General features: G+C 54.9%; 56 protein-coding genes (2 of these 56 only partly in view). 30 read left to right on the top strand and 26 right to left on the bottom strand.

The window, feature by feature from the left end; translation table 11 throughout:
- The 14 genes from phnC to phnP all read left to right on the top strand — a co-directional run.
- Positions 1–63, top strand: partial view of a phosphonate ABC transporter ATP-binding protein gene (phnC, locus tag OGY13_RS01585; RefSeq protein ID WP_125363590.1) — the 3' portion only. Its footprint begins 726 nt before the window's first position; only the last 63 of its 789 coding nucleotides appear in the window; the start codon falls outside the window, past its left edge; its stop codon occupies positions 61–63.
- Between the two features lie 23 nt (positions 64–86).
- Entirely contained in the window at positions 87–1,103 is a 1,017-nt protein-coding gene (phnD, locus tag OGY13_RS01580; RefSeq protein ID WP_060683108.1) for a phosphonate ABC transporter substrate-binding protein, read from the top strand.
- A gap of 133 nt (positions 1,104–1,236) precedes the next feature.
- Positions 1,237–2,016 carry a phosphonate ABC transporter, permease protein PhnE gene (phnE, locus tag OGY13_RS01575; protein ID WP_016155398.1) on the top strand — a complete coding sequence of 260 codons (780 nt, stop codon included), beginning with the start codon at positions 1,237–1,239 and terminating at the stop codon, positions 2,014–2,016.
- A gap of 20 nt (positions 2,017–2,036) precedes the next feature.
- Positions 2,037–2,762, top strand: coding sequence for a phosphonate metabolism transcriptional regulator PhnF (gene phnF / locus OGY13_RS01570; protein WP_003826721.1), 726 nt, complete (start codon positions 2,037–2,039; stop codon positions 2,760–2,762).
- Positions 2,763–3,215, top strand: a complete 453-nt coding sequence (phnG, locus tag OGY13_RS01565) for a phosphonate C-P lyase system protein PhnG (RefSeq protein ID WP_008786958.1) — start codon at positions 2,763–2,765, stop codon at positions 3,213–3,215.
- Positions 3,212–3,808 carry a phosphonate C-P lyase system protein PhnH gene (gene phnH / locus OGY13_RS01560; RefSeq protein ID WP_008786957.1) on the top strand — a complete coding sequence of 199 codons (597 nt, stop codon included), beginning with the start codon at positions 3,212–3,214 and terminating at the stop codon, positions 3,806–3,808. The genes phnG and phnH overlap by 4 nt, the downstream gene beginning before the upstream one ends.
- A complete protein-coding gene (locus tag OGY13_RS01555) occupies positions 3,808–4,875 on the top strand; it encodes a carbon-phosphorus lyase complex subunit (RefSeq protein ID WP_174770805.1) in 1,068 nt (355 codons plus the stop codon). The genes phnH and OGY13_RS01555 overlap by 1 nt, the downstream gene beginning before the upstream one ends.
- Positions 4,876–4,921: 46 nt before the next feature.
- A complete protein-coding gene (phnJ, locus tag OGY13_RS01550) occupies positions 4,922–5,713 on the top strand; it encodes an alpha-D-ribose 1-methylphosphonate 5-phosphate C-P-lyase PhnJ (protein WP_049259807.1) in 792 nt (263 codons plus the stop codon).
- A complete protein-coding gene (phnK, locus tag OGY13_RS01545) occupies positions 5,710–6,468 on the top strand; it encodes a phosphonate C-P lyase system protein PhnK (RefSeq protein WP_003844769.1) in 759 nt (252 codons plus the stop codon). Before phnJ ends, phnK begins: the two co-directional genes overlap by 4 nt.
- A gap of 121 nt (positions 6,469–6,589) precedes the next feature.
- A complete protein-coding gene (phnL, locus tag OGY13_RS01540; protein WP_003826708.1) occupies positions 6,590–7,276 on the top strand; it encodes a phosphonate C-P lyase system protein PhnL in 687 nt (228 codons plus the stop codon).
- Positions 7,273–8,409 (top strand): alpha-D-ribose 1-methylphosphonate 5-triphosphate diphosphatase, encoded by a 1,137-nt coding sequence (gene phnM / locus OGY13_RS01535; protein WP_032942122.1) that lies wholly within the window; start codon positions 7,273–7,275, stop codon positions 8,407–8,409. Before phnL ends, phnM begins: the two co-directional genes overlap by 4 nt.
- A 2-nt stretch (positions 8,410–8,411) precedes the next feature.
- Positions 8,412–8,966, top strand: coding sequence for a ribose 1,5-bisphosphokinase (phnN, locus tag OGY13_RS01530; RefSeq protein ID WP_008786953.1), 555 nt, complete (start codon positions 8,412–8,414; stop codon positions 8,964–8,966).
- Positions 8,953–9,387 carry an aminoalkylphosphonate N-acetyltransferase gene (gene phnO / locus OGY13_RS01525; protein ID WP_048215113.1) on the top strand — a complete coding sequence of 145 codons (435 nt, stop codon included), beginning with the start codon at positions 8,953–8,955 and terminating at the stop codon, positions 9,385–9,387. Before phnN ends, phnO begins: the two co-directional genes overlap by 14 nt.
- Positions 9,388–9,395: 8 nt before the next feature.
- Positions 9,396–10,154 carry a phosphonate metabolism protein PhnP gene (gene phnP / locus OGY13_RS01520; protein ID WP_213752801.1) on the top strand — a complete coding sequence of 253 codons (759 nt, stop codon included), beginning with the start codon at positions 9,396–9,398 and terminating at the stop codon, positions 10,152–10,154.
- Positions 10,155–10,206: 52 nt separating this feature from the next.
- Here phnP and OGY13_RS01515 read toward each other — a convergent pair whose 3' ends face one another.
- The 4 genes from OGY13_RS01515 to OGY13_RS01500 form a co-directional block, all read right to left on the bottom strand.
- Positions 10,207–10,548 (bottom strand): HigA family addiction module antitoxin, encoded by a 342-nt coding sequence (locus tag OGY13_RS01515; RefSeq protein WP_008786950.1) that lies wholly within the window; start codon positions 10,546–10,548, stop codon positions 10,207–10,209.
- Positions 10,549–10,567: 19 nt separating this feature from the next.
- Positions 10,568–10,870: a type II toxin-antitoxin system RelE/ParE family toxin gene (locus OGY13_RS01510; RefSeq protein WP_032942116.1), complete on the bottom strand. Its 303-nt coding sequence runs from the start codon at positions 10,868–10,870 to the stop codon at positions 10,568–10,570.
- A 155-nt stretch (positions 10,871–11,025) separates the two neighbouring features.
- Complete coding sequence (gene yjdP / locus OGY13_RS01505) at positions 11,026–11,355, bottom strand: DDRRRQL repeat protein YjdP (RefSeq protein ID WP_003031807.1); 330 nt, start codon at positions 11,353–11,355, stop codon at positions 11,026–11,028.
- A 69-nt stretch (positions 11,356–11,424) separates the two neighbouring features.
- Entirely contained in the window at positions 11,425–13,689 is a 2,265-nt protein-coding gene (locus tag OGY13_RS01500) for a hybrid sensor histidine kinase/response regulator (RefSeq protein ID WP_213752802.1), read from the bottom strand.
- A gap of 114 nt (positions 13,690–13,803) precedes the next feature.
- On the opposite strand from OGY13_RS01500, the gene OGY13_RS01495 reads away from it, so the two are divergent.
- From OGY13_RS01495 to OGY13_RS01470, 6 genes are all read left to right on the top strand, one after another.
- Positions 13,804–15,327: a sugar ABC transporter ATP-binding protein gene (locus tag OGY13_RS01495; protein ID WP_213752803.1), complete on the top strand. Its 1,524-nt coding sequence runs from the start codon at positions 13,804–13,806 to the stop codon at positions 15,325–15,327.
- Complete coding sequence (locus OGY13_RS01490) at positions 15,320–16,315, top strand: ABC transporter permease subunit (protein WP_008786947.1); 996 nt, start codon at positions 15,320–15,322, stop codon at positions 16,313–16,315. Before OGY13_RS01495 ends, OGY13_RS01490 begins: the two co-directional genes overlap by 8 nt.
- 88 nt (positions 16,316–16,403) lie before the next feature.
- Entirely contained in the window at positions 16,404–17,345 is a 942-nt protein-coding gene (locus OGY13_RS01485; RefSeq protein WP_003826688.1) for an ABC transporter substrate-binding protein, read from the top strand.
- Positions 17,346–17,464: 119 nt separating this feature from the next.
- Positions 17,465–18,148, top strand: a complete 684-nt coding sequence (locus OGY13_RS01480) for a D-lyxose/D-mannose isomerase (protein ID WP_032942114.1) — start codon at positions 17,465–17,467, stop codon at positions 18,146–18,148.
- Between the two features lie 14 nt (positions 18,149–18,162).
- The gene (locus OGY13_RS01475) at positions 18,163–19,023 is read left to right on the top strand and encodes a ketose 1,6-bisphosphate aldolase (protein WP_003826670.1); all 861 of its coding nucleotides are present in this window, start codon (positions 18,163–18,165) and stop codon (positions 19,021–19,023) included.
- Entirely contained in the window at positions 19,020–20,024 is a 1,005-nt protein-coding gene (locus tag OGY13_RS01470; protein ID WP_103285877.1) for a carbohydrate kinase family protein, read from the top strand. Before OGY13_RS01475 ends, OGY13_RS01470 begins: the two co-directional genes overlap by 4 nt.
- A gap of 87 nt (positions 20,025–20,111) precedes the next feature.
- Here the strand turns inward: OGY13_RS01470 and OGY13_RS01465 are convergent, their stop codons facing one another.
- Positions 20,112–20,843 carry a response regulator gene (locus OGY13_RS01465; protein ID WP_213752804.1) on the bottom strand — a complete coding sequence of 244 codons (732 nt, stop codon included), beginning with the start codon at positions 20,841–20,843 and terminating at the stop codon, positions 20,112–20,114.
- Between the two features lie 288 nt (positions 20,844–21,131).
- On the opposite strand from OGY13_RS01465, the gene fdhF reads away from it, so the two are divergent.
- Together fdhF and yjcO are read left to right on the top strand one after the other, a co-directional pair.
- A complete protein-coding gene (gene fdhF / locus OGY13_RS01460) occupies positions 21,132–23,279 on the top strand; it encodes a formate dehydrogenase subunit alpha (RefSeq protein WP_213752805.1) in 2,148 nt (715 codons plus the stop codon).
- Positions 23,280–23,370: 91 nt separating this feature from the next.
- On the top strand, positions 23,371–24,054 hold the full coding sequence (gene yjcO, locus OGY13_RS01455; RefSeq protein WP_032934129.1) for a Sel1 family TPR-like repeat protein YjcO: 684 nt from the start codon (positions 23,371–23,373) through the stop codon (positions 24,052–24,054).
- A 78-nt stretch (positions 24,055–24,132) separates the two neighbouring features.
- Here yjcO and gltP read toward each other — a convergent pair whose 3' ends face one another.
- The 7 genes from gltP to nrfA all read right to left on the bottom strand — a co-directional run bounded on the left by gltP (position 24,133) and on the right by nrfA (position 32,286).
- Positions 24,133–25,443 (bottom strand): glutamate/aspartate:proton symporter GltP, encoded by a 1,311-nt coding sequence (gene gltP, locus OGY13_RS01450; RefSeq protein WP_020996087.1) that lies wholly within the window; start codon positions 25,441–25,443, stop codon positions 24,133–24,135.
- A gap of 344 nt (positions 25,444–25,787) precedes the next feature.
- Entirely contained in the window at positions 25,788–26,399 is a 612-nt protein-coding gene (gene nrfG, locus OGY13_RS01445) for a heme lyase NrfEFG subunit NrfG (protein WP_213752806.1), read from the bottom strand.
- The gene (gene nrfF / locus OGY13_RS01440) at positions 26,396–28,609 is read right to left on the bottom strand and encodes a heme lyase NrfEFG subunit NrfF (protein WP_213752811.1); all 2,214 of its coding nucleotides are present in this window, start codon (positions 28,607–28,609) and stop codon (positions 26,396–26,398) included. Before nrfF ends, nrfG begins: the two co-directional genes overlap by 4 nt.
- Before the next feature lie 8 nt (positions 28,610–28,617).
- Complete coding sequence (nrfD, locus tag OGY13_RS01435; protein WP_003826653.1) at positions 28,618–29,574, bottom strand: cytochrome c nitrite reductase subunit NrfD; 957 nt, start codon at positions 29,572–29,574, stop codon at positions 28,618–28,620.
- Positions 29,571–30,242, bottom strand: a complete 672-nt coding sequence (gene nrfC / locus OGY13_RS01430) for a cytochrome c nitrite reductase Fe-S protein (RefSeq protein ID WP_003031761.1) — start codon at positions 30,240–30,242, stop codon at positions 29,571–29,573. The genes nrfD and nrfC overlap by 4 nt, the downstream gene beginning before the upstream one ends.
- Positions 30,239–30,805 (bottom strand): cytochrome c nitrite reductase pentaheme subunit, encoded by a 567-nt coding sequence (gene nrfB, locus OGY13_RS01425; RefSeq protein WP_213752807.1) that lies wholly within the window; start codon positions 30,803–30,805, stop codon positions 30,239–30,241. The genes nrfC and nrfB overlap by 4 nt, the downstream gene beginning before the upstream one ends.
- Before the next feature lie 44 nt (positions 30,806–30,849).
- Complete coding sequence (nrfA, locus tag OGY13_RS01420; protein WP_003826647.1) at positions 30,850–32,286, bottom strand: ammonia-forming nitrite reductase cytochrome c552 subunit; 1,437 nt, start codon at positions 32,284–32,286, stop codon at positions 30,850–30,852.
- 434 nt (positions 32,287–32,720) lie between these two features.
- Between nrfA and acs the strand changes: the two genes are divergently transcribed.
- The 3 genes from acs to actP all read left to right on the top strand — a co-directional run bounded on the left by acs (position 32,721) and on the right by actP (position 36,882).
- Positions 32,721–34,679: an acetate--CoA ligase gene (gene acs, locus OGY13_RS01415; RefSeq protein ID WP_003826645.1), complete on the top strand. Its 1,959-nt coding sequence runs from the start codon at positions 32,721–32,723 to the stop codon at positions 34,677–34,679.
- Positions 34,680–34,921: 242 nt separating this feature from the next.
- Positions 34,922–35,236 carry a DUF485 domain-containing protein gene (locus OGY13_RS01410; RefSeq protein ID WP_003031750.1) on the top strand — a complete coding sequence of 105 codons (315 nt, stop codon included), beginning with the start codon at positions 34,922–34,924 and terminating at the stop codon, positions 35,234–35,236.
- Positions 35,233–36,882, top strand: coding sequence for a cation/acetate symporter ActP (gene actP / locus OGY13_RS01405; RefSeq protein WP_008786931.1), 1,650 nt, complete (start codon positions 35,233–35,235; stop codon positions 36,880–36,882). Before OGY13_RS01410 ends, actP begins: the two co-directional genes overlap by 4 nt.
- Before the next feature lie 45 nt (positions 36,883–36,927).
- Here the strand turns inward: actP and OGY13_RS01400 are convergent, their stop codons facing one another.
- Together OGY13_RS01400 and OGY13_RS01395 are read right to left on the bottom strand one after the other, a co-directional pair.
- Positions 36,928–37,617, bottom strand: coding sequence for an LrgB family protein (locus tag OGY13_RS01400; protein ID WP_003031745.1), 690 nt, complete (start codon positions 37,615–37,617; stop codon positions 36,928–36,930).
- Positions 37,610–38,020: a CidA/LrgA family protein gene (locus OGY13_RS01395; RefSeq protein WP_003826638.1), complete on the bottom strand. Its 411-nt coding sequence runs from the start codon at positions 38,018–38,020 to the stop codon at positions 37,610–37,612. Before OGY13_RS01395 ends, OGY13_RS01400 begins: the two co-directional genes overlap by 8 nt.
- A gap of 101 nt (positions 38,021–38,121) precedes the next feature.
- Between OGY13_RS01395 and OGY13_RS01390 the strand changes: the two genes are divergently transcribed.
- Positions 38,122–39,012 carry a LysR family transcriptional regulator gene (locus OGY13_RS01390; protein WP_032942105.1) on the top strand — a complete coding sequence of 297 codons (891 nt, stop codon included), beginning with the start codon at positions 38,122–38,124 and terminating at the stop codon, positions 39,010–39,012.
- 75 nt (positions 39,013–39,087) lie between these two features.
- Here OGY13_RS01390 and OGY13_RS01385 read toward each other — a convergent pair whose 3' ends face one another.
- The 4 genes from OGY13_RS01385 to soxR all read right to left on the bottom strand — a co-directional run bounded on the left by OGY13_RS01385 (position 39,088) and on the right by soxR (position 44,059).
- On the bottom strand, positions 39,088–39,579 hold the full coding sequence (locus OGY13_RS01385; RefSeq protein ID WP_213752808.1) for an REP-associated tyrosine transposase: 492 nt from the start codon (positions 39,577–39,579) through the stop codon (positions 39,088–39,090).
- Positions 39,580–39,838: 259 nt separating this feature from the next.
- Positions 39,839–41,485: a Na+/H+ antiporter gene (locus tag OGY13_RS01380; protein WP_003826634.1), complete on the bottom strand. Its 1,647-nt coding sequence runs from the start codon at positions 41,483–41,485 to the stop codon at positions 39,839–39,841.
- A 157-nt stretch (positions 41,486–41,642) separates the two neighbouring features.
- On the bottom strand, positions 41,643–42,992 hold the full coding sequence (gene ghxP, locus OGY13_RS01375) for a guanine/hypoxanthine transporter GhxP (protein WP_003826632.1): 1,350 nt from the start codon (positions 42,990–42,992) through the stop codon (positions 41,643–41,645).
- 608 nt (positions 42,993–43,600) lie between these two features.
- Entirely contained in the window at positions 43,601–44,059 is a 459-nt protein-coding gene (soxR, locus tag OGY13_RS01370) for a redox-sensitive transcriptional activator SoxR (RefSeq protein ID WP_003826630.1), read from the bottom strand.
- An 86-nt stretch (positions 44,060–44,145) separates the two neighbouring features.
- Between soxR and soxS the strand changes: the two genes are divergently transcribed.
- Positions 44,146–44,469 carry a superoxide response transcriptional regulator SoxS gene (gene soxS, locus OGY13_RS01365; protein ID WP_213752810.1) on the top strand — a complete coding sequence of 108 codons (324 nt, stop codon included), beginning with the start codon at positions 44,146–44,148 and terminating at the stop codon, positions 44,467–44,469.
- Between the two features lie 2 nt (positions 44,470–44,471).
- On the opposite strand, the gene pdeC is transcribed toward soxS, so the two are convergent.
- Positions 44,472–46,058 carry a cyclic di-3',5'-guanosine monophosphate phosphodiesterase PdeC gene (pdeC, locus tag OGY13_RS01360; protein WP_048236344.1) on the bottom strand — a complete coding sequence of 529 codons (1,587 nt, stop codon included), beginning with the start codon at positions 46,056–46,058 and terminating at the stop codon, positions 44,472–44,474.
- Between the two features lie 552 nt (positions 46,059–46,610).
- On the opposite strand from pdeC, the gene OGY13_RS01355 reads away from it, so the two are divergent.
- The gene (locus OGY13_RS01355; RefSeq protein ID WP_003826625.1) at positions 46,611–46,892 is read left to right on the top strand and encodes a YjcB family protein; all 282 of its coding nucleotides are present in this window, start codon (positions 46,611–46,613) and stop codon (positions 46,890–46,892) included.
- 66 nt (positions 46,893–46,958) lie between these two features.
- On the opposite strand, the gene ssb1 is transcribed toward OGY13_RS01355, so the two are convergent.
- Complete coding sequence (gene ssb1, locus OGY13_RS01350; protein ID WP_003826621.1) at positions 46,959–47,483, bottom strand: single-stranded DNA-binding protein SSB1; 525 nt, start codon at positions 47,481–47,483, stop codon at positions 46,959–46,961.
- A gap of 251 nt (positions 47,484–47,734) precedes the next feature.
- Here ssb1 and uvrA point away from each other — a divergent pair, with 251 nt between their 5' ends.
- Complete coding sequence (gene uvrA / locus OGY13_RS01345) at positions 47,735–50,557, top strand: excinuclease ABC subunit UvrA (RefSeq protein ID WP_061547501.1); 2,823 nt, start codon at positions 47,735–47,737, stop codon at positions 50,555–50,557.
- Between the two features lie 383 nt (positions 50,558–50,940).
- Here uvrA and OGY13_RS01340 read toward each other — a convergent pair whose 3' ends face one another.
- The 5 genes from OGY13_RS01340 to dnaB form a co-directional block, all read right to left on the bottom strand.
- Complete coding sequence (locus OGY13_RS01340) at positions 50,941–51,297, bottom strand: MmcQ/YjbR family DNA-binding protein (protein WP_008786927.1); 357 nt, start codon at positions 51,295–51,297, stop codon at positions 50,941–50,943.
- Between the two features lie 127 nt (positions 51,298–51,424).
- A complete protein-coding gene (gene aphA / locus OGY13_RS01335) occupies positions 51,425–52,138 on the bottom strand; it encodes an acid phosphatase AphA (protein WP_003826615.1) in 714 nt (237 codons plus the stop codon).
- Positions 52,139–52,321: 183 nt separating this feature from the next.
- Positions 52,322–53,515, bottom strand: coding sequence for an aromatic amino acid transaminase (gene tyrB / locus OGY13_RS01330; RefSeq protein WP_213753063.1), 1,194 nt, complete (start codon positions 53,513–53,515; stop codon positions 52,322–52,324).
- A 128-nt stretch (positions 53,516–53,643) separates the two neighbouring features.
- On the bottom strand, positions 53,644–54,723 hold the full coding sequence (gene alr, locus OGY13_RS01325) for an alanine racemase (RefSeq protein WP_003826612.1): 1,080 nt from the start codon (positions 54,721–54,723) through the stop codon (positions 53,644–53,646).
- Between the two features lie 214 nt (positions 54,724–54,937).
- Complete coding sequence (gene dnaB / locus OGY13_RS01320; protein ID WP_003826610.1) at positions 54,938–56,353, bottom strand: replicative DNA helicase; 1,416 nt, start codon at positions 56,351–56,353, stop codon at positions 54,938–54,940.
- Positions 56,354–56,417: 64 nt separating this feature from the next.
- Between dnaB and OGY13_RS01315 the strand changes: the two genes are divergently transcribed.
- Entirely contained in the window at positions 56,418–57,401 is a 984-nt protein-coding gene (locus tag OGY13_RS01315; RefSeq protein ID WP_008786924.1) for a quinone oxidoreductase, read from the top strand.
- Between the two features lie 179 nt (positions 57,402–57,580).
- Here the strand turns inward: OGY13_RS01315 and pspG are convergent, their stop codons facing one another.
- A protein-coding gene (gene pspG, locus OGY13_RS01310; protein WP_048227487.1) for an envelope stress response protein PspG crosses the window boundary here: on the bottom strand, positions 57,581–57,671 show its final stretch. 152 nt of this gene lie beyond the right edge of the window; the window shows 91 of its 243 coding nt (coding positions 153–243); the start codon falls outside the window, past its right edge; it ends in the stop codon at positions 57,581–57,583.

Below are 57,671 nucleotides of genomic sequence, written 5' to 3'. Positions count from 1 at the left end.
GATCGTTTTGACCATCTCTACCGCAGCATGAACCGCATCGAACAGAGCGCGCAGGCTGCCTGACATCCCCACAATGAGGAATGGAAATGAGTTATAGAACAATTGCCGCGCTGGCTTTCACCAGCATGTTTAGTCTCAGCACACTGCTCACCCCGGCCCATGCCGAAGAGCAAGAAAAAGCGCTGAACTTTGGCATTATTTCGACCGAATCACAGCAAAATCTGAAGCCGCAGTGGGAACCGTTCCTGAAGGACATGGAAAAATCACTGGGCGTGAAAGTGAACGCCTTCTTCGCCCCGGACTACGCCGGGATCATCCAGGGAATGCGCTTTAACAAAGTTGATATCGCCTGGTACGGCAACCTCTCGGCAATGGAAGCGGTGGATCGCGCTAACGGGCAAGTGTTTGCCCAGACCGTCGCCGCCGACGGATCCCCAGGTTACTGGAGCGTGTTGATCGTTAACAAAGACAGTCCGATCAATAACCTGAACGATCTGATCGCCAAACGTAAGGATCTGACCTTCGGCAACGGCGATCCCAACTCAACGTCAGGCTTCCTCGTCCCCGGCTACTACGTCTTCGCCAAAAACAACATCTCCGCCAGCGACTTCAAACGCACCGTTAACGCCGGACACGAAACCAACGCGCTGGCCGTCGCCAACAAGCAGGTCGATGTCGCCACCAACAACACCGAAAACCTCGACAAGCTGAAAACTTCTGCACCGGAAAAACTGAAAGAGCTGAAGGTGATCTGGAAGTCGCCGCTGATCCCGGGCGATCCGATCGTCTGGCGTAAAAACCTCTCCGAAACCACCAAGGACAAGGTGTACGACTTCTTTATGAATTACGGCAAAACGCCGGAACAGAAAACCGTACTGGAACGCCTGGGATGGGCACCGTTCCGCGCCTCCAGCGATCTGCAACTGGTGCCGATTCGCCAGCTGGCACTGTTTAAAGAGATGCAGGGTGTGAAGGACAACAAAGGGCTGAACGAGGAAGAGAAAACCAGCAAAACCTCGGCATTGAAAGCGCAGCTCGATGACCTTGACCGTCTGACCGCCGCACTGGGCGCTATGACCAGCGTCACCAAAGCGGTGCAGTAAACCTGGTGACCAAATTGTAGGCCTGATAAGCGCAGCGCCATCAGGCAATGCAAGGGATTCCATGCCGGATGGCGGTGCCAGCACCTTATCCGGCCTACAACAGACCCGAAACATCGACACCCAGGAGCTAAACATGCAAACCATCACCGTCGCCCCGCCCAAACGTAGCTGGTTCTCGCTGCTGAGCTGGGCCATTCTTCTCGCCGTGCTGGTGGTCTCGTGGAAAGGTGCCGAAATGGCCCCGCTCACGCTGATCCAGGATTCCGGCAATATGGCGACCTTCGCCGCCGACTTCTTCCCGCCGGACTTCAGCCAGTGGCAGGACTATCTCGGTGAAATGGCCGTCACCCTGCAAATTGCCGTCTGGGGGACTGCCCTCGCCGTTGTGCTGTCGATTCCCTTCGGCCTGATGTGCGCCGATAACCTCGTGCCGTGGTGGATTTACCAGCCGATGCGTCGCCTGATGGACGCCTGCCGCGCCATCAATGAAATGGTCTTCGCCATGCTGTTCGTGGTCGCCGTCGGGTTAGGCCCATTCGCCGGGGTGATGGCGCTGTTTATCCACACTACCGGGGTGCTCTCCAAACTGCTTTCTGAAGCGGTAGAAGCTATTGAGCCAGGTCCGGTAGAAGGCATTCGCGCCACCGGTGCCAACAAAATTGAAGAGATTCTGTACGGCGTTCTGCCACAGGTCATGCCGCTGCTTATCTCCTACTCGCTGTATCGCTTTGAATCCAACGTTCGCTCGGCCACGGTGGTCGGAATGGTGGGTGCAGGCGGTATTGGTGTGACCTTATGGGAAGCGATTCGCGGCTTTCAGTTCCAGCAAACCTGCGCCTTGATGGTGTTAATCATCGTCACCGTCAGCCTGTTGGATTTCCTTTCCCAGCGTTTGCGTAAGCACTTTATCTGATTAGCGAGGCATTGATTGCTATGCACTTGTCTACACATCCGACCAGTTATCCAACGCGTTATCAGGAAATTGCCGCGAGACTTGAGCAGGAGCTACGTCAACATTATCGCTGCGGTGACTATCTGCCCGCCGAGCATCAGCTTGCCGCGCGCTTCGAGGTAAACCGCCACACCCTGCGCCGCGCCATTGACCAGTTGGTTGAACGCGGTTGGGTTCAGCGTCGTCAGGGCGTCGGCGTGCTGGTGCTGATGCGCCCGTTCGATTACCCGCTTAATGCCCAGGCGCGCTTTAGTCAGAATCTGCTGGACCAGGGCAGCCATCCCACCAGCGAAAAACTGCTGGCGGTGCTGCGTCCGGCCTCCAGCCACATTGCCGATGCGCTCAGCATAAACGAGGGCGATAACGTGATTCACCTGCGCACCCTGCGCCGGGTTAACGGCATCGCACTGTGCCAGATCGACCACTATTTTTCCGACCTCTCGCTGTGGCCGCTGCTGCAAGGCTTCAACAGCGGTTCGCTGCATGACTACCTGCGCGAACAGTCCGGTCTGACGCTGCTACGCACGCAAACGCGCATCAGCGCCCGCCGTGCGCAGGCCAAAGAGAGCAAGGTGCTGGAAATCCCCAATATGGCGCCGCTGCTGTGCGTGCGCACCCTGAACCACCGTGAAGGCGAAGAACACGCGGCGGAATACTCCGTCAGCCTGACCCGCGCCGACATGATCGAATTCACTATGGAGCACTGAATGCATTTCGATACCGCCACCCGCCAGCGCTGGATGCGCGCGCTGGCTTACAGCAATGCCGATGCCCTGAACGCCCGCATCACCGCGCTCAAACTGACGCCGGACTATGAACTTATCCGCGCCCCGGAAAGCGGACTGATGCAGATCCAGGCCCGTATGGGCGGTACCGGCAACCGCTTCTTTGCCGGTGACACCACGCTAACTCGCGCAGTGGTACGCCTGAAGAGCGGCACGCTGGGTTACAGCTACCTGCTGGGACGCAATAAACAACATGCCGAGCAGTGCGCGGTGATTGACGCACTGCTGCAGGAACAAACGCATTTCCAGAACCTAATGGAAACCTTAATTGCCCCGCTGGAAGCGGAACGCGATGCGCTGATTAACGCACGCCGTGCCGAAGTCAACGCCAGCCGGGTCGACTTCTTCACGCTGGTACGCGGAGATAACGCATGACACGATCTACAGCACTTCTGACCGCTTTTAATTTACCCGTTCAGGATGCTCAGCAGAGCTTTCGTCGCCTGCTGAAAGCCATGAGCGAACCGGGCGTAATCGTCGCCCTGCATCAACTGAAACACGGCTGGCAGCCGCTGGGTCTGGCGACCACCAGCGTGCTGCTGACCCTGGTCGATGGCGACACGCCGGTCTGGCTGGCACCGTCGATGGATAACGATATTGCCCGCCAGAACCTGCGTTTTCATACCAACGCGCCGCTGGTGGATCAGCCGCAGCTGGCGGCCTTTGCCGTCGCCGACGAGCGCATCAGCAGCGAACAGCTTAACGCCCTCTCCGCCGGTTCAGCCGTCGCGCCAGAGACCAGCGCCACGCTGATTGTGCAGGTCTCTGGCTTAAGCGGCGGACGCATGCTGCGTCTGACCGGCGCGGGCATCGCCGAAGAGCGCATGATCGCGCCACAGCTGCCGGAATGTCTGATTCACGAACTCACCGAACGCCCGCACCCGTTCCCACTGGGGGTCGATCTGATCCTCACCTGCGGCGAACGCCTGCTGGCTATTCCGCGAACCACCCATGTGGAGGTGTGCTGATGTACGTCGCCGTCAAAGGGGGCGAAAAGGCGATAGCCAACGCCCACGCCCTACAGGAAAACCGACGCCGGGGCGATGAAACCATTGCTGAACTGAGCGTGGCACAAATCGAACAGCAGATGAACCTGGCCGTTGACCGGGTGATGACCGAAGGCGGTATTGCCGACCGTGAACTGGCGGCACTGGCGCTGAAGCAGGCCAGCGGCGATAACGTCGAAGCCATCTTTTTGCTCCGCGCCTACCGCACTACGCTGGCAAAAGTGGCGGTCAGCGAGCCGCTTAACAGTGCAGAAATGCGCCTTGAGCGCCGAATCTCGGCGGTCTACAAAGATATTCCCGGCGGGCAACTGTTGGGTCCAACCTATGACTACACCCATCGCCTGCTGGATTTTACCCTGCTGGCCAATGGCGAAACGCCGCCTCTGCGCAGCGCAGACGGCGCGCAGGATGCCTCCCCGCACGTCTTTTCCCTGCTGGCCAACCAGGGACTGGCAAAGCGTGAAGAGGATGATGGCGCGACACCCGACGACATCACCCGCACGCCGCCGGTTTACCCCTGCTCACGTGCTTCACGTCTGCAACAGCTGATGCGCGGTGATGAGGGCTATCTGCTGGCGCTGGCCTACTCCACCCAGCGCGGCTACGGGCGCAACCACCCGTTTGCCGCCGAAATCCGCAGCGGCTATGTGGCACTGGAAACGGTGCCGGAAGAGCTGGGATTTGCGGTTAACGTCGGCGAACTGCTGATGACCGAATGTGAAATGGTGAACGGGTTTGTCGCACCAGAAAACGAATCTCCCCATTTTACCCGCGGCTACGGGCTGGTGTTCGGTATGAGCGAACGTAAAGCGATGGCGATGGCGCTGGTGGACCGCGCCCTACAGGCAGCCGAATACGATGAAACGGTCACAGGACCGGCGCAGGACGAAGAGTTCGTGCTGGCGCATGCGGATAACGTCGAGGCGGCGGGTTTTGTTTCGCACCTCAAACTTCCCCATTACGTCGATTTCCAGGCCGAACTGGAACTGCTCAAACGCCTGCAACAGGAGGCCACCCGTGACCACTAACCTCTCCGGCTACAACTTTGCCTATCTTGATGAGCAGACCAAACGCATGATCCGCCGCGCCATTCTGAAAGCGGTGGCAATCCCGGGTTACCAGGTCCCGTTTGGCGGACGTGAAATGCCGATGCCCTACGGCTGGGGAACCGGCGGCATCCAGCTCACCGCCAGCGTGATTGGCGAGCCGGACGTACTGAAGGTGATTGACCAGGGCGCGGATGACACCACCAACGCCGTGTCGATTCGTAATTTCTTCAAGCGTGTGACCGGGGTGAATACCACTGAGCGTACGGAAGATGCGACGCTGATCCAGACCCGCCACCGCATCCCGGAAACGCCGCTGGTGGAAGATCAGATAATCATCTTCCAGGTACCGATCCCTGAGCCGCTGCGCTTTATCGAACCGCGTGAAACGGAAACTCGCACCATGCACGCGCTGGAAGAGTACGGCATCATGCAGGTGAAACTGTATGAAGATATCGCCCGCTTCGGCCATATCGCCACCACTTACGCCTATCCGGTGAAGGTCAATGACCGCTACGTCATGGACCCGTCGCCCATCCCGAAATTCGACAATCCAAAGATGGACATGATGCCAGCCCTGCAACTGTTTGGCGCTGGCCGCGAAAAGCGTATCTATGCCGTTCCACCTTACACCCGCGTGGAAAGCCTCGATTTCGACGATCACCCGTTTACCGTGCAGAGCTGGGATGAGCCTTGCGCCATCTGCGGCTCAACCCACAGCTATCTCGATGAAGTGGTGCTCGATGACACCGGCAAACGCATGTTTGTCTGCTCCGACACCGACTACTGCCGCCAACAGAGCGAGGCCCTCAGCAAATGACGCAACCGCTGCTTTCAGTCAACAACCTGACCCATCTCTACGCGCCGGGCAAGGGCTTCAGCGATGTCTCTTTTGACCTGTGGCCAGGCGAAGTGCTGGGTATCGTCGGCGAGTCCGGTTCCGGCAAAACCACGCTGCTGAAATCGATCTCTTCACGGCTGACGCCGCAGAGCGGTGAGATTTTGTATCAGAACCGTTCGCTGTACGGCATGAACGAGGCCGACCGTCGCCGTCTGCTGCGCACCGAATGGGGCGTAGTGCATCAGCATCCGCTGGATGGCCTGCGCCGTCAGGTCTCCGCAGGCGGCAATATCGGCGAACGTCTGATGGCCACCGGCGCACGTCACTACGGCGACATCCGCGCCACCGCGCAGCGCTGGCTGGAGGAGGTAGAGATCCCTGCCTCGCGTATCGACGATCTACCCACCACCTTTTCCGGCGGCATGCAGCAGCGCCTGCAGATTGCCCGCAACCTCGTCACCCATCCCAAACTGGTGTTTATGGACGAACCTACCGGCGGGCTGGACGTTTCCGTACAGGCCAAACTGCTGGACCTGCTGCGCGGCCTGGTGGTGGAACTGGATCTGGCGGTAGTGATTGTCACCCACGATTTGGGCGTCGCGCGCCTGCTGGCCGACCGTTTACTGGTGATGAAGCAAGGTCAGGTGGTGGAAAGTGGGTTAACCGACCGCGTGCTCGACGACCCGCATCATCCGTATACCCAGTTGCTGGTGTCGTCGGTGTTGCAGAACTGATTTTTTGTTGTGCCGGATGGCGGCTGCGCCTTATCCGGCCTACGGAGTGGCATTGGTTGTAGGCCTGATAAGCGAAGCGCCATCAGGCAATCGAACGCAAAAATGTCTAAAGAGGCTAAAAATGAACGCGATCCGCGTTGAAAATGTCAGTAAAACCTTTGTCCTGCATCAGCAAAACGGCGTGCGTCTGCCGGTGCTGCAAAACGCCACTCTGGACGTTAAAAGCGGCGAATGCGTGGTGCTGCACGGTCACTCGGGCAGCGGCAAATCCACATTGCTGCGTTCGCTGTACGCCAACTACCTGCCGGATGAAGGACACATCCACATCCGCCACAGCGATGAATGGGTCGATCTGGTGCAGGCCCCGGCGCGCAAAGTACTGGAGGTTCGCCGTTCAACCATCGGCTGGGTGAGCCAGTTCCTGCGCGTGATCCCGAGGATTTCCGCGCTGGACGTGGTGATGCAACCGCTGCTGGATCTGGGGGTCTCCCGTGAGGAGTGTGCAGCCAAAGCAGCTAACCTGCTTACCCGCCTGAACGTGCCGGAGCGATTGTGGCACCTGGCGCCGTCGACCTTTTCCGGCGGCGAACAGCAGCGCGTCAACATCGCTCGCGGGTTTATCGTCGATTACCCAATTCTTCTGCTCGATGAGCCTACCGCCTCGCTGGACGCCAAAAACAGCGCCGCCGTCGTCGCATTAATTGAAGAGGCGAAAGCCCGCGGCGCAGCAATTGTCGGCATTTTTCACGATCAAACCGTGCGCGACCGCGTAGCGGATCGTCTGCATCTGATGGGAACAACAGCATGATTATCAATAATGTAAAGCTGGTACTGGAAGATGAAGTGGTGCAAGGATCGCTGGAAATCGAGGGCGGGGTCATTCGCACCTTTGCAGAAAGTCCGAGCAGCCTACCTGAGGCGCTGGACGGCGAAGGCGGCTGGCTGCTACCAGGGCTTATCGAGCTGCATACCGATAATCTCGACAAATTTTTCACCCCGCGCCCGAAGGTAGACTGGCCTGCCCACTCGGCGATGAGCAGCCACGACGCGCTAATGGTCGCCAGCGGCATTACCACCGTGCTGGACGCGGTGGCAATTGGCGATGTGCGCGACGGCGGCGACCGTCTGGAAAATCTGGAGAAGATGATCAATGCGGTCGAAGAGACGCAAAAGCGCGGGGTCAATCGCGCCGAGCATCGCCTGCACCTGCGCTGTGAGCTGCCGCATCACACTACCCTGCCGCTGTTTGAAAAGCTGGTCGGCCGCGAGCCGGTAACGCTGGTGTCACTGATGGATCACTCGCCAGGCCAGCGTCAGTTCGCCAATCGCGAGAAGTACCGCGAGTATTATCAAGGCAAGTATTCGCTCACCGACGAGCAGATGGCCCGCTATGAAGAAGAACAATTAGCGCTGGCGGCGCGTTGGTCACAGCCCAATCGCACGGCGATTGCCCAGATGTGTCGTGAGCGCCAGATTGCGCTGGCGAGCCATGATGATGCCACCCATGATCATGTGCTGGAATCGCACCAGCTTGGCAGCGTGATCGCCGAATTCCCCACTACCTTCGAAGCGGCTGAAGCCTCGCGCCAGCATGGTATGAACGTGCTGATGGGGGCGCCCAACATCGTGCGCGGAGGTTCTCACTCCGGCAACGTAGCGGCGCATAAGCTGGCTGAGCTGGGGCTTTTGGATATTCTCTCTTCCGACTATTACCCCGCCAGCCTGCTCGATGCGGCGTTTCGCGTAGCGGACGACGACGCCAACCGCTTTACGCTGCCACAGGCCATTCGTCTGGTGACCCGCAATCCGGCGCGGGCATTAAATCTCGACGATCGTGGCGTTGTTGCCGAAGGCAAACGCGCGGATCTGGTGCTGGCACACCGCAAAGGCGGCAACATCCATATCGACCACGTCTGGCGTCAGGGCAAAAGGGTATTCTGACTATGGGTAAACTGATCTGGCTGATGGGGCCATCCGGCTCCGGTAAGGACAGTCTGCTGGCCGAACTCCGCCAGCAGGAACCGGCGCAACTGCTGGTAGCGCACCGTTACATCACCCGCGCCGCCAACGCCGGGAATGAAAATCATATTGCGCTGAGCGAACAAGAATTTTTTACCCGCGCCGGGCAGAACCTGCTGGCGCTGAGCTGGCACGCCAATGGCTTCTACTACGGCGTTGGCGTGGAGATTGACCTCTGGCTACACGCCGGTTTTGATGTGGTGGTCAACGGCTCACGGGCGCATCTGCCCCAGGCGCAGGCCCGTTACGGCACATCTTTACTCCCCATTTGCTTACAGGTTTCTCCGGCGATTTTACGCCAGCGCTTGCAGGCTCGTGGACGGGAGAGCGAAACGGAAATCGCCGCCCGTCTTGAGCGCGCAGCCCGCTACGCCCCGTATGACTGCCACGTCCTGAACAACGATGGAAGTTTGCTACAGTCTGTCGATACACTACTCACACTGATGGGACGCAAGGAGAAGAAACATGTCTGTCTGTGAATTACGCCGCGCTACGCTATACGATACCGATGCGGTTTATGCGCTCATCTGTGAGTTGAAACAGGGTCAATTCGACCTGCAGGCCTTTAGTGCCGGATACGCCGCAAATCTGCAAGATCCCAATATGCACTACCAACTGGCGCTGCTCGACGGACAGGTCGTCGGCTTGATCGGTCTGCACCTGCAGTTTCATCTGCACCACGCTAACTGGATTGGCGAAATACAGGAACTGGTGGTGATGCCGCAGGCGCGAGGATTAACGGTAGGCAGTCAGTTACTGGCCTGGGCCGAAGCCACCGCGCGCGAAGCGGGTGCAGAGATGACCGAGCTTTCCACCAGCACTCAACGCCTTAACGCTCACCGTTTTTATCAGCGCGAAGGCTATACCCAGAGCCATTTTCGCTTCACTAAACCGTTGTAGGGGGAGCCATGAGTCTGACCATTACGCTGACGGGAACGGGCGGCGCGCAGCTGGTGCCGACATTTGGCTGCGACTGTGCGGCTTGCCAACGAGCACACTTACAGGCGCAATACCGTCGACGCCCTTGTAGCGGGGTGGTCAGGTTCAATAATGCGGTGACGCTGCTGGACGCGGGGATCCCGCATCTGATGGACGACTGGCCGGCGGGCAGCTTCCAGCAGTTTCTGCTGACTCATTATCATATGGATCATGTGCAAGGGCTGTTTCCGTTGCGCTGGGGTGTCGGGGCGACCATCTCGGTGTACGGTCCGCCGGATGAACAGGGTTGCGACGATCTGTTTAAGCATCCCGGCATCCTCGATTTTAGCCATACCGTGGCACCGTTCGTGGTGTTCGACCTGCAAGGATTGCAGGTAACGCCGCTACCGCTCAACCATTCAAAGCTGACGTTTGGTTATCTGCTGGAGACCGCACATAGCCGCGTGGCGTGGCTCTCCGATACCGCCGGACTTCCCGACAAGACGTTGAAGTTTCTCCACAATAACCAGCCTCAGGTGATTATCATTGACTGCAGCCATGCCCCGCGCGCCGAGCCACCGCGCAATCATTGTGATTTAAATACCGTTATCGCCTTAAACGAAGTTATCCGCTGCCCACGGGTGATCCTGACGCATATCAGCCATCAGTTTGATCTGTGGATGATGGAACATCCGCTACCAGTAGGGTTTGAGGCAGGATATGACGGAATGGAGATTGTGCTGGAGTAAGGAAATTTGCCGGATGCGATGAAAACATCTTATCCGGCCTACAAACAGATGATTAAGCGACTTTTTTTGCGCCGACATCTCGCTGCGCAATAAAATCTTTAACTGAAACAATCCGGTTCAGTTCTTCTTGCGCCCGCATGTCATTTTCAACTTCCCACAGGTCAACCGCCGCCTGTAGGTTACGCCAGAAATCAACGGAGGTATCGAACGCTTTTGCCAAACGAAACGCCATATCCGTTGTTAATTTGCGATTATTGTTGACCAGTGCGCTCACTGTATTGCGGTGAACATGCAGAATTTCAGCCAGATCGTTGATTTTCAGATCAAGCGGTTCCAGGTATTCATATTGCAGGATATCACCCACAGTCGTTGGTTTTCTGGATGCCTGTTTCATATCGTTACCTTACGTTTTTCTAATAGATGTGTGGATCTAAGTACACATCTTCGGCCTTACCATTAATCCATTTAAATATTAATCGGTACTGCTTGTTTACTCTGATTGAAGAATATTCCTGTAATTTTCCGGTTAACTCTTCATATCTGTTACCGGGTGGCGAGCGCAAATCCCGATGCGAAACAGCCGCATTAATGATATCCAGCTTTCTGGCTAATGCAGTGTGAATATCCGCAGGTATTTTTCTGTGCGATGTCGCCCGTTCAAAAAAATCTTCAAGCCATGTATCCCGAAAATTTCTGATGTTTAATGATTTAGACATTCCATTGCCAGCACCTTTTCCATAAGCATAGAGAGATTGTAGTGCACACATGCACTGTGCTCAAGTGCATTCATTAACATAAAATGGTGAGCTGTTGGGCGAGCAGGTAAATCCCTGCCAGAAAGATAAAATACCCATAAATTTAATCGTTACCGCTAACGATCGTAATCCTCTTCCATTCTGCGCTCTTCGTCTTCTAACTGACGCCGTTCTTGATCGAGCTGGCGCTGACGGTCATCCAGTTGGCGACGTCGATCTTCAAACTGGCGGCGGCGATTGTCATATTGCCTGCGCCGGTCGTCACTCATCTGGCGCTGCCAGCTTTCATCACGGGAATCATCATAATCCCGCCCGTTGTCCGGTTTGTATGCGTCGTTAATCGCCTGCTGAATATTACCAATGGCGTCATCGATAATATCCGCCTGTGCCGATACGGTGGTCAGCATCAGCAAACTAAAAAGAAGGAATGTCGCGGAGCGTTGCATAAAACCAGCCTCATCAAGAAACTCGCCCCACGGTAATCAAAGCGTATTTGCGCGGGTAGCGGAGGAATCTCAATTACGCGAATGCCGCAGCGCCTGCGCCAGTTCTCCCCGAGTAAAAGGCTTACGCAATAGCGCCACATCCGGCAACGCCGGGTTATGCGCCGGACGTAAATCCTGACCGCTTATCAGCAGGATGGACAACTGCGGATAATGTGCTTGGGCATGGTTAACCACATCCACGCCGCTTAAACCACCTGGCAGCATTAAGTCGCTGATAAAAATATCAATCTCGGATGAAGCCGCCAGCATATGCATCGCCTGTTCCCCGTTTGCGGCCTCTAACGTCAGGTAGCCCAGCAGGTGTAATTGCTCGCACAACGTCTGGCGTACATCGTCCTCATCCTCGAGCACCAACACCAGTTTTTCACCGCTGTTCGCCGCATGTACCGCCACCGGTTCTGCCTGAGCCTGCACCGGCACAACGGCGCGAGGCAGTTGTAGCCTGACCGTCGTTCCCTGCCCGGGAGCGCTTTCAATCTCCACCCGACCTCCGGACTGGCGCACAAAACCGTAAACCATCGACAGCCCCAGTCCGCTGCCGCTACCGGTCTGTTTGGTGGTGAAAAACGGCTCGAAGACCTGGGCTTTCACCTCCTGTGACATCCCGCTCCCCTGGTCGGCAACCTCCAGCATCACCATATCCTGCTTGCGTCCATCGCTGCGCGTGACCCGCTGATTCCAGGTACGGATTTTAATCGTGCCCGCCTGCCCGTCCATGGCGTCACGGGCGTTCATCACCAGATTGATAATAGCGTTTTCCAGTTGGCTGACGTCAATCCACGCGGGCCAGGCGGGAGACTGGGCTTCAATCTCCAGCGTCAACGTGGCCGGAAGAGAGTGGCGCATCAGTTCGCCCAGATTTTCCAGCAGCGTTTTCAGCTCCACCGCATGAGGGTGCAACGACTGTTTGCGCGAAAAGGCCAGCAGCCGCTGGGTAAGCAGCGCCCCGCGCTCGGCAGCTTTTAGCGCCCGATTGACCCGCGGCGCGTCGGGAGAATCCGGATCCACCAAATCCAGACTGCCAATAATAACCGCCAGCAGGTTATTGAAATCATGTGCTAATCCACCCGTCAGTTGCCCCACCGCCTTCAGCTTTTGGCTGTGCAACAGCGCTTCTTCCAGCCCCTGACGTTCGGTGCGATCGATTTCCATCTGGCTGGTTTTTTCTTTTAGCAGTCGGGTTGTGTGCTCCAGCGACGCGGTGTTACGGGCAAAGACGCTAAAAGCGCGGGCCAGCTCGCCCAGCTCATCGCGACGCTGCAGGGCCGGGACGCTGACGTCTGATTCACCGTGCGCCAGCCGGGTCATCGCCCGTGAAATGGCCGTCAGGTTGGAACCGAGATTACGGTAGATATACCACCCGGCAAAACCGGTGATCACCACCGCCAGCAGCGCAAACACTAAAATAAACAACGCGCCGGATTGCAGTTCCTGATGGCTTTGCGCCACCCGCTGCTCTGAGATCAGCGCCACCTGCGAGGCATACTGATTGATATCGCTGTTGAGGATCGCCACCAGCGCTTTGATATGAAACATATACCAGTTGATGGCCAAATCGCTCTGCTCCAGCGCGGAAGAGAGCGGCTCCAGCTTATGCAGCTCCTGGTTGAAGTCGTTGAGGATACCGCTAATCAGCGGACTAGCATGGCGCAAGGGAAGCGCAGGCATCACCGCATCCAGTTGTTTCACCACCGAACGCGGCGTGGGCGTGTCGATGGCGGCAACAATTAAGCGGTCCATCTGCTCCAGCAACGCATCATCCTGCGCGCCGGTCAACTTTTGCAGATGACGTAAATAGCTTTGATTTTGATACAGCGAACTGAGCAACGCGTTACGCTCCAGGTGTCGCCGCTGCCCGCGCTGCAACATCCCTTCTACGCTGCTTTGTAGTTCATTACTGCGCTGGATAATACGCTCGACCAGCACCGGCTCTTGCTGTGCCAGCGGTGCGGTAGCCAGTTGTTCCAGCGACTGCTTCAGCGCCCTTTGCGTCTCCTGCAGCCGCTCCGCTTCCCCTTTGTATTCCAGCGCCCCGACCACCTGCGACAGCCGCACCGCCGCCGTCGCCACGTTCGCCGTATCCCGCGCCAGGTTCATGCTGCCGGTCATGTCGTCAACGGTTTGCTGCTGCACCTGCTCCTGAATCTGACTGGCATGCTGAAAACCCAGCACCGCCACGCCGCTCACCATCAGCGTGACAGCCACCACCACCAGATTGAAGAACAGCAATCGTCCGCGCGCACTGGCGAGAAAGTGACGTCCCGGTTGCGGCATATCACGCTCCGTGAAGAAAAATCGCAATATGACAAATATGAACGGCTTCTGACATTTTGCATTTACATTCCTGTGATGGACTGCTGATATCGGCCACCCCACAGGAGATCCGCCATGAGCAGGACACCGGTTCTGGAGATGCGCAACATTGCTAAAGCGTTTGGCAAATTTTACGCGCTGAAAGGGGTCGATTTAACGGTCTGGCCGGGCGAGATTCATGCCCTGATGGGCGAGAATGGCGCGGGGAAGAGCACCCTGATGAAGATCCTCGCGGGTGCCTATACCGCCACCAGCGGTGAGATCCTGATTGACGGTCAGCCGTTTCACATTCGCGGTCCCAAAGATGCACTTAGCGCAGGTATCACGCTGATTTATCAGGAGATGCAGCTCGCGCCGAACCTGACGGTAGCGGAAAATATCTTTCTTGGCGGCGAGCTGTCGCGCGGCGGGCTGGTCCAGCGTAAAGAGATGGTCATGCAGTCGCAGAAAGTCATCGACCGACTCGGCGCCCAGTTTAAGGCCAGCGACCGTGTGATGACGTTGACCATCGCCGAACAGCAGCAGGTGGAAATTGCCCGCGCCCTGCACCGTAACAGCCGCATTCTGGTAATGGATGAACCCACCGCCGCCCTCTCTTCACGTGAAACCCACCGCCTGTTTGAACTGATCATGCGCCTGCGCGATGAGGGGATGGCGATTATCTACATCAGCCACCGCATGGCGGAAGTGTACGAACTCTCGGACCGCGTCAGCGTCCTGCGCGACGGGCAATATGTTGGCAGTCTGACCCGCGACAAGCTCAACGCCTCGGAGCTGGTACGCATGATGGTGGGCCGTCCGTTGAGCGATCTGTTCAACAAAGAGCGCGACATTCCCTTAGGTAAAGCACGCCTCAATGTTCATCACCTGACCGACGGCCATAAAGTCCAGCCGTGCAGCTTGCTGGTGCGCTCCGGGGAGATCGTCGGCCTGGCCGGGCTAGTCGGTGCCGGGCGTTCTGAACTGGCTCAGCTTATTTTTGGCGTGCGTAAAGCCATCGGCGGCATGATTGAAGTAGACGGTGAACCGGTAGTGATCCACTCCCCCCGCGAGGCGATTGACCACGGCATTGGCTTTCTGACGGAAAACCGCAAAGAACAGGGATTATTTTTAGAGCTGGCAGCGGCAGAAAACATCACCATGGCAACGCTGGAGCGTGACGCCAACTGGGGCATGCTCGATCGCAAAAAGGCGCAGGCTATTTCCGATGACGCCATCAAGCTGCTCAACATCCGCGTGCCGCACGCACAGGTACGCGCGGGTGGGCTGTCCGGCGGTAATCAGCAAAAACTGCTGATTTCACGCTGGGTCGCGATCGGCCCACGTATTTTGATCCTCGATGAACCCACGCGCGGCGTGGACGTCGGTGCCAAAAGCGAGATCTACCGGATCATGAACGATATGGCGCGCAAAGGCGTAGCGATCCTGATGATCTCCAGCGAACTGCCGGAAGTCGTCGGTATGAGCGATCGCGTGTACGTCATGCGGGAAGGCAGCATTGCCGGCGAGCTGAACGGACAAAGTATTACCCAGGAAAATATTATGACGCTGGCAACCGGCGTGAACGACTCCCACCATCAGGCGGTGCCCCATGAATAATCCAACCACTCCCCAGCAGGTGGCAAAATCCGCCTCCGCAAAAAAAATGCTGATGAGCGATCTGATGCAAACGGTCGGCATCTTACCGATTCTCATCCTGATTGTGGCGGTATTTGGCTTTATCGCGCCTAACTTTTTTACCGAAAGTAACCTGCTGAATATTACCCGTCAGGCCTCGATCAACATCGTGCTGGCGGCTGGCATGACCTTCATTATTTTGACCGGCGGGATCGACCTCTCGGTTGGCTCGATTCTCGGTACCACCGCTGTCGCAGCCATGGTCGTTTCTCTTATTCCTGAGCTTGCCATGCTATCGATTCCGGCGGCGCTGATGCTCGGTCTGGTGCTGGGATTGTTTAACGGCGCGCTGGTCGCTTTTGCCGGACTACCGCCGTTTATCGTCACGCTTGGAACCTATACGGCGCTGCGCGGTGCGGCCTATCTGCTGGCCGACGGTACAACGGTGATTAACTCCAATATCAGCTTTGAGTGGATCGGTAACAACTATCTCGGCCCGGTTCCGTGGCTGGTGGTCATTGCGCTAGCGGTGGTGGTGGTGTGCTGGTTCATTCTGCGCCGCACCACGCTCGGCGTTCATATCTACGCGGTCGGCGGCAATATGCAGGCCGCACGTTTAACCGGGATCAAAGTGTGGCTGGTGCTGCTGTTCGTCTACGGCATGAGCGGTTTGCTCTCAGGCCTTGGCGGGGTGATGAGCGCCTCGCGGCTGTATAGCGCCAACGGCAACTTAGGCATGGGTTACGAGCTGGACGCCATCGCGGCGGTGATCCTCGGCGGCACCAGCTTTGTTGGCGGGATCGGCACCATCACCGGCACGCTGGTGGGGGCGTTGATAATCGCCACGCTCAATAACGGCATGACGCTGATGGGCGTCTCCTATTTCTGGCAACTGGTGATCAAAGGGGCGGTGATCATCATAGCGGTGCTGATCGACAAATACCGTACCCGACACCATCAAAGTGCATAGACAAGCTTACTGGCCTACTCATTCGTAGGCCTGATAAGCGCAGCGCCATCAGGCGTATAACAACAATACCCTACGTGAGGAAACGAGTATGCGTTTGAAGCCATTAGTAACCGCGCTCTGTGCTGGCGCCCTGCTTGCTGCAGCTCCGTTTGTGCAGGCAAAAGAACTGAAATCGATTGGCGTTACGGTGGGCGATCTGGCCAACCCGTTCTTCGTGCAGATCACCAAAGGCGCGGAGCTGGAAGCACGCAAGCTGGCAGGTGATAGCGTTAAAGTAACGCTGGTTTCCAGCGGTTACGATTTGGGGCAACAGGTGTCGCAGATCGACAACTTTATTGCCGCAAAAGTCGACATGATTATCCTTAACGCCGCCGACTCCAAAGGCATCGGCCCGGCGGTAAAACGCGCGAAAGACGCCGGGATCGTGGTGGTTGCCGTTGACGTGGCGGCGGAAGGCGCAGACGCGACCATTACCTCCGATAACACCCAGGCAGGTGAAATGGCCTGTAAATACATTACCGACCGCCTGAAAGGCAAAGGCAACGTCGTCATCATCAACGGGCCGCCGGTTTCCGCCGTCCAGAACCGCGTGGAAGGCTGCCAGACTGAGTTCAAACGCCACCCGGACATCAAGGTGCTGTCGCATAACCAAAACGCCAAAGGCAGTCGCGAAGGCGGGCTGGAGATCATGACCGCGTTGCTGGCGGCGAATCCGAAGATCGACGGCGTATTCGCCATTAACGATCCGACGGCGATCGGTGCCGATCTGGCGGCAAAACAGGCGCAGCGTAGCGAATTCTTTATTGTCGGCGTAGATGGATCCCCGGACGGTGAAGAAGCGCTTAAGCGCGAAAACTCACTATTTGTGGCGACTCCGGCACAAGATCCGCAGGTGATGGCTGCCAAAGCGGTCGAAATCGGCTATGACATATTGCAGGGGAAACCCGCCCCGAAAGAACCCGTGCTAATCCCGGTGACGATGATCGATAAAAACAACGTCGGCAGTTATAAGGGTTGGACGGTTAAATAGCCCGCCACAACAACGCCGGATGGCGGCGAAAATGCCCTATCCGGCCTACAAGATCGCTATGAATTTGTAGGCCGGATAAGCGCGGCCCATCCGGTATTATATTAAGGAGGATTCAGCCGATGAAACGCTCCGCAATAAACGAGATCCTTGGCCACACGCGCCAGTTTTTCTCTCAGCACGACGTGCATCTCCCCCCTTTTGCCAGCTTCCCCCCGACCCAATGGCGCAAGCTTGATGCTGCAGCCTGGAGCGAAGTGTTCGACCTTAAGCTCGGTTGGGATGTCACCGCATTTGGCGGCAACAATTTCGCCGCGCAAGGGTTAACGCTGTTCACTCTGCGTAATGGCTCGCCGAAAGGCATGCCTTACGAGAAATGCTACGCCGAGAAAATCATGCATGTTCGCGATGCGCAGGTCACGCCGATGCATTTTCACTGGCGCAAACGCGAAGACATTATCAATCGCGGCGGCGGCAATTTAATTGTGGAACTGTGGAATGCGGGGATCCGGGAACAAACGGAGGAGACCGACGTGAGCGTAGTGATTGATGGCTGTCGGCAAACCCATGCCGCGGGCAGTCAGTTACGCCTGACGCCGGGTGAAAGCATCTGCCTGCCGCCGGGCCTGTATCACAGCTTCTGGGCGGAAGAAGGTTTTGGCGACGTGCTGGTCGGCGAGGTTTCTTCTGTTAATGACGACGACCACGATAACCACTTTCTGCAACCGATCGCCCGCTATAACGACATTGAAGAAGACGAGCCGGCGCAGCTGGTGCTGTGTAACGAATATCGCCTGTTCCGCTAACCAAGGAGCGTATTATGCCGTTGATATCTCTCGCTGATGGCCTTGCACATGCCCGTGAGCATCGTTATGCCTTAGGGGCATTTAATGTTCTGGATTCACACTTCCTGCGCGCGCTGTTTGCCGCGGCAAAGCAGGAACGTTCGCCGTTTATCATCAATATCGCCGAAGTACATTTTAAATATATCTCGCTGGATTCTCTGGTCGAAGCGGTCAAGTTCGAAGCCGCGCGGCATGACATTCCGGTGGTGCTAAACCTTGACCACGGCCTGCACTTTGAGTCGGTAGTTCGGGCACTACGCTTAGGGTTCAGTTCAGTGATGTTCGATGGCTCCACGCTGGAGTATGAAGAAAATATCCGCCAGACCCGAGAAGTGGTAAAGATGTGCCACGCCGTCGGCGTGTCGGTGGAAGCCGAACTGGGTGCGGTGGGCGGTGATGAGGGCGGCGCGCTGTACGGCCATGCCGACGAGTCGCTGTTTACCGACCCGATGATGGCGCGTGATTTCGTCGACAGAACCGGGATTGACGCGCTGGCGGTCGCCATTGGCAATGCCCACGGCAAATACAAAGGCGAACCGCTGCTCGACTTCCCGCGTCTGGACGCCATTCGCCAGCAGGCGGCAATCCCGCTGGTACTGCACGGCGGCTCCGGCATTAGCGACGACGATTTCAAGCGCGCGATTGAACTCGGCATTCACAAAATCAACTTCTATACCGGCATGTCGCAGGCGGCGCTGTCGGCGGTAGAAACACGGATGGCGAATCGCCAGCCGCTGTACGACGAATTCGCCGAACTGCTGCTCGGCATTGAAGAGGCCATTACCGATACCGTTTCGGAACAGATGCGCATTTTTGGCAGCGCGGGACGGGTCTGATGGAACGCAAAGGCGTTATCGCCGCAGGCAACATGCTGGTCGATCACGTGCATCAAATTGTGCAGTGGCCGGAACGTGGCTGGCTGGCGGAAATCACCCGTAGCGAACGCGCCACGGGCGGTGCGCCGCTTAATGTGCTGCTGACGCTGGCAAAAATGCACACTGGGCTGCCGTTGCAGGCGGTGGGGTTAATCGGTCAGGACAGCGACGGCGACTACATCATGGCGATGCTGGAGCAGTATCACGTTAATCGCCAACACGTGCAGCGCACCACATTCGCCCCCACGTCGATGTCGCAGGTGATGACCGATCCCAGCGGTCAGCGCACCTTTTTCCACTCGCCCGGTGCCAATCGGCTACTCGATCTGCCTGCGTTTGAGCAACTGGATACCTCGATGAAAATCTTCCATCTGGGATATCTGCTGCTGCTCGACAGTCTGGACATGCCGGATGAGGAGTTCGGGACGCGTAGCGCACGGCTGCTGGCGCAAATGCGCGACAACGGCTTTGAAACGTCGCTGGATCTGGTCTCACGCAAGGGCGACCCGCGCTATCAACCGCTGGTGATGCCAGCCCTGCGCCATCTAGACTATCTGGTGATTAACGAGCTGGAAGCCGGCGAGTTCAGCGGGCTGGAGATCCGCCAGCCCAACGGCGAACTGCATATTGCGCACATCGCCACCGCCGCACGCGAATTATTGAATGCAGGTGTACGCCAGCGGGTGGTGATCCACTGTCCGGAAGGTGCCTGGGGTGAAGCACCGGATCTGCCGGGCGTCTGGATCCCGTCGCAGTACCTGGCGCAGGAGGAGATCGTTGGCAGCGTCGGAGCGGGAGATGCGTTTTGCGCTGGATTTTTGTATGGCTGTCATGAGCGCTGGTCGCTGACGGACAGCGTCAGGTTGGCACACGCCTGTGCGCGGGCAAGCTTGCTGTGCGCGAATGCGATAGATGGCGCGAAGACGCTGGCAGAGTTGAAAGCAGAAATGGCTGACGCCTGATGCGCTACGCTTATCAGGCCTACGGAGTTGTTATCGCTTTTGTAGGCCGGATAAGGCGTTTACGCCGCATCCGGCAACTGCGCACGATCACGCCGCCTTATCGTGATGCTGCACGTCGGCGGCAAACACATAACCCAGCCCACGCAGGGTTTTGATCAACATTGGCTGGTGCGGGTTGTTCTCTATTTTTCGCCGCAGCCGCATGATTAACACGTCAATAGTGCGGTCAAACACCTCAACGCTGTCGCTGCGCGTCAGCTCCAGCAGCTGTTCTCGGCTCAGCACCCGCCGGGCATTTTGGGCCAGCGCCAACAGCAGGCTGTATTCCCCTTGCGTCAACTCCACCTTCAACTGCTGGGGATTATGTAACTGGCAACCGGCGGTATCAAGATGCCAGCCATTAAAAGAAAGCCCCGTGGTCTGTGGGCCGCCGCTTTCTGCCGTTAACACGCCAACGCGTCTGAGCACCGCCTTTACCCGCGCCACCAGCACCCGCGCATTGAACGGCTTACCGATATAGTCGTCAGCCCCCATTTCCAGCCCAACAACCACATCCGACTCGCTGCCAAGCCCGGTCAGCATCACCACCGGTAATCCGGGTCTCATCTTTTGCACCCGCTGCAACACCATCAGACCGTTGATATCGGGCAACATCATGTCCAGCAATACCAGAGCGATATCCGGCTGAGTCTCAATGCAGCGCAGCGCCTCCTGCCCGGTGTGACAGGCGGTCACCGTAAAGACGTGTTCGCTCAGCACATCCTGTAAAAGCGTGCAGACAGCGATGTCATCATCCACAACCAGTATGGCTGGCTTCATTGTTTTTCCCCATTTCTGGCCAACTTAAATGAGTGTGATTGATTCTGCACAGAGTGACAGCGATAAGGCACAAGGATGTGCGGGAAACATAACCTCGGTCACACTGCCGGGGCGTCACGTATTGGAGATTCGTCACGTCAAATATGACGACAGACTGTTTTTCGTCAGGGTTTTGCGCAAAATTCGCCCGTAATATCGACTAATGCCCCTGATAAAAACATGGCATAAAAGATGCATAACAAAAACGACAAGCGCGTATGCGCGATTTGATTAACTGGAGCGAGACCGATGAAAAAAGTCGTCACGGTTTGCCCATATTGCGCATCAGGTTGCAAAATCAACCTGGTGGTCGATAACGGCAAAATCGTCCGGGCTGAAGCGGCGCAGGGGAAAACCAACCAGGGTACCCTGTGTCTGAAGGGCTACTATGGCTGGGATTTTATCAATGATACCCAGATCCTGACCCCTCGTCTGAAAACCCCTATGATTCGTCGCCAGCGTGGCGGCAAACTGGAATCCGTTTCCTGGGATGAAGCGCTTGATTACGTCGCCAGTCGTCTGAGCGCCATCAAAGCGAAGTATGGCCCGGACGCTATTCAGACGACCGGTTCATCTCGCGGTACGGGTAACGAAACCAACTATGTAATGCAAAAATTCGCGCGCGCCGTTATTGGTACCAATAACGTTGACTGCTGCGCTCGCGTCTGACACGGCCCATCGGTTGCAGGTCTGCACCAATCGGTCGGTAACGGCGCAATGAGTAATGCTATCAATGAAATTGATAACACGGATTTAGTATTCATCTTCGGGTACAACCCGGCGGATTCCCACCCGATCGTGGCGAATCACGTGATTAATGCTAAACGTAACGGGGCGAAAATCATCGTCTGCGATCCGCGCAAAATTGAAACCGCGCGTATTGCCGACATGCACATCGCGTTGAAAAACGGCTCGAACATCGCGCTGCTCAATGCTATGGGTCATGTCATCATCGAAGAAAAACTGTACGACCAGGCGTTCGTCGCCTCCCGTACGGAAGGATTCGAAGAGTACAGCAAGATCGTCGAAGGCTACACGCCAGAGTCCGTCGAAGATATCACTGGCGTTAGCGCGCAGGATATTCGTCAGGCTGCACGTATGTATGCCACGGCGAAAAGCGCGGCCATCCTGTGGGGCATGGGTGTTACCCAGTTCTATCAAGGCGTGGAAACCGTGCGTTCACTGACCAGCCTCGCAATGCTGACCGGCAACCTCGGTAAGCCGAGCGTGGGCGTTAACCCGGTTCGTGGGCAGAACAACGTTCAGGGCGCATGTGACATGGGCGCGCTGCCGGATACTTATCCGGGCTATCAGTATGTGAAAGATCCGGCTAACCGCGAGAAGTTCGCTAAAGCCTGGGGCGTGGAAAGTCTGCCTGCTCATACCGGTTATCGCATCAGCGAACTGCCGCACCGTGCAGCGCATGGCGAAGTACGCGCGGCGTACATCATGGGTGAAGATCCATTACAAACCGATGCTGAACTCTCCGCAGTGCGCAAAGGCTTTGAGGATCTGGAACTGGTCATCGTGCAGGATATCTTCATGACCAAAACTGCCGCTGCCGCAGACGTTATTTTACCGTCTACGTCATGGGGTGAGCATGAAGGCGTATTCTCCGCAGCTGACCGTGGCTTCCAGCGCTTCTTTAAAGCCGTTGAGCCGAAGTGGGATCTGAAAACGGACTGGCAGATTATCAGTGAAATCGCCACCCGTATGGGCTATCCGATGCACTACAACAACACCCAGGAAATCTGGGACGAGTTGCGTCATCTGTGCCCGGATTTCTACGGTGCCACTTACGAGAAAATGGGCGAACTGGGTTATATCCAGTGGCCTTGCCGCGACGCCTCAGAAGCCGACCAGGGTACGTCTTATCTCTTCAAAGAGAAGTTCGACACCCCGAACGGCCTGGCGCAGTTCTTCACCTGCGACTGGGTAGCGCCAATCGACAAACTCACTGAGGAGTACCCGATGGTACTGTCTACAGTGCGTGAAGTCGGCCACTACTCTTGCCGTTCGATGACCGGTAACTGTGCGGCGTTGGCCGCGCTGGCGGATGAACCGGGCTATGCCCAGATCAACACCGCCGACGCAGAACGCCTGGGCATCCAGGATGAAGAGCTGGTGTGGGTGAACTCGCGTAAAGGCCGGGTCATTACCCGTGCGGCAGTCAGCGATCGTCCAAACAAAGGCGCGATTTACATGACCTACCAGTGGTGGATTGGCGCATGTAATGAACTGGTAACCGAGAACTTAAGTCCGATTACCAAAACGCCGGAGTACAAGTACTGTGCTGTAAACGTTGAACGCATTGCCGATCAGCGCGCTGCCGAGCAGTATGTCATTGATGAGTACACCAAGCTGAAAGCCAGCCTGCGCGAAAGCGCGATGGGTTAAGCTTCCCCTGACGGCCTCCATTCGGAGGCCGTTTTTTTATGCATATAATCTCTCTATACTGTTCATTCCCTACACTAAATCTAAATATAAGATGAAACGACTTTTCGCCTTGATGGTGTTAATGACATGCTTTGTCCATGCCGAAGAGCCCGGTAGTCAGTTTTTGAAAGCCGCCGAGTCCGGAGACCGACGTGCACAATATTTCCTCGCTGATACCTGGTTTAGCTCAGGCGATTTGGGTAAAGCGGAATATTGGGCGCAAAAAGCCGCCGACAATGGTGATGCCGATGCTTACGCATTGCTGGCACAAATTAAGATTACCAATCCGGTCAGTCTGGATTACCCCCAGGCCAAAACGCTGGCGGAAAAAGCGACCCAGGCAGGCAGTAAAACTGGGGAAATTACGCTGGCGCGTATTCTGGTCAACACTCAGGCTGGACACACCGATTACCCCAAAGCCATTACCTTGCTGCAAAACGCCTCCGAGGACCTGGAAAACGACTCCGCCGTCGACGCGCAAATGCTGCTTGGGCTGATTTACGCCAACGGCGTGGGTATTCCCGCAGACGATGAGAAAGCGACGTGGTATTTCAAACGTAGCTCTGCCATTTCCCGCACCGGTTATTCCGAATACTGGGCCGGGATGATGTTCTTAAACGGTGAGCAGGGTTTTATCGTGAAGAATAAACAGAAGGCACTGCACTGGCTGAATCTGAGCTGTACGGAAGGATTCGATACCGGCTGCGAAGAGTTTGATAAGTTAACCAACGGGTAGTCGTTGTAGGCCTGATAAGCGTAGCGCCATCAGGCAACCCAGAGCAGGTTGCCTGATGGCGGCGTTGCCTTATCCGGCCTACAAGGCGGTCTTATCAAACTTACCTAATACTTCGCGCTCGTAGGCCAGCGCTTTTTTGCGGTCAAATTTGTGTTCCCACTTGGAGATAACCAGCACCGCCAGTGCGTTACCCACCACGTTCAGCGCGGTACGCGCCATGTCGAGAATACGGTCAACACCAGCAATAAACGCCAGGCCTTCCAGCGGGATCCCCACGCTGCCCAGCGTTGCCAGCAGCACCACGAATGATACGCCCGGCACGCCCGCAATCCCTTTCGAGGTCACCATCAACGTCAACACCAGCACTATTTCCTGCCACAGCGACAGGTCGATACCATACAGCTGCGCAATAAAGATCGCGGCAATACTCTGGTACAGCGTTGAACCATCAAGGTTGAATGAGTAGCCGGTCGGCACCACAAAGCTGGTGATTGAAGCCGGTGCGCCATAGGCTTCCATCTTCTCGATAATACGCGGCAGTACGCTCTCGGAGCTGGCGGTAGAGTAAGCCAGAATCAACTCGTCTTTCAGAATGCGGATCAGGATCCAAATGCTCAAACCGCAGATACGCGCGACAATCCCCAGCACCACCAGCGCGAAGAACAGGATGGCAAAGTGCACCAACAGCACCAGCTTCGCCAGCGGCCACAGGGAGGCAAAACCGAAGTTCGCGACGGTAACGGCAATCAGCGCGAAAACGCCGACTGGCGCATAGCGCATAACCATGTGGGTCACTTTAAACATGGTTTCGGAAATAGAGCGGAACACGGTAACCAGCGGTTCGCGGTGAGTTGCCGGCAGGGAAGACAAACCTAAACCGAACAGCACCGAGAAGAAGATAATCGGCAGCATATCGCCTTTTGCCATCGAGGCGACGATATTGGTCGGCACCAGTGACAAAATTGTCCCCATCAAACCATGCGCGTGGCTCTGTACTTCTGCAGTCGTGCTTTGATATTTCGAAATATCTACGGTCGCCAGTTGCGACATATCAATCCCGGAACCCGGCTGGAACACATTAGCCAGCGTGATCCCAAGGATAATCGCCACGGTGGTGATCACTTCGAAATAGAGAATAGTTTTGGCGCCAATGCGGCCCAGCTGTTTTGCATCACCGACTCCGGCGATACCGACAACCAGCGTAGAGATGACAATGGGCACAACGATCATTTTGATCAGATGGATAAAGATATCGCCCGCCGGTGACAGCAGGTTTACAACCAGCCATTCACGGCTGTCACTATGGTAATGCAGGTAACTCCCTAGCAGAATGCCCAGCACCATGGCGATTAGAATCTGCCATGCCAGGCTGACTTTCAAATTTTTCATAACAACGGACTTCCTCGATGGAGCGCTATTCCACATGCGGTGTGTGGGAATAGTACATACTGAAAGGGTATGAATTGTGTTGCGTTCGTTTATGGAGTTTTTTAACGCTTATTATCATTATCATCTGCATGGCATTCCGCGCAACCCTCTAAGAACAGGGCTTTTGGCTGATTTTATGCATAAAAATGCAATTTTATCGCGGTATTGATGAATAACTTTTTGTTATAAAAGAATTTTAATATGTTCAAAAATGAAGAAGTCATGGTGTGAGTTTTTTTCGCCCATTTGTTCGTTTGCCTGTTTTTTAAACAGGCCAAATGATACAAATCACAAAAAAAACAAATTTATTTTTGCCGATTCTGCAATAACTTCGCCATATTAATAGAGTCAACGAGCTGTGCCCGGTTCACCCTAGGCGAATTTAAATCCATAACCTTTTGCCACACTGAAATAGCCTGGGCGTAGTCTGCCTGCATAAACGCATCTGAGGCTAACAGCATCAGCGCGGTGACCTCTGCCGGGTCCAGCGCCAGAGCCTTATCAATCATCTCGCGAGTGGGCGGCGTCATATGTTGTCCGGCCTGGTAATACAATACCGTTGCCATCGCTGAATAGATCTCAGCATTTTCACCGCCGACACGCAGCGCCTGTTCGTAGGCCAGCAGCGCATTATGATACGCGTTTTGCCAAAGATAGTACTCCCCGAGTTGCGCCCATTTCACGCCGTCCTGGGGATTAGCGCGAATCTGCGATTGCAGCAAAAGCAACTGTTTTTCCTGAACATTCTCATCGGAGAAAGCATGTAAAGGGTCCGCCAGTCTCGTCTGCTCCTGACGAACCGCCTGCCATTTTGGCGTCAACAAGTAGCCTCCAATGCAGGCCACAACCATCAGCACCGCCGCAGCGGTCAGCCACTTCACAGGCAGTGGGCGTAACAGCGGTTCGGACTGGTTCATTGTTCACCTTCCTCCGTATGCTGACGTCTTCTCACTCGCCAGACCACCACACCTACCAGCAATAACAACAGGCACGGTAACGCCCACAGCAGCAGCGTTTGCTCATTCAGCGGCGGATTGTAACGAACGAAGTCACCGTAACGCTCGGTCATCCATGTCGTGATCTCGGCTTCGCTTTTCCCTTCCGCCACCATGCTATAAACCTGATGGCGCATACTGACCGCTACCGGCGCATTGGATTCCAGTAGGTTTTGGTTCTGACACTGTGGGCAGCGAAGCTGGCTGGCAATGGACAGCGCTTGTTCCTGCTGTTGCGGATTTTCAAAGCGCCAGGTATCCACAACCTGGGCATGGGTGGTAAAAGGTAGAAAAATCAGTAAAGCCACAAGTAACATCGTTTTGCCGGATGGCGGCATGAACGCCTTATCCGGCCTACCATGCTTTTCACTCGTAGGCCTGATAAGCGCAGCGCCATCAGGCAATAACTCTGGATGCTTCCTTCCTCGCCACGCGCTCAGCAGCGCGCCAAAGACCATTAATAGTCCCCCACCCCAAATCCAGCGCACGCCGGTCTGCACGTACAAACGCATGGCATAGCGGTCAGGTCCGGTTTTTTCACCCATTACCGCGTACCAGTCATGCATCAGATTCCAGCGGATCCCCGGCTCCATCATCTGTTGACGTCGCGCGGCATAGAAGCGCCTTTCGGGTTGCAGGCTGCCAATACGTTTCTCATTGTGCCACAGCGTGATCTGCGCTTTTTCACTGGTGTAGTTACCTTTGGCTTCCAGGTCGAGACGCTCAAAACGGAAAATGTAACCCGCCAGTTCAACCTGCTGCCCAGGGCTCAGGTTCAGGCTTATCTCCTGACGGCTACCGCTGGAAAAGACGATCCCCGCCGCAAACACCAGCACCCCGGCATGCGCCAGCAGTGCCGGAAGCTGGATGCGGAAAGACACGTTGCGGCTTCTGACCGTTGCCAGCACGATAACCAGCAGCATCAGCAGGCCAAAGGGCAGCGTAGCACGGTTAAAGTATGGTGCGCCTACGGAGAGCCGTCCCCAGCCGAACAGCCCGTAAATCATCGGGTAGAGCGTGCCAATCAACACAATCAGCAGCACCGCACTAAAGAGCAGCAGCGCAACCAGAATCAGCATCTCGCGTGACCAACCGCCAAAACGCGCATTCTGCCGGACTTGCTGGCCCCGCCAGGCGTACAGCCCGAGCGACGCCAGACTCAACACGGTAAACAGCGCAAACAGCGGCGCGGCGCGGACGTTATCCAACGCGAAAGCATGTACCGAAACGAGAATGCCGGAACGTACAATCAGCGTCCCAAGCAGCGATAAAATCAGCGTGACGATCGCCAGTAGCAGCGACCAGTGGCGGAAGATTCCGCGCTGGCGCGTGATATACAGGCTATGCTGCAGCGCGCTGGCGGAAAGCCAGGGCAATAAGGAGGCATTTTCAACCGGGTCCCAGAACCACCAGCCGCCCCAGCCCAGCTCGCAATAGGCCCACCAGGAGCCGAGGATAATTCCCAGCGTCAGCGCGCACCAGCCGGGCAGCGCCCAGCGCCAGCACACCCAGGCGCTCTGCGCATTAAAGTCACCACGTAGCAGCGAGGCCAGCGCCACACCTGCCGCCACCATCAAACCACCGTAACCCAGATACAGCAGAGGTGGATGGAGGATTAACCCGAGATGTTGCAGCATCGGGTTAAGGTCGCGCCCTTCAATGGCAGGCGGGAAGATGCGCACGAACGGATCGGACCATACCACCACAAACAGCAGCAGCAGGGCCGTTATCATTGAAAGGACGCTGAGCGTCAGCGGAAACAGCGCGTCGGTATCACGCCGATAGCGTAAAGCGAACAGCGCGCTCCAGCCGGAAAGAAACAGCACCCACAGCAGCAGCGATCCTTCGTGACCGCCCCACACCGCCGCCAGTTTTAATCCCCACGGCAGCAGGCTGTAGCTGTGCTGAGCAACGTAGACCACCGAAAAGTCGCTGGTCAAAAAGCAGAATACCAGAATGGCAAAAGCCAGCAGTAGCAGGGTAAATTGCGCCCACACGCCCACCGTTGCAAGCCGCATCACCCCTTGCCAGCGCTGGCGGACACCCACCAGCACGGCAAGCGGGGTCAACACGTTGACCCCAAGGCTTAATAACAGCGCCAGAAAACCGGCTTCAGGAAGGAGAACGTCCAGATATCACCTTACGCAACGGTTAGCTGACCCGCATAGAGTATAAAAAAACGCAGCAGCAGTACGCCGGTCAGGCTGGCGCCGCACACTGCCAGCACGCCATGAAACGTCGAACTGCGGTTGGCCCAGGGTTTTAGCAGCATCGGCAGTATCAGCCCAAGCCCAGCCACGCCAAGCCAGAACCACCAGGTCCAGAATCCACCGCCCAGTGCCGCCGCCAGCGCGCGCATTTTGCCGTCATCGCCCAGCGCCAGACCAACAAAGAACGCCGCCAGCAGGAAGATCTCCAGCCATACCACCGGGACTTCCATGCGATGCACAAAGTGCGCTTCGGTGCTGTGCGGGTTGCTACGATGGCGTAACGCCATGGCGATCAGCGCCACCGCGGCGCCGGAGGAGATCCCGGAGAACAGGAACAGCACCGGCAGGATCGGGTTATTCAGGAACGGGTAAGATTTCAGCGCCGACAGCAGAAAGCCGGTGTACGCCCCGAGCAGGACCGCCAGCACCAGCATTAACGTCTCAAGCGCACGATGGAAAGGCCCGATCAGCGTCAATACTTTCTGCACGATCCCTAACCGCGGCAGCCAACGCTGTTGCAGGGCAATCACTTCTTTTTCAAAGATTTTTGCCAGCCACAGCACTAACACCACCATGTACAACTGGAACAGCATGACCCCCATCGACATCACCGAAGTGAAGCTGTAGTGGAACATCAGTTTCCAGAAAGTCCATGGCCGCGTCAGGTGGAACACCAGAATCAACAGACCGAGGATAATCGCCCCCGGCCCTAACACCAGCGTAGTGCGCAGCAGCGTGCTGTCCGAACCGCCCGCCTCCGGATGGAAGCGACGCAGCAGAATCGCCAGCGTGACCAGTCCGGCAGAGATACCTATCAGGAACAGATAGATGGCAATGGGCCAGTCCCACACCAGTGATTCAAAATGAAATGCAGAAGCGGATGTCATTGGCTCACCTCCCCAAATTTAAAGGGAACGCGGTAGACCTTCGGTTTTGTACCCAACGCCAGCTTGTAACGGTAGGTCGTTTTCTGCTGCAACAAACGGGAGATATCGCTGTTGGGATCGTCCAGATTACCAAACGTCAGCGCCTTCGTCGGACATGACTCAACGCAGGCGGGCTGTTTGCCCGCTTTCAGGTTGGTTTTCCGGCAGAAATCGCATTTATCCGCCGTTTTGCTCACCGGATGGATAAAGCGCACGCGATAAGGACACGCGGCAATGCAGTACTGGCAGCCAACGCAAAGGTCCGGGTTCACATCCACAATGCCGCTGGCGGCATCGCGATACGATGCCCCCGTCGGGCAGACGTCAACGCAGGGAGCGTGGTCGCAGTGCTGGCACGAATGACGGAAGAAGCGATACTTCACATCAGGAAACGTTCCTTGCGGCTCACTGCGAATAATCGTCAGACGCGATACGCCTTCCGGCACGTTGTTGACTTCGCGACAAGCATCCATACAGGCCGTACAGCCGATGCATAATGACTCATCATGTACCATACCGTAACGCACGCCGTTGATGTTCAGCGTCTTCGCCACAACGCGCCCCGCCGTCCCGCTCACTGCCACCAGCGCGCCGACGCCGGTGATAAACTGGCGACGAGAGCAACTCATGGATGCTCCTTAAGCAACGGAATCGACGCCGGGTTAAAGTTCGGATTGTTACGCTGATCGCTATGGCAATCGACGCAAATCTTGATCCGTCCTTTATCGCTCAGCGTTTGCATCGTGTCTTGCTTCGGGTGCAGTGAGTGACAGCTGGCACACGCCACTTTGGTTACGTGGACATCGTGCGGCCAGAACGCTTTTTGCAGCTGCTCAGGCAGGTGACAGGACATACAGACGCTGTTCTGCTGCTCCACGTTGTACATCGGCTCATTAAAGCGCATCACATCTTTCACCCCTTCACGGTGGTTCGGTGATGGCTGGCCGTGACAGTTGGTGCAGGTGACCGGCAGTTTGTTATTCGGGTTGGTGACTTCCGCATGCTTACCATGCATGCCTTCGGTATCCGGCTTGTGACAGTCCAGACAGGCGGCATCCGGATTACGCTGTTGGGTAACCGTCCAGCGTTGATCCGACTCCTGCGGCGTTGGCGTGGCAGTGATTCCACTCAGGCTCCATAACAAGCCTGACGCCAGCACCCCAGCAGTTAATAACGAACGTAATACGCTCATATTCACTCCGTTGAGTTATCCGCCCCTTGCGGGGCGGAATGGGGTTATTGGCTTAACAGACCGTTTTTACGTGCCTGATCTTCCCACTGTGGAATCACCGTTTTGATGAAGTCCTGCTTCTCAGCATTGATTTGCTGCATGTTCAGACCAATCGCCGCCTGGGCTTTCTCTTTGGTCGAGATATCCGGCAACGGAATTTCATGCGTGATGCCTTTGGTCGCCAGCAGACGGACCAGTTTGGTACGCGCGTCGGCGGCTTTATCCATTGCGCTACCCAGCATCCGCAGGCCTTCTTCCGGGGCGTGCATATGAATGCCGTGTGAGGCGATAGACAGGTCCCAACGCCATTGTGCGTGACGGATATCTTCCAGAATCGGCTTCATTTCCGCTTCAGTCGCGCCCGCATCCCATGCGGCTTTCGCTTCGAAGTGCGCACGAACCAGCTGATCTTCAACTTTGATTTTCAGGTCATGAATAGCCTGTTTACGCTCGGCGACCACTTTTTGCAGGGACGCTTTGTCCTGGGTGTGGCAGTTCGCGCAGGTCTGAGGGAAGTTGTCGAACGGGTTACCAATCTTATGGTCGGTATAGATCTTGCCTTCCGCGTTTTGCACTTTCGGCATGTGACAGTCGATACAGGTCACGTTGTTCTTGCCGTGAATGCCCGCGCTCCAGGTTTCATACTCCGGGTGCTGCGCTTTCAGCATCGGCGTTTTAGACAGGGAGTTGGTCCAGTCAGAGAAAGCAATGTTGTCGTAGTATTTCTCCATGTTCTCGACTTTCATGCCGTCGTCCCACGGGAACTTAACGGCTTTGTTTTTACCGTCGAAGTAGTATTCCACGTGGCACTGGCCGCAGACCATGGATTGCTGGTCAAAGCGACCGGCTTTCTCAAACGGTTTACCGATGGCTTCCATCGCGCGTTCTGCATAAGGACGCGACAGGGTCAGTTCTGGCTTGCCTTTGGCGAAGTCTGGTGACGCGGTATTATGGCAATCCGCACAACCGAGATTGTTAACAATTTCCGGACCGCCGCGCGCCCATTTACCGTGGAAGTAGCCATCTTCACCGTCTTTCTGGATAAGACGCGCTACGTCCGGGCTTTTACAGCTCCAGCAGGCCATCGGCAACGGACCATCTTCTGCCGTTTTTGGTGCGCCGGTACGTAAGGTTTCACGGACATCGGTCACGGCATACGCGTGTCCCCGCGGTTTGTTGTAATCGCGCGAGAATGGGTATCCCGCCCACAGGATCACCAGACGCGGATCTTCTGCCAGTGCATCTTCACGGGCTGATTGCTCAGACGTGGCTTTCCAGGAGAGATATTGATCGGGATGCTGAGGTGCGAAGGTTTCATTCTTCGCTTCAACGGTGACGGTTTTTGCAGGTACAGAAGTTTGTTCAGCGTGAACAGCAGAAATAAATAATAAAGGTAATAACAGGCTGAAGAAACGGCGTACGCGTGATTTTATCCTTGCCATAGGGGTCTCATCCAGATGACGCCATTATCTGCAATGGCGGTTCTTTTATTGTTTTCCACAACAGCAACCACACGAATACTGTCATGACATTGCTCCACCCTATTTGTAACAAGAAACCACACTGAAAATGTTGTTTTTAATCAATTGTAAGTGTATGTAAAATACCACTTTAGAGTTATAACACCCCTCTAATCTCTCACTCTTTTGTCTAATTCAGAGACAGATCACCTTTTCAACAATCCTTTAGATAACTGCATGTTATCGCGAGATTTAATCAATTTTTGCTAGTTCCCTTCAAAATTCAGTTTGTCGCTAATTTGCACAATTCGTTTATTGCGTGATCTGCCGCGCAAATACTAAACAAAACTCTCAAAGCCCCTACATTTAACGTTTATGAGACATATTATTAACATCCTACAAGGAGAACAAAAGCCATGAGCCAAATACATAAACACGCTATTCCCGCAAACATTGCGGATCGTTGCCTGATAAATCCGGAGCAGTACGCAGAGAAATACCAGCAATCCGTTAACGAACCCGACACATTTTGGGGCGAGCAGGGAAAGATTCTTGATTGGATCAAGCCGTACAGCCAGGTGAAGAACACCTCCTTCGCACCAGGCAACGTGTCTATTAAATGGTACGAAGACGGCACCCTGAACCTGGCCGCAAACTGCCTTGACCGCCATCTGCAGGCAAACGGCGATCGTACCGCCATTATCTGGGAGGGCGATGACGCTACCCAAAGCAAAAACATTACCTATCGCGAGTTGCATCGCGATGTCTGCCGTTTCGCCAATACGCTACTGGATTTAGGCATAAAAAAAGGTGACGTGGTGGCCATTTATATGCCGATGGTGCCAGAGGCTGCGGTTGCCATGCTGGCCTGTGCCCGCATTGGGGCCGTGCATTCTGTCATCTTCGGTGGTTTCTCACCGGAAGCCGTCGCCGGACGTATTATCGACTCCAATTCACGCCTGGTGATCACCGCCGATGAAGGCGTACGCGCCGGACGCGCTATCCCGTTGAAAAAGAACGTCGATGATGCGCTGAAAAACCCGAACGTGAAAACCGTTGAACATGTGGTCGTCCTCAAACGTACCGGTGGTAAAACGGAGTGGCAGGAAGGCCGTGACCTGTGGTGGTCCGATCTTATCGAGAAAGCCAGCTCAGAACACCAACCGGAAGAGATGAACGCGGAAGATCCGCTGTTTATCCTGTATACCTCCGGTTCAACCGGCAAGCCGAAAGGCGTGCTGCACACTACCGGCGGGTATCTGGTCTACGCTGCAACCACCTTTAAGTACGTGTTTGATTACCATCAGGGCGATATCTATTGGTGCACCGCTGACGTGGGTTGGGTAACCGGACACAGCTACCTGCTGTACGGCCCGCTGGCCTGCGGTGCAACCACGCTGATGTTCGAAGGCGTACCAAACTGGCCAACGCCTGCGCGTATGTCGCAGGTTGTGGACAAGCACCAGGTCAATATTCTGTATACCGCACCGACCGCCATTCGCGCACTGATGGCAGAAGGCGACAAAGCGATTGAAGGTACTGACCGTTCGTCGCTGCGTATCCTGGGTTCCGTTGGCGAGCCGATCAACCCGGAAGCGTGGGAGTGGTACTGGAAGAAGATCGGCAACGAAAAATGTCCGGTCGTCGATACCTGGTGGCAGACCGAAACCGGGGGATTCATGATCACCCCACTGCCGGGCGCTACCGAGCTGAAAGCCGGTTCCGCAACCCGTCCGTTCTTTGGCGTGCAGCCTGCGATTGTCGATAACGAAGGTAATCCGCTGGAAGGCGCGACCGAAGGCAACCTGGTGATTACCGACTCGTGGCCAGGCCAGGCGAGAACGCTGTTTGGCGATCACGAACGCTTTGAGCAAACCTACTTCTCTACCTTCAAGAATATGTACTTCAGCGGCGACGGCGCGCGCCGTGACGAAGATGGCTATTACTGGATCACCGGACGTGTGGACGATGTGCTGAACGTCTCTGGCCACCGTCTGGGAACGGCTGAAATCGAATCAGCGCTGGTGTCGCATCCGAAGATTGCCGAAGCCGCGGTGGTGGGAATTCCGCATAATATTAAAGGCCAGGCGATCTACGCCTACGTCACGCTGAATCACGGTGAAGAGCCGTCACCTGAGTTGTACGCCGAGGTTCGCAACTGGGTGCGTAAAGAAATTGGTCCGTTGGCAACGCCAGACGTGCTGCACTGGACCGACTCACTGCCGAAAACCCGCTCCGGCAAAATCATGCGCCGCATCCTGCGCAAAATCGCGGCGGGCGATACCAGCAATCTGGGCGATACCTCGACCCTCGCCGATCCTGGCGTCGTGGAGAAACTGCTCGAAGAGAAGCAGGCCATCGCGATGCCATCATAACAAAGTCCTGAAAATGCCGGATGGCGACGCGAAAGCGTCTTATCCGGCCTACAAATCTGACCCTACCCTCTCTTCACCGGGAGGGAAATATAAAAAACCTCCCCCAAAGGATTTCGTGTTACAGGAAGGCGGCAAGCGAGCACATCCCCAAGAGCATAGTTCACTATGTGACTGGGGTGGGCGAGTGCGGCCAACGAACCTGTAGCACGAAAGACGCAGGGGGACCTCTGGAGAGCTCTGTGATGAATGACCAAATTTATCAGCGGATAGAAGACAGTGCGCGTTTCAGGGAGTTAGTAGAAAAACGGCAACGGTTTGCCACCATTCTGTCCATCATCATGCTGGCAGTTTATATCAGCTTTATATTATTGATTGCCTTTGCGCCGGGCTGGCTGGGTACTCCGCTACACGCGGGAACCAGCGTCACCCGCGGTATTCCGATTGGGGTCGGTGTGATCCTTATCTCCTTCATCCTGACCGGGATCTACATCTGGCGGGCAAACGGTGAATTCGATCGCCTGAACAATGCGGTTCTGCACGAGGTTAAAGCATCATGAAGAGAGTCCTGACGGCGCTTGCCGCCACGCTGCCCTTCGCCGCAAACGCGGCGGATGCTATTAGCGGTGCAGTCCAACGCCAGCCAACCAACTGGCAGGCGATTATCATGTTCCTGATTTTCGTCATCTTTACGCTCGGCATTACCTACTGGGCGTCAAAGCGCGTACGTTCGCGTAATGACTACTACACCGCTGGCGGTAACATCACCGGTTTCCAGAACGGGCTGGCGATTGCGGGCGACTATATGTCGGCGGCATCGTTCCTCGGGATTTCCGCGCTGGTCTTTACCTCCGGTTATGACGGGCTGATCTATTCACTCGGCTTCCTGGTCGGCTGGCCAATTATCCTGTTCCTGATTGCTGAGCGTTTGCGTAACCTGGGTCGTTACACCTTTGCAGACGTTGCGTCTTATCGTCTGAAGCAAGGGCCAATCCGTATTCTGTCCGCCTGTGGTTCCCTGGTGGTGGTTGCGCTGTATCTGATCGCGCAGATGGTTGGTGCAGGTAAGCTGATTGAGCTGCTGTTTGGTCTGAACTATCACATCGCTGTCGTACTGGTTGGCGTGCTGATGATGATGTACGTTTTGTTTGGCGGCATGTTGGCGACCACCTGGGTACAGATCATCAAAGCCGTACTGTTGCTGTTCGGTGCCAGCTTTATGGCCTTTATGGTGATGAAGCACGTCGGCTTTAGCTTCAATAATCTGTTCACCGAAGCGATGGCGGTACACCCGAAAGGTTCAGCCATTATGAGCCCGGGCGGGTTGGTAAAAGACCCAATCTCTGCACTGTCGTTAGGTCTCGGCCTGATGTTTGGTACGGCGGGCTTGCCGCACATCCTGATGCGCTTCTTCACGGTTAGCGATGCCCGTGAAGCACGTAAGAGCGTGTTCTACGCCACCGGTTTTATGGGTTATTTCTATATCCTGACCTTTATCATCGGCTTTGGCGCAATCATGCTGGTAGGTGCAAATCCGGCGTACAAAGATGCTGCGGGCGCGCTGATTGGCGGTAATAACATGGCGGCGGTTCACCTGGCGAATGCGGTGGGCGGTAACCTGTTCCTCGGCTTCATCTCAGCCGTGGCGTTTGCCACCATTCTGGCGGTGGTTGCCGGTCTGACTCTGGCGGGCGCATCGGCAGTGTCTCACGACCTGTACGCCAACGTGTTCCGCAAAGGCGCCACCGAACGTGAAGAGCTGCGGGTTTCGAAAATCACCGTGCTGGTGCTGGGCGTGATTGCCATCGTGCTCGGCGTGCTGTTTGAGAACCAGAACATCGCCTTCATGGTCGGCCTGGCGTTCGCCATCGCGGCGAGCTGTAACTTCCCCATCATTCTGCTCTCTATGTACTGGTCGAAACTGACCACGCGTGGCGCAATGTTGGGTGGCTGGTTAGGCCTGCTGACGGCAGTGGTGCTGATGATTCTTGGTCCAACGATTTGGGTCCAGATCCTCGGTCACGAAAAAGCCATTTTCCCGTATGAGTATCCGGCGCTGTTCTCCATCAGCGTAGCATTCCTCGGGATCTGGTTCTTCTCTGCCACCGACAACTCAGAAGAAGGCAACCGCGAACGCGAGCAGTTCCGTGCTCAGTTCATCCGTTCCCAGACCGGGTACGGCGTAGAACAAGGTCGCGCGCACTAACTTCCCTTCTCCTCCGGCTTTCGGGCCGGAGGAATATATCTTTCCTCAGAACATCAGCCTCGCCACCAGCGGTGCCACCAGCACCATTACCACGCCGGAAAGCATCATCACCAGGCTGGCAACGACCCCTTCCTGCTGACCGAGTTCATAAGAGCGTGCCGTGCCTGCGCCGTGCGATGCTGCGCCAAATCCTGCGCCTTTCGCCATCCCTTCACGAATGGAAAGCCGTAAAAACAGCACATCGCCGACCGCCATACCAAATACGCCGGTCACCACCACGAACAATGCCACCAGGTCCGGCTGCCCGCCCAACGGTTCTGCCGCCGCCAGCGCAAACGGTGTGGTGACGGAGCGCACCGCCAGACTGCGTTGGATCTCATCAGGCAACATAAACAGGCGCGCCAGCCATACGGAACTGGTGACGGCCACCAGCGTTGCCGTTACCACGCCCGCCGTCAGCGACATCCAGTGACGCTTAATCACGGCAAGGTTGTCATACACCGGAACGGCAAACGCGATGGTCGCTGGGCCTAACAACCACAGCAACCAGTGCGATTCACCGATATAGTTTTGCCAGGAGATATGGCCGAAGACCAGCATCAGCACCAGCAGGGCCGGGGTGAGAACTAATGGCATTAGGGGTAATTTACGAAAACGGCGATACAGGCGCTTATTGGCAAAGTAGATACCCAGCGTAATCACCAGACACAACACGCTTAACTGGAAATTACTCACGGTTTAGCCTGCGCATTTCATAGCGATACACTTTATCCACCACCCACGCCGTTGCGCCGAGCACCATCAGCGTACTGATCGCAATCACGGCAAATATACGCCAGCCATCAACCAGCAACAGCTGCGTGTAGTTCACAACGGCGACCACCGCCGGGACAAAAAACAGCAGCATTTCAGCCAGTAACCAGCGAGCACCTGCGCGAATCCAGTTCAGCGGGATAACCCGGCAGACAATTAACGCCAGCATCAGCACCATCCCGACCAGGTTGGCAGGAAGCGGTAGATGCAGCCAGGAGACAAGATATTGAGCAAATACAAAGAGACCTGCATACAACAGAACCTGAACGGGGATCTGGAGTCGATGAATAACGGCAGGCGTCACGCGGCTTATCGCCACAGCCATGAGGGTATGTCCTTAAAAAATAGAGAGCGCCAGTATAGAGAGCCCCCTTCCAGGACTGAAATGAATTAAACTCATTGCAGGCATAGTCTTAAGGAATAATCATGGATATCAGAACGCTGCGATATTTTGTTGAGGTGGTTCGTCAGCAGAGCTTTACCCGCGCAGCGGAGAAGCTTTTTGTCACCCAGCCCACCATCAGTAAGATGTTGAAGAACCTTGAAGACGAGCTTAACTGCACGCTGTTAATCCGCGACGGTCGGCGACTGCTGTTAACCGACACCGGGCAGGTCGTTTTCGAACGCGGCCTGGCAATCCTTGCCGAGTTTCGCCAGCTTGAAGCGGAACTCAGTGACATTAATCACCTCAACAAGGGCGTGCTGCGCCTCGGTATCCCGCCCATGGTGGGGATGTTAATGGCTGGGCCGATCGGCCTGTTTCGCCAGCGCTATCCCGGCGTTGAGCTGAAGGTCTCTGAATTTGGCGGCTTAACCGTTCAGCAGGCGGTAATGAACGGTGACCTGGATGTCGCGATGACCGCGCTGCCAGTTGAAGAAGAGAGCGGTCTGGCAACCTTACCGCTTTTTAGCCATCCACTCTGCGTGTTGGTTCCTCGCTCCGGTCAGTGGACAACGTGCGAATCCATTTCCCCCGAGGCGCTGGCGGAACATCCGCTGCTTATCTACAACGAAGATTTCGCGTTGAGCCGCCAATTGCTTGAGCTGTTTAGCCAACACAACGTCAAGCCCCGCATCGCGGTTCGCAGCGGGCAGTGGGATTTTCTGGCGGCAATGGTACAAGCCGGGGTCGGGATTGCCATTTTACCGGAGCCGATTTGCCAGCGGCTGGATAAGCAAACGTTGCGCTGGATCCCTCTGGAGAGTGACTTACGCTGGCAGTTGGGCATGATTTGGCGCGAAGGCGTGTATCTGTCGCACAGCGCCCAGGCGTGGCTCAAATGCTGTGAAGGGTTTTGGCTACCGCAAGCGTCGTAAAATGCCGGATGCGGCTAACGCCTTATCCGGCCTACATCGGTATGCCGGTGTTGTAGGCCTGATAAGCGTAGCGCATCAGGCACGTTCACCCGCATTAAAATCCATGATTTCACCTGCCCAATCTTGCGGGTACAAACCGTGCCTCACATCACGATGAAATGTTGAAAAAGGCCAAGCCTGTACCTGCTTTACCCAACCGTGCTTCACCGGGTTAATGTAAATATAATCAACATGCTGGCGATAATCATGTTCATCACGGATGGTGTGCTCCCAAAAGCGAGATTGCCAGATATGTCGGGAAGACAATGAGTGGGTGAAATGCTTCTTAATTTCCCGCCAGCGAGAGGAATAATCCACATCATTGCCAGGTAACGTCCATATACAATGCATATGCTCGGGTAAAACGACCCACGCATTGATGCGAAAAGGCCTAACCTTATTGACCGCAGCGATTGCACACCGAAGCGCGTGAATGTTGTCTGTCAGAAGGTGGCTTCGACGGTCCTGCAGATTTACCGTAAAAAACCAGGTTCCCCCATTGATGTAATTTCGTCGATAGTTGGACATGTTTCCCCCTTTCCTCAACCGTATGGAGAAAAGAGGGAATCGACAAGAGGGATGGATTCGTTCAGGAAAGCCACTCACAAATTACACGATGAATAATTTCTTGCAGCCAGTTGCGCGGCATTTGGCCCACCTTTCGCCGGATGCGGCTAGCGCCTTATCCGGCCTACATCGCTATTGCCGATCTTGTTGGCCTGATAAGCGTAGCGCATCAGGCACACCCTTCGCCGGATGCGGCTAACGCCTTATTCGGCACTACCGTTTACTGATTCTCAATCAACAGCGCTTCCAGCAAATCCAGGTCGTGCAGTAGTTTTTGCAGCGTTTCATTGCTGATTTCACGCGTGGCGCGCAGGTGATAAAGCTCCGCGCGTTCTGAACGCAGCGCTGCCAGGCGGAAACGTCGCTCGAGGTTTTCTTCCTGCATCGAGCTTTCCACATCGTTGCGCCCGTCGGCGCGTCGGCGCAGGTTACCAATCACGCGTGAACTCACCTCGGTGAGCAACTGGTTATCGATGTTCTCTTCGGTGTCCGCGGCCAGTCGCTCCTCCATTTTCTGGATCGCGACAATCGCCACTTCTGCCGTGGCGGCGCGGGCAATACGTTCCTCTTTCTGCTGCTGCGAGTGGTCTGCCACTTCCAGATGTTGTAGCAGAATCGGCAGCATCACCACGCCGACAAACAGCGAAAACAGGATCACGCCTGCGGCAAGGAAGATCAGCTCATATCGCGCCGGGAAGCCGCTACCATCCGGTAACAACAGTGGAATGGAGAGCACACCGGCGAGGGTAATGGCCCCGCGTACACCGGCAAAAGAGGCGATCATGATTTCACGCGTCGTCCAGGATCCAAACTCCATCGGTTTTTTCTTCAGGAAGCGCAGACTGAACTTTTTCATGGTCCACAGCCAGCCAAAACGCACCAGCATTAGCGCCACGTAAATCAGCACGACATCGGTAAACAGCATCCAGATTTCAACATTCGGATCGGCCTCGGCCGCCGCCAAAGAAGACTCCAGAATTCCCGGTAACTGTAGCCCTAACAGTAAGAAGACCATGCCGTTAAACACAAACTCCAGCATCGCCCAGGTACTGTTAGCACGTAAACGCATCGCCAGCGGTGCGCGGCGCATCACCCCGGAACGGGTGATCGTCATCCCGGCAGCGACCGCCGCGAGAATGCCGGAAACGCCGATATGTTCCGCAATCAGGTAAGATGCAAACGGCAGCAGGAACAGCAGGACTATTTGCGTTGCCGGCTCGTCACCGCCCCAGCGGCTGAGGAAGCGCAGGGAGCGGCCGTACAGCCAACTGACGACAAAACCAGCCAGGATGCCGCCAATCGCCACTTTGAAGAACTCAAGCGTTGCGCCACCAACGGTGAATACCATTGTCCCCATCGCCACGGCGACGGCAAACTTCAGAGAGACCAGACCGGAGGCGTCGTTCATCAACGCTTCGCCCTGCAGGATACCCATGATTTTCTTCGGTATACGTCCCTCTCCCACAATGCCGGAAAGTGCGACGGCATCGGTTGGCGATAGCACAGCAGCCAGCGCAAAGGCTGGGATGAGAGGGATCCCCGGCACCAGCCAGTAAATCATAAATCCAATGCCGACCACCGTGACCAGCACCAGCGCCAGTGCCAGGCCGAAAATCTCTCGCCCGTGCTCGAGAAACTCACGTGTTGGCGTCTTCCAGCCATCGGCAAAGAGCAGCGGCGGGATGAACAGAACCAGGAACAGCTCAGGATCGAATTCCACATGCAAACCAAACGTCGGCCACGCCAGCAAGGCGCCGATGGCGATCTGCATAAGGGGTAAAGGAAGTTGGAAGGGCAATACGCGAGTAAATACCCCCGACAGCGAGACCACAAGGGTCATGATAAGTATGGTGAAAAAGATTTCCATGCGTTCCCTGTTTGCGATGTTTCTTATGATTGCTAATGAGAGGCGTCGTGCCTCAATTCTATCTAATTGAGAGTAACGCAAAAGACAACGAGTGTGTTCTGAAAATGAAAACGGGCGGCCAAAGCCACCCGTTTTTAGGATCGTCAGGAAATCAGAATCAGATAGCCCAACCGCCGGCGTAGAAGGCCACCAGCGCGATGGCGATCACCACGGTGCCGATGTTCAGTTTGCGCCATTCACCAGAAACGATGCGGCCAATTACCAGGGTAGCAAAGCCAATCATGATGCCGGTAACGATGTTACAGGTCAGCACGATAAATACGGCCGTCACTAGTCCTGCCATTGCGTCGACAAAGTCAGCGAAATCGATTTTCGCAACATTGCTCAGCATCAACAGACCCACATACATCAGCGCAGGTGCCGTTGCGTACACAGGTACAAGATAAGAGAGCGGAGAGAGGAACAGAATCAGCAGGAACAACACGCCAACGGTGATCGCTGTCAGGCCAGTTTTACCGCCTGCCGCCGTACCCGCTGCGGATTCAATGTAAACCGCCGCCGGAGCTGCACCCACCAGACCAGAGAACACACTGCTCAGGGAGTCAGTGGTCAGCGCCTTGCCACCGTCGATAATCTGTCCGTCTTTATCCAGCAGATTCGCCTGTCCGGCTACCGCGCGGATGGTTCCGGTTGCATCGAAGACAGCGGTCATGACCAGCGCCAACACGCTCGGCAGGACAATCGGGTTCAGTGCCCCCATGATATCCAGGCTGCCGATCAGCGAATTGCCGTTTTCATCACTCAGAGACGGCATGGCAAAAATGCCGGAGAAATGCACGGCCGGGTCGAAAATCAGACCAACCACTGAAATACCGATAATGGTCAGCAGAATGCCACCCGGTACTTTCAGTTTTTCGAGGCCAATAATCACCGCCAGACCAATTAACGACATAATGACCGGGAAGGTATCGAAGTCACCCAGCGCAACCGGCAGGCCGTCCAGCGGGTTCTTAATTACCAGACCGACACCGTTTGCCGCAATCAGCAGCAGGAACAGGCCGATACCAATCCCCGTACCATGCGCAACGCCCTGCGGCAGATTGCGCAGGATCCAGCTACGGATACCGGTCGCGGAAATGATGGTAAACAGGACCCCCATCAGGAACACCGCACCCAGCGCAACGGGCACGCTAATATGTTGGCCCAGCACCAGGCTGAATGCGGTAAATGCGGTCAGAGAAATGGCGCAACCAATTGCCAGCGGCAGGTTTGCCCACAGGCCCATCACAATAGAACCGACGCCCGCGACCAGACAGGTCGCCACAAATACAGCAGCAGGTGGGAACCCGGCTTTACCCAGCATCCCCGGAACCACGATAACGGAGTAGACCATGGCCAGGAAGGTCGTTAATCCGGCAACGACTTCCTGACGAACGGTACTGCCGCGGAGCGAAATTTTAAACCAGGCGTCGAGTGAACCGCCGGTACGCGCTGAAGGCGTAGACATAGAAAACATCCCCTGAGAGTTTATTTTTTCGTCATTATGCGTGCTGGACAATCCACTGCCTGCTAAACGTTTTCTCCATGTGCCAGGTTTGCGTCAATAGGGGTGTCGCAAAAAAGCAAACGTTTAGCTCCGCGCATAAAAAACGGGTGGTAAAAAAAAGCAAACGATTATCTAGCGATCATACGCTGGTTTTCAACTGAACTTTGCCGCTTTTTACTCATTTCTTCTTATAACGCGCAAGAAATAACCAGTCGATGCGCAAACGTTATCGTCAATGCGCAATTTGGCAACAAATTGCGCGGAGTTATTACAACATCGGCGTGTTTATTTCACGCAACTCGCGCAAGAAAACGGGTGAAGATGCGGAAAATTTTTTGGCTAAAAAATCACCAATTCGCTGGCAAATGGAGGGAGGTGGCTTACACTTACATTATCAACACAGGCCGGAACCTCCCCTAATGTGCTCGACTGAGGGGTGTTGATGTCGGGGGAAACCCTCCCGTGAACCAGCGGGATAGAGTGAAAGACAAAGACCGGAACCAAACTAAAGCGCCCTCTGTGGCGCTTTAGTTTTATATCCTTCACACCCGTCACATATTTTAAACCAATTAATCATCTTCCAGCAGGCGCGCTCCGGTCCCCTGCTCGCCAAGCTGATCGCCTGGGTTACGCAATGGGCAATCGCTACGTGACAAGCATCCGCAACCAATACACCCATCCAGCTCATCACGTAGCGCCACCAAAGTATGGATGCGTCGGTCCAGTTCTTCACGCCATTGCGAAGAGAGCTGCTTCCACTCTTTGGCACTAAGCGAATGCCCCTCAGGTAATACACCTAACGCGTCACCGATCGTGGCCAGCGGGATCCCGATGCGTTGAGCAATCTTGATTATCGCAACGTAACGCAACACATCACGTTTGTATCGCCGCTGATTGCCGCTGTTGCGCATGCTACTGATTAACCCTTTGCTTTCATAGAAATGCAGGGTCGATACCGCCACGCCGCTACGTTTGGCGACTTCACCTGGTGTGAGCAGCGCTTTTATCCGGGGTAATTTCTTTTCCATAAATCGCTTTACCTCAAGTTAACTTGAGGAATTATACTCGCCCACAGACAAAACGACGAATCGAATACTGAGAAAGAGGCAGCCCTATGTCCCATCAGCAGATTATTCAGACCCTTATTGAATGGATTGATAAACATATCGATCAACCGCTGAACATTGAGGCGGTGGCGAAAAAATCAGGTTACTCGAAGTGGTATTTACAAAGAATGTTCCGCACGGTGACGCGCCAGACCTTGGGTGACTACATCCGCCAGCGTCGACTTTTGCTGGCCGCCGTTGAACTACGGACAACTGAGCGACCTATTTTTGATATCGCGATGGATCTTGGTTATGTGTCGCAACAAACCTTCTCGCGTGTGTTTCGCCGCGAATTTGATCGTACTCCCAGCGACTACCGCCATCGTCTGTAAGATTATTGCCCGCTCTGCGTCAGTATGGCGGGCGACCGTTGTATCCAGTGCATGAACTCCTGCGGCGGCAGCGCCTTCGCAAAATACCAGCCCTGACAATACTGTACGCCGCGTTCAAGCAGCCATTCGATTTGCTCCTTCGTTTCCACCCCTTCCGCAATCGTCTTCAGGTGTAAGCTTTGTGCCATCTCAATAATATGTTCGGCAATCAAGTGACTGGTACTGTTAGTGGACAACGTGCTAATAAACGATTTGTCGATCTTCAGGATATCGACATTCAGCGCTGACAAATTATGCAGATTGGAATATCCCGTGCCAAAATCATCAAATGCCACTTCATAACCCGCCTTACGGAACGCCTGGATTACGGGGGTCATTTTATGTACATCTATGAACCCACGCTCGGTCACTTCAACTTTAATTTGCTGGGCCGCCACGGAGTACTCACGATTTTTGTCGTTAATCAGAGCAATCAATCGGGATGAATGAAAGTCAGAAGCGGAAAGGTTAATCGATATAGAAAGCTGAGGATGCGCCGAAAGAAAATACCCCAAATCGTTGAACACCTCTTCAACGACATAATCCGTGATCCGCTCAATCATTCCCTCTTTTTCAGCCAGCGGAATAAACTCCGTCGGGCTCATCACCTCACCTTTACAGCCCGGCCAGCGCAGCAGAGCTTCAGCACCAACACACTGCCCATTTTTAATATCAATAATCGGCTGGTAATGCAGGCAAAGCTGACGTTTTTTGATCGCGCGTTTTAATAAGCGCCGGGGAGATAAGTATTCCTGGCGCGTGCGCCACCACATTAGCAGTATCAGGATGCTGCAGATAATCCCGAAGGGAATGGTTAATGCCGCCTCGTGATAGAAAATCTGACTTACGCGGTTGTCTGAGGTCGACACAATAATCGCAATTGGACGTTTTTCTGAATGCACGATGGTGTAGAAGCGATCGTCTTGTTGAAAGGTCGATGCTTCACCGCGTATGAGCGGCGCGAATTGCGCAATATTTGCCGCTTCACTAGCAGAGAAAAACGTATCTGTTACTGTGTCATACACGCCCCAGGAGAGATCCGGATCATCTGACATGACTTCGCTGTAGGACAATGGATTGATGACTGCGACGTAGTTCCCGCGTTGCATGTACGTCATTCTGTAGCCAGCGAAAAAAGGGGTATCGCGGTAGTAATAGATGGCGATATCCGGCGTACGTTTATAATCGGCTGTCGGCATAATATAAGTAACAGGCGGCGCCATCGACGTAGAGCACAAAAAGTGATCGCCCTGCGCATAAATTAGCTCACTGATATATAAACGACCGCGAATAATATTTAGCATACTTTTCTGATGTGCCGGGGTACACATCTTACCCTGATACAACTGGGCCATATCACGCGCCAAATCAGCTTGTAGGATCACCAATTCTGTTTTATTTAACACCAGTTGAGCAAAAGAGCGGAGTTGGCTATGGGTTTCGGTCATCGCCCGGATGTGCGCAAACCATATCGCCAGCACCACGGGGAACAATACCACCATGAATGTTCCCAGGAACTTCAGCATCTTGCGTCGCGCACTGTGATTCATGTCAGCCCTATTTCCCTGTTTCGTATATGCCAGAACCCATCAAGGCAGGATGCTATAAACACCGACTGATTAAGTTGCATGAATCTATCAGTATTAGCAACAGACTTCTCTATGTAAAAGTCTGATAATAGTTGATGATGATATTATTTTTCCGTAAGGCAAACTTAAAGTTATGCTTATTTCATAACGTTATTATCCCCACGGAGTAATTTTTTATGAGCATTATCCTGGCTGCATTTAAGAAATTCATTAAATTTTTTTAACGTTTAATTTAGGATAAATATAACAAGTAGATTAAATGTATGTTTAAAAGATGGTTATTTATTATCAACTCTTCATTAAACAAAACCACACATTTAGAGTGGTTATAAGCCTACAAAAATAACGGCCAATACTGGTGAACAAACGACCAGATGTGATATAGTTCACAAAAATCATGTAACAGAAACAATGTTTCATTCATGTTATTGCCCGTCGATAGCCAGAGTATCACACCCTCGGTGAACACCCCCGCGCTGTCCTGGGCATCCAGACTTTCTGAGGACGTTTTTCATGGCGACAATAACAACTGGCGTGGTTCTTCTGCGGTGGCAACTACTCAGCGCGGTGCTGATGTTTTTAGCCAGTACGCTCAATATCCGTTTTCGTAAATCAGATTATATTGGCCTGGCCGTCATTAGCAGCGGTTTGGGGCTGGTTTTTGCCTGCTGGTTTGCGACTGGATTGCTCGGCATAACCCTGGTGGATATGTCCGCTATCTGGAAGAACATTGAAACCGTAATGGTTGACGTGATGAGCCACACACCGCCAGATTGGCCTATGGTGTTGAACTGATAACAAAATTGCATATGGCTACCCCAGTCTTGAGGTAGCCATTATTTTCAGCGTAGCGCAGTGGGATTAGAACGGAATATCGTCGTCGAAATCCATCGGCGGCTCATTAGACGGTGCTGCCGGCGCTGACTGTTGCGGGCGAGACTGTGCGCCGCCGCTGAACTGGTTGCCACCCTGCGGCTGCTGAGGTTGACCCCAACCGCCCTGCTGCTGACCGCCACCTGCCGGAGCACCACCACCCTGACGACCACCCAGCATTTGCATGGTGCCGCCAACGTTAACCACAACTTCTGTGGTGTACTTTTCTACGCCGGACTGATCGGTCCATTTGCGGGTACGCAGCTGACCTTCGATATAGACCTGAGAACCTTTACGCAGATATTCGCTGGCCACTTCCGCCAGTTTGCCGAACAACACAACACGGTGCCATTCAGTCTGCTCTTTCATTTCACCGGTCGCTTTATCACGCCAGGATTCGGAAGTAGCCAGCGTAATGTTGGCAACTGCGCCACCATTCGGCATATAGCGTACTTCCGGGTCCTGGCCCAGATTACCGACGAGAATCACCTTGTTTACGCCTCTGCTGGCCATGATCGTGTCTCCTGAAAAACGTTACTGAATAAGTGTAAGCGCGGGATTGTAGCATTTCCAATAGCGCTTTTACTACGTTGCGAAGTTGATTCCAGTAAACAACCCCAGCCAGACATTGTTGCACAGACGTCTGCGTTTTGCATTCCAATACTGTATATCCATTCAGGTCAGGTTGTGTCATAATTAACCGTTTGTGATCGCCGGTAGCACCATGCAGCCAGGCAAAAAAGCGTTTAATCCGGGAAAGATGAATGGATAAGATCGAAGTTCGGGGCGCCCGCACCCATAATCTCAAAAACATCAACCTCGTCATCCCGCGCGACAAGCTGATTGTCGTCACCGGGCTTTCGGGCTCAGGCAAATCTTCGCTCGCTTTCGACACCTTATATGCCGAAGGGCAGCGTCGTTACGTTGAATCCCTTTCCGCGTACGCGCGTCAATTTCTGTCGCTGATGGAAAAACCGGACGTCGACCACATTGAGGGGCTCTCTCCTGCCATCTCAATTGAACAAAAATCGACGTCCCATAACCCGCGATCCACGGTAGGTACAATTACCGAAATTCACGACTATCTGCGTCTGCTGTTTGCCCGCGTTGGCGAGCCGCGCTGTCCGGATCACGACGTCCCCCTGGCAGCGCAGACCGTAAGCCAGATGGTGGATAACGTCCTGTCGCAGCCGGAAGGTAAGCGTCTGATGCTGCTGGCGCCGGTGATCAAAGAGCGTAAAGGCGAGCACACCAAAACGCTGGAAAACCTGGCAGGCCAGGGCTATATCCGCGCCCGTATCGACGGTGAAGTCTGTGACCTTTCCGATCCGCCCAAGCTTGAGCTGCAAAAGAAACACACCATTGAAGTGGTGATTGACCGCTTTAAAGTCCGTGACGATCTCACCCAACGACTGGCGGAATCCTTTGAAACCGCGCTGGAACTGTCCGGCGGCACGGCGGTCGTTGCCGATATGGACGATCCAAAAGCGGAAGAGCTGCTGTTCTCCGCCAACTTCGCCTGCCCTATCTGCGGCTATAGCATGCGCGAACTGGAACCGCGACTGTTCTCGTTTAACAACCCGGCGGGCGCGTGTCCAACCTGTGACGGTCTCGGCGTGCAGCAATATTTCGATCCTGATCGGGTGATCCAAAACCCGGAACTGTCGCTGGCCGGTGGTGCTATCCGCGGTTGGGATCGCCGTAACTTCTATTACTTCCAGATGCTTAAGTCTCTGGCGGAACACTATAAGTTCGACGTTGAAGCCCCGTGGGCCAGCCTGAACCCTACCGTGCATAAAGTGGTACTGTACGGTTCCGGTAAAGAGAATATCGAATTTAAATACATGAACGATCGCGGTGATACGTCCGTACGTCGCCATCCGTTCGAAGGCGTATTGCACAATATGGAGCGCCGCTATAAAGAGACGGAATCCAGCGCAGTACGTGAAGAATTAGCCAAGTTCATCAGTAACCGTCCTTGCGCCAGCTGTGAAGGGACGCGTTTACGCCGGGAAGCCCGTCACGTATTTGTTGAAAATACGCCGCTGCCTGCGATTTCTGACATGAGCATCGGTCATGCAATGGATTTCTTCAACAATCTGAAGCTTGCGGGTCAGCGGGCGAAGATTGCCGAAAAAATTCTTAAAGAGATTGGCGATCGTCTGAAGTTCCTGGTCAACGTCGGCCTCAACTACCTGACGCTATCGCGTTCAGCAGAAACACTCTCCGGTGGTGAGGCCCAGCGTATTCGCCTGGCAAGCCAGATCGGCGCGGGTCTGGTTGGTGTAATGTACGTACTGGATGAACCGTCTATCGGTTTGCATCAACGCGATAACGAGCGTCTGCTGGGTACGCTTATCCACCTGCGTAATCTGGGAAATACCGTCATTGTGGTCGAGCACGATGAAGATGCGATTCGCGCCGCTGACCACGTTATCGATATCGGCCCGGGCGCGGGTGTTCACGGCGGTCAGGTCGTCGCCGAAGGGACGCTCGACGACATCATGGCAGTGCCTGAGTCGCTGACCGGCCAGTACATGAGCGGTAAACGCAAGATTGAAGTGCCTAAACAGCGCGTTGCGGCTGACCCAGAGAAAGTGCTTAAACTCACCGGCGCACGCGGTAACAACCTGAAAGATGTCACCCTGACGCTGCCGGTAGGTTTATTTACCTGCATTACCGGTGTTTCCGGTTCGGGTAAATCGACGCTGATTAACGACACACTGTTCCCGATTGCACAGACGGCGCTAAACGGTGCGACGCTGGCTGAACCTGCGCCGTATCGCGACGTTCAAGGCCTGGAGCATTTCGACAAAGTGATCGACATTGACCAAAGCCCGATTGGCCGTACGCCGCGCTCTAACCCGGCAACCTACACCGGGGTGTTTACGCCAGTGCGCGAACTGTTTGCCGGTGTACCGGAGTCACGAGCACGCGGTTACACGCCGGGGCGTTTCAGCTTTAACGTCCGTGGCGGACGCTGTGAAGCCTGTCAGGGCGACGGCGTGATCAAAGTCGAAATGCACTTCCTGCCGGATATCTACGTGCCGTGCGATCAGTGCAAAGGCAAGCGCTATAACCGCGAAACGTTAGAAATTAAGTACAAAGGCAAGACTATCCACGAAGTGCTGGATATGACGATTGAAGAAGCACGTGAGTTCTTCGATGCCGTTCCGGCGCTGGCACGTAAGCTGCAAACGCTGATGGACGTTGGCCTGACGTACATTCGACTGGGTCAGTCCGCTACCACGCTCTCGGGCGGTGAAGCACAGCGCGTGAAGCTGGCGCGCGAACTGTCCAAACGCGGTACCGGGCAAACGCTGTATATTCTCGATGAGCCGACCACCGGTCTGCATTTTGCGGATATTCAGCAACTGTTGGACGTGCTGCATCAACTCCGGGATCAGGGCAACACCATCGTGGTGATTGAGCACAATCTGGACGTGATTAAGACCGCAGACTGGATTGTCGATCTCGGTCCGGAAGGCGGCAGCGGCGGCGGCGAAATCCTTGTCTCCGGCACACCAGAAACGGTCGCTGAGTGTGAAGCCTCACACACGGCCCGCTTCCTCAAACCGCTGTTGTAATTACGCAACACTTGTCTGGCCTACAGAATATGCATAAAGCTTGTAGGCCGGATAAGGCGCTTACGCCGCATCCGGCAACCGTTGTGCCTGATGGCGCTGCGCTTATCAGCGCCTACGAAACTACAGACCAGGCATAAAGCCTGTAGGGCGGATAAGGCACTTGCGCCGCATCCGGCAAGCGTTGTGCCTGATGGCGCTACGCTTATCAGGCCTACGAAACTACAGATCAGGTATAAAGCCTGTAGGCCGGATAAGGCGCTTGCGCCGCATCCGGCAACAGTTGCGCCTGATGGCACTGCGCTTATCAGCGCCTACGAAACTACAGAATATGCATAAAGCCTGGAGGCCGGATAAGGCGCTTGCGCCGCATCCGGCGAAACGGATCAGGGCTGCGTCAGTATCCGGCGTTTATCTTCCGGCAACGTGTTCACAGCCTGCTGATAAGAGGCGTCGACCAGATAATAAATCTGTGAATCCGGCAGCGAGCCGTCCAGATACACCGTACTCCAGTGCGCCTTATTGAGATGCCTGCTTGGCCGAACATCGCTATGCTGCTGGCGCAACAGTTCTGCCAGTTCAGGGCTGGTTTTCAGAGACACCGCCGGGCGTTCTTCCACCTCTTTTACCATGGCAAAAAGCACATCTTCGACTTTGATTTGCGTGGCCTTCCAGTCACTGTGAACGCTCTGCTCCGCGCCCGTTTTTGCCATGCAGTATTGCAGCAACTCCGAATTCGTCATCTTTATTCCCCTTACCAGCATATTGCCTCATGAGAACATCTTTTATTCAGTGTGCAGCAAGTCCGCAAAAGGTAAAAGCCAGCAATGTAAATTTGTTTAAAAAAACAGCAATCCGCAGCCAGCGTCCTCAATATTCCGAGTTGACGATCACCTCTTCACCAAACGCACCGGCCTGTGGCAGCGGCTTATAAGTGGAGTTAGAGGCGCGCAAAATGCGAATACCGCGAATACCCACGTCGCGAGCGGCAGTGATGTCATTATCGGAGTCACCGTAGAACATGCGGATATTTTTATCCTGCAGCCACTGCGTTTTGGTGTTCTGACCCGGCTTGTCGCCGGCAAAAATGACCGGATTCATATTTCCAGCTGGGATGTGAAAGTTATCAGACAACGTTTTCGACACCGTTTCAGTCTTCGTCTGGCTACGCCCGGTCACGAAAAAGATGCTGTCACCGCGACGCACGTGCATATCAATCAGTTGGCGCGCGACTTCTTTTGGAATACTGAACTCGTCCCAGCCATTGTTCATTTTTTCCCAGAAGGCCGGATTCTTCAGGTAATCCTCACTGTCCGGAGAATACGTTTTTTTACCGCGCCAGAAGCCTGGGCTGGAAAAGAGGACAGTGTCATCGATATCAAACCCGACGGCCATCGGCGGACGTCCGGTCAGGCTGTTTTCAATTTGTGCCACGGAGACCCAGTGAATGGGAGCCTGCTCAGCGAGCTTTGCAACGTTAGTGCCTGGATTGAGCTGAGAGGGAGAAGAAACGAGTGCCTGGGCTGGCTGATTAAGCGTGAACAATAAACAAACGGCACTCAGTGCCAACGTAAACTTGCGCATATTTTTCCCTAAGTAGTCAGTTAGTTATCATTTTTTTATTAACAACTGGTCAAAAAACTATCTGACCTTACCCCTTAGGGGGAGTGAAAGGAAGGATTTTCTCTGGTTTTGTCCTGGAAAAGGAGCACGATCACATTGGAAAAAGGCCTGATGGCGCGACGCTTATCAGGCCTGCAAAGTCGGTTACATGACGGCGGCAAATGCCTTCGCCACGCGCTGCACGTTACCGTGATTCAACCCGGCCACGCACATGCGACCGCTGGCGATCAGGTATACACCGAACTCATCGCGCAGACGATCAACCTGGGCTGCGCTAAGCCCGGTATAGCTGAACATCCCGCGCTGTTGCAGCAGGTAGTCAAAGTTACGGCCTGAGATCTCCGTATTCAATACGTTAACCAACTCCTGGCGCATCGCCAGAATGCGGGTACGCATCTCTTCAACTTCCGCCAGCCAACTGGCTTTCAGCGCGTCATCACCCAGTACCGCGGCAACTACCTGCGCACCAAAGTTTGGCGGGCTGGAGTAGTTTCGACGCACCGTCGCTTTTAGCTGCCCCAGCACGCGGCTGGCGGTATCAGCGTCTTCACATACCACTGACAGTCCGCCGACACGCTCGCCGTACAAGGAGAAAATCTTCGAGAATGAGTTGCTGACAAGAGCGGGCAATCCGGCGCTGGCAATGGCGCGAATCGCATAGGCGTCGTCTTCCATTCCACCACCAAAGCCCTGGTAAGCAATATCCAGGAACGGGATCAGATCGCGTGCTTTCAGGATCTCAATAACGCTATCCCACTGCGCAGGCGTTAAATCCGCCCCTGTCGGGTTATGGCAGCACGGATGTAGCAGCACGATGCTGCGCGCCGGTAGGGTATTCAGCGTTGCCAGCAGGTCGTTGAAACGCACACCGTTGGTCGTGTCGTCATACCATGGGTAAGTGCTTACTTCGAATCCGGCACCTTCAAAAATCGCAATATGGTTTTCCCAGGTCGGATCGCTGACCCACACGCCAGAATCAGGGAAATAACGTTTCAGGAAGTCTGCGCCAACCTTTAACGCACCGGAGCCGCCCAGCGTCTGAATGGTTGCGACGCGCTGCTGCTGGAGAACCGGATGTTCTGCGCCAAATAGCAGCGGCGCAATAGTATGGCGATACGTGTTCAGACCTTCCATCGGCAGATACAGCGAAGCGCCATGCGGTTTGGCATTGAAGCGGGCTTCCGCTTCCGCCACAGCTTTAAGCTGAGGAATAATGCCGTCTTCGTTGTAATACAGGCCGATGCTGAGATTCACTTTGTCGCTACGTGAATCTTCTTTGAAGCGCTCCATGAGCGATAAAATCGGGTCGCCGGCGTAGGCGTCAACTTTTTGAAACACGTGTGGTTCTCCGGGTTTACAGGCAGGGGTTAAGAACACAATAAACCGGAAGTGGGAGAAGATCGAGAGGATGTTGAGAGGAATATTGCCGGAAGGCGGCGTAACCACCTGTCCGGCACATCATGCTGCTAATCGATATACTTCATCGCTACCCTTGAGGTCAGGCGCGTAATAAGTTCGTAAGCACTTACTTTCGTCATTTCAGCAATGCGTTCAACGGGCAGGCCCTCGCCCCACAGAATCACCGAATCGCCGGCTTTATCCTGCGCTTCAGGGCCTAAATCGACGCAGATCATATCCATCGCGACGCGACCGACGATCGGCACTTCACGGCCATTGACCAGTACCGGCGTCCCCGAAGGCGCTGCGCGCGGGTAACCATCGCCATAGCCCATCGCTACCACGCCAAGACGCGTATCGCGCTCGCTCAGCCAGGTTCCCCCATAACCAACCGGCTCGCCCGCTTTGTGCTCACGCACCGCAATCAGGCTTGAGGTCAGCGACATTACCGGCTGGCAGCCAAAATCAGCGCCGATGGAGTGATTTTCCAGTGGCGATACGCCATACAGAATCAGCCCCGGACGCGCCCAGTCGAAGTGAGACTGCGGCCACAGCAAAATACCACCCGACGCGGCAATCGAACGCTGCCCCGGTTTGCCTTCACAAAAACTGTTGAAGATATCGAGCTGTTTTTCGGTCGCGCCACACTCAGGCTCGTCCGCACGAGCAAAGTGGCTGACGATATTGACCGGCTGACGCACGTTTTCACACTGTGTTAAGCGCTGATAAAACGCCTCGGCCTGCTCAGGGCGTACGCCCAGGCGATGCATACCGGTGTCGAGCTTCATCCAGACGGTAACGGGTTCAGCCAGTTTAGCGGCTTCCAGGGCTTCGAGCTGCTCCTGGTTGTGGACGGCAGTATGCAGGCGCTGCGCGGAAATAGTCGGCAGATCGGAGGCATCAAAAAATCCCTCCAGCAGCAGGATGGGCTGCGTGATCCCTCCCGCTCGCAAGCGCAGGGCTTCTTCAAGACGAGCGACACCAAAAGCGTCCGCATCGGGGAGCGTTCGCGCGGTCTCTAACAGACCATGGCCGTAGGCGTTCGCTTTCACGACCGCAACCAGTTTGCTGGCTGGAGCCAGTTCACGCAGACGTTGCAGGTTGTGTCGCAGAGCGCGGCGGTTAATGACTACAGTTGCCGCTTGCATTTGTATTCCTTAATAAAAGAATTTCCTAAACCATTCGTGTTGCAGGACAAAAACGCTTTGGCGTTTTTGAACAGCGCCTGCGCTGGCCCCAAAGGGGCGAGGACGCAATCCGAGTCACGCGACAAGCCAGAGAATTCCCGGGAGCTTAGTAAACTAAGTGACCGGGGTGAACGGGCGTAGTCAACGCATCTGCAGCATGAAGGATGACGGAGATTTATTCGTCGTCGTATTGTGGACCCGCATAGTTATCGAAGCGCGACCACTGACCGTTAAACGTCAGGCGCACCGTACCGATCGGGCCGTTACGTTGCTTACCAATAATGATTTCTGCGATCCCTTTCAGGTCGCTGTTTTCGTGATAAACCTCATCACGATAGATAAACATGATTAAGTCGGCATCCTGCTCGATGGAGCCAGACTCACGCAGATCCGAGTTGACCGGACGCTTGTCGGCACGTTGTTCCAGAGAGCGGTTAAGCTGCGACAGCGCCACCACCGGCACATGCAGTTCTTTCGCTAACGCTTTCAGCGAGCGGGAGATTTCTGCAATTTCCAGCGTACGGTTGTCGGAGAGCGACGGCACGCGCATCAGCTGCAGGTAGTCGATCATGATAAGTCCGATACCGCCATGTTCACGGGCGATACGACGGGCACGCGAGCGCACTTCCGTAGGCGTCAGGCCGGAGGAGTCATCAATATAGATGTTTCGTTTCTCCAGCAAAATACCCATTGTTCCGGAAATTCGCGCCCAGTCTTCATCATCCAGTTGACCGGTACGAATTTTGGTTTGGTCTACGCGAGAGAGCGAGGCCAGGGAACGCATCATGATCTGTTCTGAGGGCATTTCAAGACTAAAGATAAGAACCGGCTTATCCTGCAACATGGCCGCGTTTTCGACGAGGTTCATTGCAAATGTCGTTTTACCCATCGACGGACGCGCGGCGACAATAATTAAGTCTGACGGCTGCAAACCAGCCGTCTTTTTATTGAGGTCGTCATAACCGGTGTTCACCCCGGTGACGCCGTCGTGCGGTTGCTGGAACAGCTGCTCGATACGCGCGACGGTGGCGTCGAGCACGTCAGTAATATTTTTCGGGCCTTCGTCTTTATTAGCGCGGCTTTCCGCGATTTTAAAGACGCGGGATTCTGCAAGGTCCAACAGATCTTCACTGGAGCGTCCTTGCGGATCAAAACCGGCTTCCGCGATTTCGTTTGCAACTGAAATCATGTCACGAACAACGGCGCGTTCGCGGACGATATCCGCATAAGCGCTAATGTTCGCCGCACTTGGCGTGTTTTTAGACAATTCAGCCAGGTAAGCAAAACCGCCGACGCTGTCCAGTTGTCCCTGAACTTCCAGCGACTCTGCCAGTGTGATCAGATCGATGGGTTTTCCCATCTCCTGCAGGCGATGCATTTCCGTGAAGATATGCCGGTGCGGTCGGGTATAAAAATCTTCCGCCACCACACGCTCGGCGACATCGTCCCAGCGTTCGTTATCCAGCATTAAACCGCCCAACACCGACTGTTCCGCTTCAATCGAGTGCGGCGGTACTTTCAGCCCGGCGACCTGGGGATCGCGCTCACGAGCATCAGTCTGTTGTTTGTTGAAGGGTTTATTTCCTGCCATAGTGAATGGAGTTACCGAGATAATGATTGGGTCGAAAGATTACCACATTTCTTTTGGAGGAAGCATGGCAACACGTATTGAATTTCACAAGCATGGTGGCCCTGATGTACTCAAGGCGGTGGAGTTTACGCCCGTAGACCCGGCGGAAAACGAAATCCAGGTCGAGAACAAAGCGATTGGGATCAACTATATCGACACCTACATCCGCAGTGGCCTTTATCCACCGCCTTCCCTGCCCAGCGGGCTGGGTACCGAAGCTGCCGGCGTAGTCAGCAAAGTCGGCAGCAAAGTGACACACATTAAAGCTGGCGATCGCGTGGTGTACGCCCAGTCTGCTCTTGGCGCCTACAGCTCAGTGCATAACGTTCCGGCCGATAAAGCCGCCATCCTGCCTAACGCTATCTCGTTTGAACAAGCTGCCGCCTCGTTTCTTAAAGGGCTAACCGTTTTTTATCTGTTACGTAAAACCTATGAAATTCAACCTGATGAGCCGTTTTTGTTCCATGCGGCTGCGGGCGGCGTCGGCATGATTGCCTGCCAGTGGGCAAAAGCCTTGGGTGCGAAGCTGATTGGTACCGTCGGCAGTGCGCAAAAAGCGCAAATTGCACTGCAGGCTGGCGCATGGCAGGTCATTAACTATCGTGAAGAGAGCATTGTTGAGCGAGTGAAAGAGGTAACTGGCGGTAAAAAAGTGCGAGTGGTGTATGACTCGGTGGGGAAAGATACCTGGGAAGCCTCGCTGGATTGTTTACAGCGCCGGGGATTAATGGTCAGCTTTGGTAATGCTTCCGGGCCGGTGACCGGCGTGAACTTAGGCATTCTGAACCAGAAAGGTTCGCTCTACGTGACCCGTCCTTCTCTACAGGGTTACATCACCAATCACCGCGAATTAACCGAAGCCAGCAATGAGCTTTTCTCGCTGATTGCCAGTGGAGTGATCAAAGTGGATGTCGCGCCTGGTCAAACGTTCGCACTGCACGATGCACAGCGTGCTCATGAAGTACTGGAAAGCCGTGCCACGCAGGGATCGAGTTTGCTAATTCCTTAAGATGACGGGGAAAGAAAGAATTAGGGCTTCCCGCAGGAAGCCCTTTCTTTTTTTAGTTCGGCTGTATGTAGGGTACAGCTCGATGAATTCGTTAACCTGGCAATAGTGACAGATTTGATAATCAATTCCTATTTGGTTCTAAAGGCAATGTTGCAGGTTGTGACGTACCGCTCAATACCTTAGTAAAACCGGCGGTTATTGCGCTGATACTGTGGGACTTTTGGCGCTTTTATCGTCTTGATCACCCACACCACGGCAACAGCCAGTAGC

Origin of the sequence: Citrobacter sp. Cpo045 (assembly GCF_030332875.1) — a bacterium.
Lineage (GTDB): Bacteria > Pseudomonadota > Gammaproteobacteria > Enterobacterales > Enterobacteriaceae > Citrobacter > Citrobacter portucalensis.
Note: the sequence above shows the minus strand (reverse complement) of the source record. Positions and strands in the feature narration are given on the sequence as shown.

Excerpts from the sequence above, each read along its gene's own strand:
- phnD (WP_060683108.1), top strand. The coding sequence starts at position 87 with ATGAGTTATAGAACAATTGCCGCGCTGGCTTTCACCAGCATGTTTAGT.
- phnE (WP_016155398.1), top strand. The coding sequence starts at position 1,237 with ATGCAAACCATCACCGTCGCCCCGCCCAAACGTAGCTGGTTCTCGCTG.
- phnF (WP_003826721.1), top strand. The coding sequence starts at position 2,037 with ATGCACTTGTCTACACATCCGACCAGTTATCCAACGCGTTATCAGGAA.
- phnG (WP_008786958.1), top strand. The coding sequence starts at position 2,763 with ATGCATTTCGATACCGCCACCCGCCAGCGCTGGATGCGCGCGCTGGCT.
- phnH (WP_008786957.1), top strand. The coding sequence starts at position 3,212 with ATGACACGATCTACAGCACTTCTGACCGCTTTTAATTTACCCGTTCAG.
- OGY13_RS01555 (WP_174770805.1), top strand. The coding sequence starts at position 3,808 with ATGTACGTCGCCGTCAAAGGGGGCGAAAAGGCGATAGCCAACGCCCAC.
- phnJ (WP_049259807.1), top strand. The coding sequence starts at position 4,922 with ATGATCCGCCGCGCCATTCTGAAAGCGGTGGCAATCCCGGGTTACCAG.
- phnK (WP_003844769.1), top strand. The coding sequence starts at position 5,710 with ATGACGCAACCGCTGCTTTCAGTCAACAACCTGACCCATCTCTACGCG.
- phnL (WP_003826708.1), top strand. The coding sequence starts at position 6,590 with ATGAACGCGATCCGCGTTGAAAATGTCAGTAAAACCTTTGTCCTGCAT.
- phnM (WP_032942122.1), top strand. The coding sequence starts at position 7,273 with ATGATTATCAATAATGTAAAGCTGGTACTGGAAGATGAAGTGGTGCAA.
- phnN (WP_008786953.1), top strand. The coding sequence starts at position 8,412 with ATGGGTAAACTGATCTGGCTGATGGGGCCATCCGGCTCCGGTAAGGAC.
- phnO (WP_048215113.1), top strand. The coding sequence starts at position 8,953 with ATGTCTGTCTGTGAATTACGCCGCGCTACGCTATACGATACCGATGCG.
- phnP (WP_213752801.1), top strand. The coding sequence starts at position 9,396 with ATGAGTCTGACCATTACGCTGACGGGAACGGGCGGCGCGCAGCTGGTG.
- OGY13_RS01515 (WP_008786950.1), bottom strand. The coding sequence starts at position 10,548 with ATGAAACAGGCATCCAGAAAACCAACGACTGTGGGTGATATCCTGCAA.
- OGY13_RS01510 (WP_032942116.1), bottom strand. The coding sequence starts at position 10,870 with ATGTCTAAATCATTAAACATCAGAAATTTTCGGGATACATGGCTTGAA.
- yjdP (WP_003031807.1), bottom strand. The coding sequence starts at position 11,355 with ATGCAACGCTCCGCGACATTCCTTCTTTTTAGTTTGCTGATGCTGACC.
- OGY13_RS01500 (WP_213752802.1), bottom strand. The coding sequence starts at position 13,689 with ATGCCGCAACCGGGACGTCACTTTCTCGCCAGTGCGCGCGGACGATTG.
- OGY13_RS01495 (WP_213752803.1), top strand. The coding sequence starts at position 13,804 with ATGAGCAGGACACCGGTTCTGGAGATGCGCAACATTGCTAAAGCGTTT.
- OGY13_RS01490 (WP_008786947.1), top strand. The coding sequence starts at position 15,320 with ATGAATAATCCAACCACTCCCCAGCAGGTGGCAAAATCCGCCTCCGCA.
- OGY13_RS01485 (WP_003826688.1), top strand. The coding sequence starts at position 16,404 with ATGCGTTTGAAGCCATTAGTAACCGCGCTCTGTGCTGGCGCCCTGCTT.
- OGY13_RS01480 (WP_032942114.1), top strand. The coding sequence starts at position 17,465 with ATGAAACGCTCCGCAATAAACGAGATCCTTGGCCACACGCGCCAGTTT.
- OGY13_RS01475 (WP_003826670.1), top strand. The coding sequence starts at position 18,163 with ATGCCGTTGATATCTCTCGCTGATGGCCTTGCACATGCCCGTGAGCAT.
- OGY13_RS01465 (WP_213752804.1), bottom strand. The coding sequence starts at position 20,843 with ATGAAGCCAGCCATACTGGTTGTGGATGATGACATCGCTGTCTGCACG.
- yjcO (WP_032934129.1), top strand. The coding sequence starts at position 23,371 with ATGAAACGACTTTTCGCCTTGATGGTGTTAATGACATGCTTTGTCCAT.
- gltP (WP_020996087.1), bottom strand. The coding sequence starts at position 25,443 with ATGAAAAATTTGAAAGTCAGCCTGGCATGGCAGATTCTAATCGCCATG.
- nrfG (WP_213752806.1), bottom strand. The coding sequence starts at position 26,399 with ATGAACCAGTCCGAACCGCTGTTACGCCCACTGCCTGTGAAGTGGCTG.
- nrfD (WP_003826653.1), bottom strand. The coding sequence starts at position 29,574 with ATGACATCCGCTTCTGCATTTCATTTTGAATCACTGGTGTGGGACTGG.
- nrfC (WP_003031761.1), bottom strand. The coding sequence starts at position 30,242 with ATGAGTTGCTCTCGTCGCCAGTTTATCACCGGCGTCGGCGCGCTGGTG.
- nrfB (WP_213752807.1), bottom strand. The coding sequence starts at position 30,805 with ATGAGCGTATTACGTTCGTTATTAACTGCTGGGGTGCTGGCGTCAGGC.
- nrfA (WP_003826647.1), bottom strand. The coding sequence starts at position 32,286 with ATGGCAAGGATAAAATCACGCGTACGCCGTTTCTTCAGCCTGTTATTA.
- acs (WP_003826645.1), top strand. The coding sequence starts at position 32,721 with ATGAGCCAAATACATAAACACGCTATTCCCGCAAACATTGCGGATCGT.
- OGY13_RS01410 (WP_003031750.1), top strand. The coding sequence starts at position 34,922 with ATGAATGACCAAATTTATCAGCGGATAGAAGACAGTGCGCGTTTCAGG.
- actP (WP_008786931.1), top strand. The coding sequence starts at position 35,233 with ATGAAGAGAGTCCTGACGGCGCTTGCCGCCACGCTGCCCTTCGCCGCA.
- OGY13_RS01395 (WP_003826638.1), bottom strand. The coding sequence starts at position 38,020 with ATGGCTGTGGCGATAAGCCGCGTGACGCCTGCCGTTATTCATCGACTC.
- OGY13_RS01390 (WP_032942105.1), top strand. The coding sequence starts at position 38,122 with ATGGATATCAGAACGCTGCGATATTTTGTTGAGGTGGTTCGTCAGCAG.
- OGY13_RS01385 (WP_213752808.1), bottom strand. The coding sequence starts at position 39,579 with ATGTCCAACTATCGACGAAATTACATCAATGGGGGAACCTGGTTTTTT.
- OGY13_RS01380 (WP_003826634.1), bottom strand. The coding sequence starts at position 41,485 with ATGGAAATCTTTTTCACCATACTTATCATGACCCTTGTGGTCTCGCTG.
- ghxP (WP_003826632.1), bottom strand. The coding sequence starts at position 42,992 with ATGTCTACGCCTTCAGCGCGTACCGGCGGTTCACTCGACGCCTGGTTT.
- soxR (WP_003826630.1), bottom strand. The coding sequence starts at position 44,059 with ATGGAAAAGAAATTACCCCGGATAAAAGCGCTGCTCACACCAGGTGAA.
- soxS (WP_213752810.1), top strand. The coding sequence starts at position 44,146 with ATGTCCCATCAGCAGATTATTCAGACCCTTATTGAATGGATTGATAAA.
- pdeC (WP_048236344.1), bottom strand. The coding sequence starts at position 46,058 with ATGAATCACAGTGCGCGACGCAAGATGCTGAAGTTCCTGGGAACATTC.
- OGY13_RS01355 (WP_003826625.1), top strand. The coding sequence starts at position 46,611 with ATGGCGACAATAACAACTGGCGTGGTTCTTCTGCGGTGGCAACTACTC.
- ssb1 (WP_003826621.1), bottom strand. The coding sequence starts at position 47,483 with ATGGCCAGCAGAGGCGTAAACAAGGTGATTCTCGTCGGTAATCTGGGC.
- uvrA (WP_061547501.1), top strand. The coding sequence starts at position 47,735 with ATGGATAAGATCGAAGTTCGGGGCGCCCGCACCCATAATCTCAAAAAC.
- OGY13_RS01340 (WP_008786927.1), bottom strand. The coding sequence starts at position 51,297 with ATGACGAATTCGGAGTTGCTGCAATACTGCATGGCAAAAACGGGCGCG.
- aphA (WP_003826615.1), bottom strand. The coding sequence starts at position 52,138 with ATGCGCAAGTTTACGTTGGCACTGAGTGCCGTTTGTTTATTGTTCACG.
- alr (WP_003826612.1), bottom strand. The coding sequence starts at position 54,723 with ATGCAAGCGGCAACTGTAGTCATTAACCGCCGCGCTCTGCGACACAAC.
- dnaB (WP_003826610.1), bottom strand. The coding sequence starts at position 56,353 with ATGGCAGGAAATAAACCCTTCAACAAACAACAGACTGATGCTCGTGAG.
- OGY13_RS01315 (WP_008786924.1), top strand. The coding sequence starts at position 56,418 with ATGGCAACACGTATTGAATTTCACAAGCATGGTGGCCCTGATGTACTC.